49 protein-coding genes, 1 rRNA gene and 2 pseudogenes (1 of these 52 running past the window's edge) are annotated in these 54,028 nt (G+C 72.1%); 39 read left to right on the top strand and 13 right to left on the bottom strand.

Going from position 1 to position 54,028, the window contains the following annotated elements; genetic code table 11:
* Positions 1–93 (top strand): 5S ribosomal RNA (gene rrf / locus AC068Z_RS25535); the annotation flags it as partial.
* Between the two features lie 1,296 nt (positions 94–1,389).
* Positions 1,390–2,169 (top strand): tetratricopeptide repeat protein, encoded by a 780-nt coding sequence (locus tag AC068Z_RS25530; RefSeq protein WP_478559917.1) that lies wholly within the window; start codon positions 1,390–1,392, stop codon positions 2,167–2,169.
* Between the two features lie 65 nt (positions 2,170–2,234).
* Here AC068Z_RS25530 and AC068Z_RS25525 read toward each other — a convergent pair whose 3' ends face one another.
* Positions 2,235–3,527 carry a DUF1015 family protein gene (locus AC068Z_RS25525; RefSeq protein ID WP_478559869.1) on the bottom strand — a complete coding sequence of 431 codons (1,293 nt, stop codon included), beginning with the start codon at positions 3,525–3,527 and terminating at the stop codon, positions 2,235–2,237.
* Between the two features lie 72 nt (positions 3,528–3,599).
* On the opposite strand from AC068Z_RS25525, the gene AC068Z_RS25520 reads away from it, so the two are divergent.
* The 4 genes from AC068Z_RS25520 to AC068Z_RS25505 all read left to right on the top strand — a co-directional run bounded on the left by AC068Z_RS25520 (position 3,600) and on the right by AC068Z_RS25505 (position 7,656).
* Positions 3,600–4,628 carry an HAD hydrolase-like protein gene (locus AC068Z_RS25520; protein WP_478559867.1) on the top strand — a complete coding sequence of 343 codons (1,029 nt, stop codon included), beginning with the start codon at positions 3,600–3,602 and terminating at the stop codon, positions 4,626–4,628.
* 75 nt (positions 4,629–4,703) lie between these two features.
* The gene (locus AC068Z_RS25515; protein WP_478559864.1) at positions 4,704–5,747 is read left to right on the top strand and encodes a FecCD family ABC transporter permease; all 1,044 of its coding nucleotides are present in this window, start codon (positions 4,704–4,706) and stop codon (positions 5,745–5,747) included.
* Positions 5,744–6,781 carry a FecCD family ABC transporter permease gene (locus AC068Z_RS25510; protein WP_478559861.1) on the top strand — a complete coding sequence of 346 codons (1,038 nt, stop codon included), beginning with the start codon at positions 5,744–5,746 and terminating at the stop codon, positions 6,779–6,781. The genes AC068Z_RS25515 and AC068Z_RS25510 overlap by 4 nt, the downstream gene beginning before the upstream one ends.
* Entirely contained in the window at positions 6,778–7,656 is an 879-nt protein-coding gene (locus tag AC068Z_RS25505) for an ABC transporter ATP-binding protein (RefSeq protein ID WP_478559858.1), read from the top strand. The genes AC068Z_RS25510 and AC068Z_RS25505 overlap by 4 nt, the downstream gene beginning before the upstream one ends.
* Here AC068Z_RS25505 and AC068Z_RS25500 read toward each other — a convergent pair.
* On the bottom strand, positions 7,640–7,987 hold the full coding sequence (locus tag AC068Z_RS25500; protein WP_478559855.1) for a sterol-binding protein: 348 nt from the start codon (positions 7,985–7,987) through the stop codon (positions 7,640–7,642). The two genes, AC068Z_RS25505 and AC068Z_RS25500, sit on opposite strands and share 17 nt — an antisense overlap.
* A 42-nt stretch (positions 7,988–8,029) precedes the next feature.
* On the opposite strand from AC068Z_RS25500, the gene AC068Z_RS25495 reads away from it, so the two are divergent.
* The 6 genes from AC068Z_RS25495 to AC068Z_RS25470 all read left to right on the top strand — a co-directional run bounded on the left by AC068Z_RS25495 (position 8,030) and on the right by AC068Z_RS25470 (position 14,029).
* Complete coding sequence (locus AC068Z_RS25495) at positions 8,030–8,311, top strand: hypothetical protein (protein ID WP_478559852.1); 282 nt, start codon at positions 8,030–8,032, stop codon at positions 8,309–8,311.
* 7 nt (positions 8,312–8,318) lie between these two features.
* Positions 8,319–9,134: a TlyA family RNA methyltransferase gene (locus AC068Z_RS25490; RefSeq protein ID WP_478559849.1), complete on the top strand. Its 816-nt coding sequence runs from the start codon at positions 8,319–8,321 to the stop codon at positions 9,132–9,134.
* A complete protein-coding gene (locus AC068Z_RS25485) occupies positions 9,131–10,036 on the top strand; it encodes an NAD kinase (protein WP_478559846.1) in 906 nt (301 codons plus the stop codon). Before AC068Z_RS25490 ends, AC068Z_RS25485 begins: the two co-directional genes overlap by 4 nt.
* Positions 10,037–10,114: 78 nt before the next feature.
* Positions 10,115–11,833, top strand: a complete 1,719-nt coding sequence (recN, locus tag AC068Z_RS25480; RefSeq protein ID WP_478559914.1) for a DNA repair protein RecN — start codon at positions 10,115–10,117, stop codon at positions 11,831–11,833.
* Positions 11,834–11,956: 123 nt separating this feature from the next.
* On the top strand, positions 11,957–12,718 hold the full coding sequence (locus AC068Z_RS25475) for a hypothetical protein (RefSeq protein ID WP_478559843.1): 762 nt from the start codon (positions 11,957–11,959) through the stop codon (positions 12,716–12,718).
* Between the two features lie 168 nt (positions 12,719–12,886).
* On the top strand, positions 12,887–14,029 hold the full coding sequence (locus AC068Z_RS25470) for a glycosyltransferase family 4 protein (RefSeq protein WP_478559840.1): 1,143 nt from the start codon (positions 12,887–12,889) through the stop codon (positions 14,027–14,029).
* A 38-nt stretch (positions 14,030–14,067) separates the two neighbouring features.
* Here AC068Z_RS25470 and AC068Z_RS25465 read toward each other — a convergent pair whose 3' ends face one another.
* Positions 14,068–15,705, bottom strand: coding sequence for a PucR family transcriptional regulator (locus AC068Z_RS25465; RefSeq protein WP_478559837.1), 1,638 nt, complete (start codon positions 15,703–15,705; stop codon positions 14,068–14,070).
* A 222-nt stretch (positions 15,706–15,927) separates the two neighbouring features.
* Between AC068Z_RS25465 and AC068Z_RS25460 the strand changes: the two genes are divergently transcribed.
* Both AC068Z_RS25460 and AC068Z_RS25455 read left to right on the top strand, forming a co-directional pair.
* Positions 15,928–17,421, top strand: a complete 1,494-nt coding sequence (locus AC068Z_RS25460) for an APC family permease (protein WP_478559834.1) — start codon at positions 15,928–15,930, stop codon at positions 17,419–17,421.
* Positions 17,422–17,536: 115 nt separating this feature from the next.
* A pseudogene (locus AC068Z_RS25455) lies at positions 17,537–17,617 on the top strand (NAD(P)-binding protein); the annotation flags it as partial.
* A 303-nt stretch (positions 17,618–17,920) separates the two neighbouring features.
* On the opposite strand, the gene AC068Z_RS25450 reads toward AC068Z_RS25455, so the two are convergent.
* On the bottom strand, positions 17,921–19,303 hold the full coding sequence (locus AC068Z_RS25450) for an FAD-binding protein (RefSeq protein WP_478559831.1): 1,383 nt from the start codon (positions 19,301–19,303) through the stop codon (positions 17,921–17,923).
* A 145-nt stretch (positions 19,304–19,448) separates the two neighbouring features.
* A complete protein-coding gene (locus AC068Z_RS25445) occupies positions 19,449–21,251 on the bottom strand; it encodes a glycoside hydrolase family 15 protein (RefSeq protein WP_478559911.1) in 1,803 nt (600 codons plus the stop codon).
* A 520-nt stretch (positions 21,252–21,771) separates the two neighbouring features.
* On the opposite strand from AC068Z_RS25445, the gene AC068Z_RS25440 reads away from it, so the two are divergent.
* The 15 genes and pseudogenes from AC068Z_RS25440 to AC068Z_RS25370 all read left to right on the top strand — a co-directional run bounded on the left by AC068Z_RS25440 (position 21,772) and on the right by AC068Z_RS25370 (position 38,164).
* The gene (locus tag AC068Z_RS25440) at positions 21,772–23,421 is read left to right on the top strand and encodes a CTP synthase (protein ID WP_451726151.1); all 1,650 of its coding nucleotides are present in this window, start codon (positions 21,772–21,774) and stop codon (positions 23,419–23,421) included.
* Between the two features lie 96 nt (positions 23,422–23,517).
* Positions 23,518–24,144 carry an NUDIX domain-containing protein gene (locus AC068Z_RS25435; protein WP_478559828.1) on the top strand — a complete coding sequence of 209 codons (627 nt, stop codon included), beginning with the start codon at positions 23,518–23,520 and terminating at the stop codon, positions 24,142–24,144.
* 160 nt (positions 24,145–24,304) lie between these two features.
* Positions 24,305–26,366 (top strand): annotated as a pseudogene (locus AC068Z_RS25430) (tetratricopeptide repeat protein); the annotation flags it as partial.
* A gap of 133 nt (positions 26,367–26,499) precedes the next feature.
* On the top strand, positions 26,500–27,624 hold the full coding sequence (ald, locus tag AC068Z_RS25425; RefSeq protein ID WP_478559825.1) for an alanine dehydrogenase: 1,125 nt from the start codon (positions 26,500–26,502) through the stop codon (positions 27,622–27,624).
* Between the two features lie 371 nt (positions 27,625–27,995).
* Positions 27,996–29,171: a ParA family protein gene (locus AC068Z_RS25420; RefSeq protein ID WP_478559822.1), complete on the top strand. Its 1,176-nt coding sequence runs from the start codon at positions 27,996–27,998 to the stop codon at positions 29,169–29,171.
* Positions 29,156–29,725 carry a hypothetical protein gene (locus AC068Z_RS25415; protein WP_478559819.1) on the top strand — a complete coding sequence of 190 codons (570 nt, stop codon included), beginning with the start codon at positions 29,156–29,158 and terminating at the stop codon, positions 29,723–29,725. Before AC068Z_RS25420 ends, AC068Z_RS25415 begins: the two co-directional genes overlap by 16 nt.
* Positions 29,726–29,743: 18 nt before the next feature.
* Entirely contained in the window at positions 29,744–30,823 is a 1,080-nt protein-coding gene (locus AC068Z_RS25410) for a segregation and condensation protein A (protein ID WP_478559816.1), read from the top strand.
* On the top strand, positions 30,820–31,461 hold the full coding sequence (scpB, locus tag AC068Z_RS25405; protein WP_478559813.1) for an SMC-Scp complex subunit ScpB: 642 nt from the start codon (positions 30,820–30,822) through the stop codon (positions 31,459–31,461). Before AC068Z_RS25410 ends, scpB begins: the two co-directional genes overlap by 4 nt.
* Entirely contained in the window at positions 31,461–32,582 is a 1,122-nt protein-coding gene (locus AC068Z_RS25400; RefSeq protein WP_478559810.1) for a pseudouridine synthase, read from the top strand. The genes scpB and AC068Z_RS25400 overlap by 1 nt, the downstream gene beginning before the upstream one ends.
* Positions 32,583–32,649: 67 nt before the next feature.
* Positions 32,650–33,609 carry a sigma-70 family RNA polymerase sigma factor gene (locus AC068Z_RS25395; protein ID WP_478559807.1) on the top strand — a complete coding sequence of 320 codons (960 nt, stop codon included), beginning with the start codon at positions 32,650–32,652 and terminating at the stop codon, positions 33,607–33,609.
* Positions 33,606–34,151, top strand: coding sequence for a TIGR03086 family metal-binding protein (locus AC068Z_RS25390; protein ID WP_478559804.1), 546 nt, complete (start codon positions 33,606–33,608; stop codon positions 34,149–34,151). The genes AC068Z_RS25395 and AC068Z_RS25390 overlap by 4 nt, the downstream gene beginning before the upstream one ends.
* 51 nt (positions 34,152–34,202) lie before the next feature.
* Positions 34,203–35,612, top strand: a complete 1,410-nt coding sequence (locus tag AC068Z_RS25385) for an MFS transporter (protein WP_478559801.1) — start codon at positions 34,203–34,205, stop codon at positions 35,610–35,612.
* Between the two features lie 63 nt (positions 35,613–35,675).
* Positions 35,676–36,392, top strand: a complete 717-nt coding sequence (locus AC068Z_RS25380; protein ID WP_478559798.1) for an NUDIX hydrolase — start codon at positions 35,676–35,678, stop codon at positions 36,390–36,392.
* Entirely contained in the window at positions 36,389–37,408 is a 1,020-nt protein-coding gene (locus AC068Z_RS25375; protein ID WP_478559795.1) for an ADP-ribosylglycohydrolase family protein, read from the top strand. Before AC068Z_RS25380 ends, AC068Z_RS25375 begins: the two co-directional genes overlap by 4 nt.
* Before the next feature lie 3 nt (positions 37,409–37,411).
* Positions 37,412–38,164: a nucleotidyltransferase domain-containing protein gene (locus AC068Z_RS25370; RefSeq protein ID WP_478559793.1), complete on the top strand. Its 753-nt coding sequence runs from the start codon at positions 37,412–37,414 to the stop codon at positions 38,162–38,164.
* Here AC068Z_RS25370 and AC068Z_RS25365 read toward each other — a convergent pair.
* A complete protein-coding gene (locus tag AC068Z_RS25365) occupies positions 38,090–38,833 on the bottom strand; it encodes a nucleotidyltransferase domain-containing protein (RefSeq protein ID WP_478559790.1) in 744 nt (247 codons plus the stop codon). The two genes, AC068Z_RS25370 and AC068Z_RS25365, sit on opposite strands and share 75 nt — an antisense overlap.
* Before the next feature lie 22 nt (positions 38,834–38,855).
* Entirely contained in the window at positions 38,856–39,317 is a 462-nt protein-coding gene (locus tag AC068Z_RS25360) for a Rieske (2Fe-2S) protein (RefSeq protein WP_478559787.1), read from the bottom strand.
* Positions 39,318–39,563: 246 nt separating this feature from the next.
* Here AC068Z_RS25360 and aroH point away from each other — a divergent pair, with 246 nt between their 5' ends.
* From aroH to der, 5 genes are all read left to right on the top strand, one after another.
* Positions 39,564–39,926 (top strand): chorismate mutase, encoded by a 363-nt coding sequence (gene aroH / locus AC068Z_RS25355; protein ID WP_478559784.1) that lies wholly within the window; start codon positions 39,564–39,566, stop codon positions 39,924–39,926.
* Entirely contained in the window at positions 39,923–41,008 is a 1,086-nt protein-coding gene (locus AC068Z_RS25350; RefSeq protein ID WP_478559781.1) for a prephenate dehydrogenase, read from the top strand. Before aroH ends, AC068Z_RS25350 begins: the two co-directional genes overlap by 4 nt.
* Before the next feature lie 99 nt (positions 41,009–41,107).
* A complete protein-coding gene (gene cmk / locus AC068Z_RS25345) occupies positions 41,108–41,794 on the top strand; it encodes a (d)CMP kinase (protein ID WP_478559778.1) in 687 nt (228 codons plus the stop codon).
* Positions 41,791–42,438: a lysophospholipid acyltransferase family protein gene (locus AC068Z_RS25340; RefSeq protein WP_478559775.1), complete on the top strand. Its 648-nt coding sequence runs from the start codon at positions 41,791–41,793 to the stop codon at positions 42,436–42,438. Before cmk ends, AC068Z_RS25340 begins: the two co-directional genes overlap by 4 nt.
* A 73-nt stretch (positions 42,439–42,511) precedes the next feature.
* A complete protein-coding gene (gene der / locus AC068Z_RS25335) occupies positions 42,512–43,990 on the top strand; it encodes a ribosome biogenesis GTPase Der (RefSeq protein ID WP_478559772.1) in 1,479 nt (492 codons plus the stop codon).
* 48 nt (positions 43,991–44,038) lie between these two features.
* Here the strand turns inward: der and AC068Z_RS25330 are convergent, their stop codons facing one another.
* Together AC068Z_RS25330 and AC068Z_RS25325 are read right to left on the bottom strand one after the other, a co-directional pair.
* Positions 44,039–44,353, bottom strand: coding sequence for a hypothetical protein (locus AC068Z_RS25330; RefSeq protein ID WP_478559769.1), 315 nt, complete (start codon positions 44,351–44,353; stop codon positions 44,039–44,041).
* A gap of 61 nt (positions 44,354–44,414) precedes the next feature.
* Positions 44,415–45,197, bottom strand: coding sequence for a hypothetical protein (locus AC068Z_RS25325; RefSeq protein WP_478559766.1), 783 nt, complete (start codon positions 45,195–45,197; stop codon positions 44,415–44,417).
* 536 nt (positions 45,198–45,733) lie between these two features.
* Here AC068Z_RS25325 and AC068Z_RS25320 point away from each other — a divergent pair.
* Together AC068Z_RS25320 and AC068Z_RS25315 are read left to right on the top strand one after the other, a co-directional pair.
* On the top strand, positions 45,734–46,387 hold the full coding sequence (locus tag AC068Z_RS25320) for a LysM peptidoglycan-binding domain-containing protein (RefSeq protein ID WP_478559763.1): 654 nt from the start codon (positions 45,734–45,736) through the stop codon (positions 46,385–46,387).
* Positions 46,388–46,560: 173 nt separating this feature from the next.
* Complete coding sequence (locus AC068Z_RS25315; protein WP_478559761.1) at positions 46,561–47,139, top strand: transglycosylase family protein; 579 nt, start codon at positions 46,561–46,563, stop codon at positions 47,137–47,139.
* On the opposite strand, the gene AC068Z_RS25310 is transcribed toward AC068Z_RS25315, so the two are convergent.
* The 3 genes from AC068Z_RS25310 to AC068Z_RS25300 are packed head-to-tail and all read right to left on the bottom strand — an operon-like array spanning position 47,081 to position 50,921.
* Complete coding sequence (locus tag AC068Z_RS25310; protein ID WP_478559759.1) at positions 47,081–47,779, bottom strand: ATP-binding cassette domain-containing protein; 699 nt, start codon at positions 47,777–47,779, stop codon at positions 47,081–47,083. The genes AC068Z_RS25315 and AC068Z_RS25310 overlap by 59 nt on opposite strands.
* Positions 47,776–50,451: an ABC transporter permease subunit gene (locus tag AC068Z_RS25305; RefSeq protein WP_478559757.1), complete on the bottom strand. Its 2,676-nt coding sequence runs from the start codon at positions 50,449–50,451 to the stop codon at positions 47,776–47,778. The genes AC068Z_RS25310 and AC068Z_RS25305 overlap by 4 nt, the downstream gene beginning before the upstream one ends.
* A complete protein-coding gene (locus AC068Z_RS25300; RefSeq protein ID WP_478559755.1) occupies positions 50,451–50,921 on the bottom strand; it encodes a hypothetical protein in 471 nt (156 codons plus the stop codon). Before AC068Z_RS25300 ends, AC068Z_RS25305 begins: the two co-directional genes overlap by 1 nt.
* Positions 50,922–51,052: 131 nt before the next feature.
* Between AC068Z_RS25300 and AC068Z_RS25295 the strand changes: the two genes are divergently transcribed.
* The 3 genes from AC068Z_RS25295 (at position 51,053) to AC068Z_RS25285 (ending at position 53,986) form a co-directional block, all read left to right on the top strand.
* Positions 51,053–51,604 carry an MTB12 C-terminal domain-containing protein gene (locus AC068Z_RS25295; protein WP_478559752.1) on the top strand — a complete coding sequence of 184 codons (552 nt, stop codon included), beginning with the start codon at positions 51,053–51,055 and terminating at the stop codon, positions 51,602–51,604.
* Positions 51,573–52,865: an ABC transporter substrate-binding protein gene (locus tag AC068Z_RS25290; RefSeq protein ID WP_478559749.1), complete on the top strand. Its 1,293-nt coding sequence runs from the start codon at positions 51,573–51,575 to the stop codon at positions 52,863–52,865. Before AC068Z_RS25295 ends, AC068Z_RS25290 begins: the two co-directional genes overlap by 32 nt.
* Before the next feature lie 95 nt (positions 52,866–52,960).
* Positions 52,961–53,986: a helix-turn-helix transcriptional regulator gene (locus tag AC068Z_RS25285; protein ID WP_478559746.1), complete on the top strand. Its 1,026-nt coding sequence runs from the start codon at positions 52,961–52,963 to the stop codon at positions 53,984–53,986.
* Here AC068Z_RS25285 and ctaD read toward each other — a convergent pair.
* A protein-coding gene (ctaD, locus tag AC068Z_RS25280) for an aa3-type cytochrome oxidase subunit I (RefSeq protein WP_478559743.1) crosses the window boundary here: on the bottom strand, positions 53,877–54,028 show its 3' end. Its footprint extends 1,528 nt past the window's final position; the window shows 152 of its 1,680 coding nt (coding positions 1,529–1,680); the start codon falls outside the window, past its right edge; its stop codon occupies positions 53,877–53,879. The genes AC068Z_RS25285 and ctaD overlap by 110 nt on opposite strands.

The following is a 54,028-nucleotide window of genomic DNA, read 5'->3' as shown; positions in this document are numbered from 1 at the left end:
ACGCCCGGTTACATTCCGAACCCGGAAGCTAAGCCTTACAGCGCCGATGGTACTGCAGGGGGGACCCTGTGGGAGAGTAGGACGCCGCCGAACAATCTTTGGGAAGGACCCCTGGTCACCAGCGTTCAGCTGGGACCAGGGGTCCTTTCGTTTTTACAATGCTTGTAGTACCGAAGACAGGAGTCACCGATGTCCACCAACTCTCCCGACGAGCGACCGGAGCGCGACCAGCGGCGACGGGACAGTGGGGACCGCGGCGAGCGTGGTGGCTACCGCGGCGACCGCGACCGTGGCGGCTTCCGTCGAGACGACCGGCGTGATGACCGCCGCGACGACCGTCGAGACGGTGGCCGGGGTGGCGAGCGCGGCGTTGACCGTGGTGGTTACGGCCGGCGTGATGACAACCGGCGTGATGACAACCGGGGCGGTGGCTACGGCCGTCGCGATGACCGGCGTGGTGACGACCGTGATCGTGGTGGGTACCGCGGCGACCGTGACCGGGGCGGCTTCCGTCGGGACGACCGTCCCGGCGATCGGCGTGACGACCGTCGTGATGGTGACCGCGGACCCCGTCCGGCGTTCCGTCGGGACGACCGTCCGGGCGACCGTCCGAGCGGCCCGCGCCGTGACGACCGCGGCGGCTTCCGGCGTGACGACCGTGGCGACCGCGGCGACCGTCCCTCGTTCCGCCGGGACGACGACCGTGGTGGCTACGGCCGGCGTGACGACAACCGGCGTGATGACAACCGGGGCGGTGGCTACGGCCGTCGCGATGACCGGCGTGGTGACGACCGTGATCGTGGTGGGTACCGCGGCGACCGTGACCGGGGCGGCTTCCGTCGGGATGACCGTCCCGGCGATCGGCGTGACGACCGTCGTGATGGTGACCGCGGACCCCGTCCGGCGTTCCGTCGGGACGACCGTCCGGGTGACCGTCCGGGCGGCCCGCGCCGTGACGACCGTGACCGCGACCGCGGCGGCTTCCGGCGCGACGACCGTGGGGACCGGGGTGACCGCGGCGGCTTCCGCCAGGATGACCGGCGCGACGACCGTGGGGACCGTCCGTCGTTCCGCCGTGACGACCGCCGCGACGACCGCGGAGACCGTGGGGACCGTCCGTCGTTCCGCCGTGACGACCGCCGCGACGATCGACGTGACGACCGCCGGGACGGGGACCGTGGTGGGTTCCGTCGGGACGACCGCGGTGGCCGTGGTGATCGGGGTGACCGCGGTGACCGGGGTGGCTTCCGTCGGGACGACCGTGGTGGGCGCCCCGGTGGGTTCCGTGGACGGGACGACCGTGGTGGCCGCGACGACCGGCGTGGTGGCGGTGGCTACGGCCGCCGGGACGACCGGGACCGGGACCGCGATCGCGAGCCGATCAAGCGGCTGCCGATCCCCGAGGACGTCTCGGGCGACGAGATCGACAAGGACGTACGGCAGGAGCTGCAGAGCCTGCCGAAGACGCTGGCGGAGGATGTCGCCAAGAACCTGGTGATGGTCGCACGGCTCATCGACGAGGACCCCGAGGGCGCGTACGGCTACTCCAGGGTGGCCCTGCGACTCGCGTCGCGTGTCGCCGCCGTACGGGAGGCCGCCGGTTTCGCCGCCTACGCGAACCAGAAGTACTCCGAGGCGCTCGGGGAGTTCCGGGCCGCGCGGCGGATGACCGGGACCGTGGAGCTGTGGCCGCTCATGGCCGACTGCGAGCGTGGGCTCGGGCGGCCGGAGAAGGCGCTGGACATGGCCGGGGCGCCCGAGGTGCAGAAGCTGGACAAGGCCGGGCAGGTGGAGATGCGGCTCGTCGCGGCCGGCGCCCGGCGTGACCTGGGGCAGCTGGACGCGGCCATCGTGACGCTGCAGAGCCCCGAGCTGGCCTCGAACTCCGTGCAGCCGTGGACCGCGCGGCTGCGGTACGCCTATGCCGACGCGCTGCTCGCGGCCGGGCGGGAGAGCGAGGCGCGGGAGTGGTTCGCGAAGGCCATCGAGTCCGACAAGGACGGCAGCACGGACGCCTCGGACCGGCTCGCTGAGCTGGACGGTGTCGACTTCGTCGACGCTCTCGGTGACGAGGAGGCCCAGACTCCTGAGAGCGACACCGAGACTCGTGAGGACGAGGCTCGTGAGGATGAGGCCGGAACTCCGGACGTCTCCGACGACAAGGAGTAGGCGCGCTTGAGAAGGGGCGGATCCCGAGAGGGGCCGCCCCTTTGCGCGTCTACAGGGTCAGTGCTTTACAGGTCCAGCGCGCGAAGGACCAGGCCCGAGGCCGGTTTCGGGCCGAACGACGTCGACTTGCGGGGCATCGTGACGCCCTGGCGGGCCAGGTCGCGGACGACTTCCTCGCGGACCGGGTGCATCAGTACGGCCGTACCGCCGTCGCGTTCCGCCTTGCGGACGGTGGCCGCCGCGTCGTGGATGTAGGCGATGCGGGTGGGGTCGTCCTCGGGGATGTGCCAGACGTGGTCGAGGAGCGTTGCGTGCAGGACCGTCGCGTCCAGGGTGCGCCACGCGCGCGGGCGGTCGGACGGGATCGTGCGGGTCAGGAGGTCCGGGTCCGGCTGGTCCACGAGGTGGAAGGCGCCGTCGCCGGCGAGCAGGAAGGCGTTGCCCGCGCGGGCGGCCTCGGCGAGGGCCTCCAAGGCTTGCGGGAGAGGGCCTGCCACTTGCCGTACGCGGAACCGGCCCTCCAGGGGTGCCACCGCGTCCGCGACCGGCAGGCCGTGCAGGAGGCGGTGGATGGCCCGCACGCGCAGGGGGTAGCGGGCCGTGTCGACGAGGAGGACCAGGCCGTAGTCCCAGGGGCTGGGGGAGGGGTGCTCCGCGCGTAGCCGGCGGTAGGTCGCCCAGCGGTGGTGGCCGTCGGCGATGAGGGCCTGGTGGCGGGCCAGGTCGGACTGGATGAGGGTCACGTCCTCGGGGGCGGTGATCGCCCAGAGGCGGTGGCGGAATCCGTCCTCGGTGGTGGTGGCCAGCAGCGGGGGCTGTTCGATGATGCGTTCGAGTACGGCGGAGGTGTCGGCGGCCGAGCCGTTGCCGCGGTAGGTGAGGAGCAGGGGCTCCAGGTTCGCCGAGGTGGCGCGCATCAGGCCGGCGCGGTCTGCCACCACATGAGGCATGACGTCCTCATGGGGCAGGACCACATGTTCCGAGGGTTCCGACAGACGCAGGGCGCCGATGACTCCGCGCTGCAGCAGGCCGCTCGCGTCGCTCTGTTCGTAGACGTAGAGACCGGGTTCGTCGTCGGCGGTCAGGACGCCCTCGGAGAGCCAGCGGCGCAGGGTGTCGGCCGCCTGTTCGTTGCGCGTGCTCGGGGTGCCGGCCTGGGGGAGGATCAGGCGGACGATGTTGTGCGGGTCGGCGTCCTGGAGGTGGTGCAGGCCGTCGGGGCGGACGACGACGTCGTACGGCGGGGATGTCACGGCTGCCAGGCTGCCGACCCGGTCGGGGTCGTAGCGAAGGCCTCTGAACGGGGTGAGTTCGAGGCCCCGGCGCGCCTTTGCTTCCGGGTGACCTGCTGTGTTCATCCCGGCATCGTACGTGTGTCAGTGGCATGCGGGATGATCGGGGGAAAGCCGTCGAACGAGGAGCGATGCGGAATGAGCCAGACCGTCAGGACGAGCCCCGCGGGCAGTGGCCGAGCCCTGAGCGAGGCGTACGACACGGCGCTGCTCGACCTCGACGGGGTGGTGTACGCGGGTGGGAACGCGATCGTGCACGCGGTCGAGTCGCTGGCCACGGCCCGCGAGGGCGGGATGCATCTGGCGTACGTCACCAACAACGCCCTGCGGACCCCGGACACGGTGGCCGAGCACCTGACGGAGCTGGGCATACCGACCGGCGCGGGCGACGTCATCACCTCGGCGCAGGCGGTGGCGCGGTTGATCAGTGAGCAGGTGCCGGAGGGTTCCCGGGTGCTGGTCATCGGCGGTGAGGGACTGCGGGTGGCGCTGCGCGAGCGGGGGCTCGTCCCCGTGGAGTCCGCGGACGACGATCCGGCGGCTGTCGTGCAGGGGTTCGGCGGGCCGGACCTGGCGTGGGGCCGGTTCGCCGAGGCCAGTTACGCCGTGGCGCGCGGGGTGCCGTGGTTCGCGTCCAACACCGATCTGACGATTCCGAGCGGGCGTGGGATCGCGCCGGGCAACGGCGCCGCGGTGGAGGTCGTGCGGATCGCCACCGGTGCCGAGCCGCAGGTGGCGGGCAAGCCGCTGCCCCCGATGCACCGGGAGACGATCCTGCGCACCGGCGCCGAGCGGCCGTTGGTGGTCGGGGACCGGCTGGACACGGACATCGAGGGGGCGTTCAACGGCGAGGTGGACTCGCTGCTGGTGCTGACCGGCGTCACCGACGGCGCCCAGCTGCTGGCGGCGCCGCCGCAGCACCGGCCGACGTATGTGGACGCCGATCTGCGGGGGTTGCTCACCGGGCAGCCGGAGGTCGAGGCGGAGGGGGACGGCTTCCGGTGCGGTGGCTGGATCGCGACGGCCGGGGCCGACCGGCTCGAACTGGAGGGTGAGGGCGAGGCGCTCGACGGGCTGCGCGCGCTGTGTGCGGCGGCCTGGACGGCGGCCGGGGAGGGTTCGTGCGCGCTCGACGGGGGGAAGGCGCTGGCCAGGCTGGGTCTGTGAGCCCCGGTCAGGGTTTGCGCAGGTGGTGCCCGCCTCGGCATCGAGATCGATGCGAGGGTAGGCTAACCTAACCGGGTGTTGGTCGACAGTCCTCCTGAACAGCGCGCGGAAACCGCCCCCGCGCCCCCAACCCGCCGGGCGATACGTCCCCTTGGGCTGCTCCTTTCCGCCCTGCTCCTGGTGCTCGTGGCACTGGCGAGCATCGCGATCGGCGCGAAGGACCTCTCCATGGCGCAGGTCTGGCACGGCCTGTTCCAGGACACGGGGACGTATGGCGACGTCGTCGTCGACGAGCGGGTGACGCGGACCGTGCTGGGGCTGCTCGCCGGTGCCGCGCTCGGTCTCGCGGGGGCCGTCCTCCAGGCGCTCACCCGCAATCCGCTGGCCGATCCGGGACTGCTCGGCATCAACGCCGGTGCCTCCGCCGCCGTGGTCACCGCCATCACCTTCCTCGGCGTCACCTCGGTGAGCGGGTACGTGTGGTTCGCCTTCTTCGGCGCCGCCGCCGTCGGGGCGCTGGTCTGGTTCCTCGGCGGCAGCCGGGGCGCGACGCCGGTACGGCTGGCCCTCGCCGGCACCGCGATCAGCGCCGCGCTCTACGGCTATCTCCAGGCCGTCATGATCTCGGACGACGCGGCGCTCGGCCGGATGCGGTTCTGGACCGTGGGCGCGCTGTCCACGGCGACCGACTCGACCATCAAGCAGGTGCTGCCGTTCCTGCTGGTCGGCATGGTCCTCGCCCTCGCGCTGGCCCGGCCGCTGAACGCCATGGCCATGGGAGACGACACCGCCAAGGCGCTCGGCGCCCACCTCAACCGCACCCGGGCGCTGTCCATGCTGGCCGCCACCGTGCTGTGCGGGGCCGCGACCGCCGCCTGCGGACCGATCGTGTTCGTCGGCCTGATGGTGCCGCACGTCGTGCGCTCCTTCACCGGCCCCGACATGCGCTGGATCCTGCCGTACGCCGCCGTCCTGTCGCCCGTGCTGCTGCTCGGCGCCGATGTCATCGGACGCATCATCGCCCGGCCCTCCGAGATCCAGGTCGGCATCATCACCGCCATCCTCGGTGGCCCGGTGTTCATCTTGCTCGTACGACGGCGGAGGACGGCGCAGCTGTGAAGACCAACCGTGCTGTGCGGACCCCGGGCGGGCTGTCGGTCCGCTTCGACGTCCGCGCCCTGACCGTCGTACTCCTGCTGCTGCTCACCGCGCTCGCCGCGAGCGTCGTGCTGATCGGTACCGGGGACTTCCCGATCTCGGCGGGCGACGTGCTCAAGACGCTGGCCGGGAACGGGGACGCGGGGCAGGAGTTCATCGTCAACGAGCTGCGGCTGCCGCGCGTGCTCGTCGGGCTGCTGGTCGGCGCCTCGCTCGGACTCGGCGGCGCGCTGTTCCAGGCCGTCTCCCGCAACCCGCTGGGCAGCCCGGACATCCTCGGCCTCGGCCAGGGCGCCACGGCCGGGGCGCTCACCATGATCGTGCTGTTCTCCGGGAGCGCGACCCAGGTCACCGTCGGCGCCCTCGTGGGCGGCCTGGTGACGGGACTTGCCATCTATCTGCTCGCCTGGAAGCAGGGCGTGCACGGATACCGGCTGGTCCTGGTCGGTATCGGTATGTCGGCGATCCTCACCGCGATCAACGGCTACCTGCTCACCGTCTCCGACATCGTCGACGCGGCCCGTTCCGTCGTCTGGATGACCGGCTCCCTCAGCGGCCGGGACTGGACCCAGGTCTGGCCGCTGCTCGCGCTGTGCGCGGTGCTCGTACCGCTCGTGCTGGGCAACGCGCGGGGGCTGCGGATGATGGAGATGGGCGACGACGTCTCCAACGCCCTCGGTGTGCGGGTCGAGCGGGTGCGGGCGCTGCTGATGGTGTCCGCCGTCCTGCTCACCGCCGCCGCCACGGCCGCCGCCGGACCGGTCAGCTTCGTCGCGCTCACCGCCCCCCAGCTCGCCCGGCGCCTGACCCGCTCGCCCGGCCCGAACCTGGTGCCGTCCCTGTGCATGGGCGCCGCCCTGCTCGTCACCGCCGACTGGGCCTCGCAGCGGATCTTCGGCGCCGACCAGATGCCCGTGGGCGTGGTCACCGGTGTCGTCGGCGGCGGCTATCTGCTGTGGCTGCTGGTCACCGAGCGCAGGGCGGGCCGGATATGAGCGGCACCGCCCACAAGAACAGCACCAGCAGCACAAGGAGCACTGTGAACCGCCTGTCCGCCGAGAACGTCACCCTCGCCTACGACCAGCGGGTCATCGCCGAGCAGCTCTCGGTGGAGATCCCCGACAACTCCTTCACGGTGATCGTCGGCCCGAACGCCTGCGGCAAGTCCACGCTGCTGCGGGCGCTGTCCCGGATGCTCAAGCCGAGCCAGGGCCGGGTGCTGCTGGACGGGCAGGTCATCCAGTCGATGCCGGCGAAGAAGGTCGCACGGACGCTGGGCCTGCTGCCGCAGTCCTCCATCGCGCCCGACGGCATCACCGTCGGCGACCTGGTGGGCCGCGGCCGCTACCCGCACCAGGGCCTGCTGCGCCAGTGGTCCACCGAGGACGAGCGGGTCGTCCAGGAGTCGATGCGGCAGACCGGGGTCGCCGAGCTGGCCGACCGCTACGTCGACGAACTCTCCGGCGGCCAGCGCCAGCGCGTGTGGATCGCGATGGCGCTCGCCCAGCAGACGCCGCTGCTGCTCCTCGACGAGCCGACCACCTACCTCGACATCCAGCACCAGATCGACGTCCTCGACCTGTGCGCGGAGCTGCACGAGGAGCAGGGCCGCACGCTCGTCGCGGTGCTGCACGACCTCAACCACGCCGCCCGGTACGCCACCCACCTGATCGCCCTGAAGGGCGGCGAGGTCATCGCGGAGGGCGCGCCGAACGACATCGTCACGGCCGAGCTGGTCGAGGAGGTCTTCGGGCTGCGCTGCCAGATCATCGACGACCCGGAGACGGGCACGCCGCTGGTGGTGCCGGCCGCCCGCAAGGCACGTACCGGGAGCGACCTGAAGAAGGTGGCGGCTACAGAAGCTTCCTGAGGACCAGCAGGTCCCGCACGCCCGCGTGCAGCTTCACCCGGCCCGAACCCCAGGCCTTGGCGAAGTGCAGGTCGCCGTCGACCAGCGCCACCAGGTCGTCGCCGGTCATGGCCAGTCTGATCTGGGCCTTCTCCGGCGGCGGGCCCTGCAGGGTGTCGTGGACATGGATCCGGCCGCCCTGGAGGCGGCCGGCGAAGGTGACGTCCAGGTCGGTGATGTGACAGCTCACCGAGCGGTCCAGGGCCGCGGCGGCGGCGACGTCCCCTTCGGCGTGCTGCATGTTGTCCGAGAGCTTCTCGAGTGCGGCGCGGCACTCTGCGATCGTGGCCATCGCGATCGACGGTACACCGGTGCCACGAGGTAGCGTCTGGGCATGAGCGACTCTGTGCCGGAGACCGAGGCCCCTCAGGAAGCGGCGGTCGAGATCTCGTACGACCCCGCCGCCCCGGCCCCCCTGGGCGTCCCCCGCACGCCCACCGGCAACGCCGAGGTCGACGCCCAGCTGGAACGGCTGGCCGACGCCGACCACCTCGCCACGGACGGACACGTCGAGGTGTACGAGGATGTACACCGGGGGCTGCGCGACGCGCTCACCGCGCTCGACGCCCGCCCGGGACCTCCGGTGCCCCCTCCGTCGTATGGCAGTAGGAGCTGAACCGAACGTGGCAGGAGTCGCACGTCGCCGTCTGGACGCGGAGCTGGTCCGCCGGAAGCTCGCGCGCTCGCGCGAGCACGCCAGCCAGCTGATCGCCGCCGGGCGGGTCACCGTCGGCAAGACCGTAGCGACCAAGCCGGCCACGCAGGTGGAGACCGCCGCCGCGATCGTCGTCTCCTCCGACGGCAGCGATCCCGAGTACGTCTCGCGCGGCGGCCACAAGCTCGCCGGGGCGCTGGAGGCGTTCGTCCCGCAGGGGCTCGTCGTCAAGGGGCGGCGGGCGCTGGACGCGGGGGCGTCCACCGGTGGCTTCACGGACGTCCTGCTGCGGGCGGGGGCCGCGCACGTCGTCGCCGTGGACGTCGGATACGGACAACTGGCCTGGACTCTTCAAAGTGATGAACGCGTCACCGTCAAGGACCGTACGAACGTACGCGAGTTGACGCTCGAAGCGATCGATGGGGAGCCAGTGGATCTTGTCGTGGGGGATCTGTCCTTCATCCCGCTCGGACTGGTGCTGCCCGCCCTTGCGCGGTGCGTGAAGCCGGACGCCGATCTGGTGATGATGGTCAAGCCGCAGTTCGAGGTGGGCAAGGAGCGCCTCGGCAGCGGGGGTGTGGTGCGCAGCCCGGAGCTGCGCGCCGAAGCCGTACGGGGAGTGGCACGGCGGGCCTGGGAGCTGGGGCTCGGGGTGCGGGGGGTCACGGCGAGTCCGTTGCCGGGGCCCTCCGGGAATGTCGAGTACTTTCTGTGGCTGCGGTCCGGGGCACCGGAACTGGACCCGGCCGACGTTGACCGTGCAGTGGCGGAGGGGCCGCGTTGACACAGAACCGAGCTCGTACTGTTTTCCTGCTGGCCCACACCGGTCGGCCGGCGGCGATCCGCAGCGCCGAGCTGGTGGTGAAGGGGCTGCTGCGTGAGGGTATCGGCGTGCGGGTGCTGGAGTACGAGGCCGCCGATCTGCCCTTGCCGGAGAGCGTGGAGCTGGTCAAGGAGGCCACTCCGCAGTGCCTCGACGGGTGCGAGCTGCTGATCGTGCTCGGGGGTGACGGGACGCTGCTGCGGGGGGCGGAGTTCGCGCGGGCGTCCGGGGTGCCGATGCTCGGCGTCAATCTCGGGCGGGTGGGGTTCCTCGCCGAGGCCGAGCGGGACGATCTCGACAAGGTCGTCGACCGGGTGGTCACCAAGGCGTACGAGGTCGAGGAGCGGATGACGGTCGATGTCGTCGTCCATCAGAACGGCGACATCGTGCACACGGACTGGGCGCTGAACGAGGCGGCGGTGCAGAAGGCCGGCGCCGAGAAGCTGCTGGAAGTCGTGCTGGAGATCGACGGGCGGCCGGTGACGGGGTTCGGGTGCGACGGCATCGTGCTGTCCACGCCCACCGGGTCCACGGCGTACGCCTTTTCCGCCGGCGGGCCGGTGGTGTGGCCCGAGGTGGAGGCGCTGCTGATGGTGCCGATCTCCGCGCACGCGTTGTTCGCCAAGCCGTTGGTGACCTCGCCGGATTCCGTGCTCGCGGTCGAGGTGCTGCCGCACATCCCGCCGGGGGTTCTGTGGTGTGACGGGCGGCGGACCGTGGAGTTGCCGCCCGGGGCGCGGGTCGAGGTGCGGCGGGGGGCTGTGCCGGTGCGGCTGGCCCGGCTGCATCACGCCTCGTTCACGGACCGTCTCGTCGCCAAGTTCGCGTTGCCCGTTTCCGGGTGGCGCGGGGCGCCTCACTAGCAGGTCCACTCCCCTGGGTGACAGGGCGCCTCGCATCCCGGCGCCCTTACCTCGTATGGTCGTGCCGTGCTGGAAGAGATGCGGATACGGTCGCTCGGAGTCATCGACGACGCGGTCGTCGAGTTGTCGCCGGGGTTCACCGCCGTCACGGGTGAGACGGGTGCGGGCAAGACCATGGTGGTCACCAGCCTCGGGTTGCTGCTCGGCGGTCGGGCGGATCCGGCGCTCGTGCGGATCGGGGCCGAGAAGGCGGTCGTCGAGGGACGGGTCACCGTGCCCTCGGGCACCTCGGCCGTCGTACGGGCCGAGGAGGCCGGGGCCGAGCTGGACGACGGGGCGCTGCTGATCAGCCGTACCGTTTCGGCCGAGGGACGGTCGCGGGCCCATGTCGGGGGCCGCAGTGTTCCCGTCGGGCTGCTCGCCGAGCTGGCCGACGACCTGGTGGCCGTGCACGGGCAGACCGATCAGCAGGGCCTGCTGAAGCTGTCCCGGCAGCGGCAGGCGCTCGACCGGTACGCCGGGGACGGCGTCGCCGTGCCGCTCGCCAAGTACGGCGAGGCCTACCGGCGTCTGCGGGCCGTCGCCACCGAGCTGGAGGAGATCACCACGCGCGCGCGTGAGCGGGCCCAGGAGGCCGACATGCTGCGCTTCGGGCTCGACGAGATCGCCGGCGTCGAGCCGCGCGCCGGGGAGGACGTGGAGCTGGCGGAGGAGGCGGAGCGGCTCGGGCACGCCGAGGCGCTGTCGTCCGCCGCCACGGCCGCCCACGCGGCGCTCGCGGGCAACCCCGAGGACCCCGAGGGCATCGACGCGGCGACCCTGGTGGCGGGGGCCCAGCGGGCCCTGGACGCCGTACGGTCGCACGACCCGGCCCTCGCCGCGCTCGCCGACCGGATCGGTGAGATCGGGATCCTGCTCGGCGATGTGGCGGGGGAGCTGGCGGGCTACGCCGACGACCTCGACGCGGATCCGCTGCGGCTGTCCGCCGTCGAGGAGCGGCGGGCCGCTCTCACGGCGCTGACGCGGAAGTACGGCGAGAACGTCGCCGCCGTGCTGGCGTGGGCCGAGGAGGGCGTGGCGCGGCTGACCGAGCTGGACGGCGACGACGAGCGGATCGACGAGCTGACGGCGGAGCGGGACGCGCTGCGCGTCGAACTGGGCGGGCTCGCGCAGGCCTTGACCGACGCGCGCACCGAGGCCGCCGAGCGGTTCGCGGCCGCGGTGACCGCCGAGCTGGCCTCGCTGGCCATGCCGCACGCGCGCGTGTCCTTCGACATCCGGCAGAGCGAGGACCCGGAGGGCGTGGAGGTCGGCGGTCGTACGGTCGCGTACGGGCCGTCCGGCGCGGACGAGGTCGAGCTGCTGCTCGCTCCCCATCCCGGTGCGCCGCCGCGGCCGATCGCCAAGGGCGCCTCCGGCGGTGAGCTGTCGCGCGTGATGCTGGCCGTGGAGGTCGTGTTCGCGGGGACGGATCCTGTGCCGACGTATCTCTTCGACGAGGTCGACGCGGGTGTCGGTGGCAAGGCGGCGGTGGAGATCGGGCGGCGGCTGGCGAAGCTGGCGAAGTCGGCCCAGGTCGTCGTCGTCACGCATCTTCCGCAGGTCGCCGCCTTCGCCGACCGGCAGTTGCTGGTGGAGAAGACCAACGACGGTTCTGTCACGCGGTCCGGTGTGAAGGTGCTCGAAGGCGAGGACCGGATCCGGGAGCTGTCCCGGATGCTGGCGGGGCAGGAGGACTCGGAGACCGCTCGGGCGCATGCGGAGGAGTTGCTGGCGACGGCTCGGTTGGACCGGTAGCGCCTACGGGGGTGCCGCTTTCGGTTGTTCGGCGGGTGCGGGTGCGTGGGGGCTGGTCGCGCCCGCGCGGCGTAGCCGCAAATCGACACAGCCCCGCGCCCCTGGGTGTGCTTATCTTGCCGGATGCTCATTCGCGCTGCCCTCACCGGGTTTCTCGCCCGCGCAAGTCTTCACGCACTCCGCGCCAACGCCCCCGGCGGGCGCGAGCGTTGGGAGCGGGTCAACCATGCCGGGAACACCGTCGATCTCTGCGCCGGGGCCGCCGGTTCGCTTGCCGTAGCCCTCACCAGCGGGCGGGTCGGGGTTCCCGTCCTGCTCGCCGGGGTCTGTGGGGCTTATGACGATGTCGTCGGTGCCGGGGATCCTCGCCGTGGGTTTCGGGCTCATCTGTCGGCCCTGAAGGACGGGGAAGTCACCAGCGGGGCCGTGAAGTTGTTCGGGGTCGGGGCCGCCGGGCTGCTCGCGGGGGCGCTGCTCAAGGAGCGGGCCGTGGACAAGGTGCTCGCCGGGGTCGTCGTCGCCGGGGCCGCGCACTTCGTCAATCTCGTGGACGTACGGCCGGGGCGGGCCGTCGGTGTCGTGCTCGGGCTCGGGGCGGCCGGGCTGGTGCGGGGCGGGGCCGCGGGGGAGTTGTCCGCCGCGGCCGTGGGGGCGGCGGCGGCCGTGCTGCCGGACGACGTCGGGGAGCGGTCGATGCTCGGGGACACGGGTGCGCATGCGCTCGGGGCCGCTCTGGGCGCCGCCGTCGTCGCCGGCAACGGACGTGCCGGGCTCGTCGCCCATGCCGCCGCGCTGGTCGCCGCCGCCGTCCACGGGGACAGGGTGAGCGACGTGGCACGGTCGCGACTCGCGGACATCCGTCCGGTGACTCACCCGAGTGGGTGATGGGCTGCGACCGCGGCCGTCGTCCCTTCGTTCCCGGAACCTCCGCGCGTCCTGGCATCCTTGGCAGTGCATCTCGTACGCGCAGGGATCCTCGCGGTTCACCCCCTCCGCTCGATCCTTCTGTACTTTCTTCGTGACCGCCCGACCCCGAACCAGGAGCCCGGCCACGTGACCCCCGTGAGCAGCCACTCACCGCACGGCCAGTCGCCGCTGCGCACCGTGCAGGTGCTGGGCGGAGGCAACGCCGGCAGCAGTGTGCACGTGCGGTCGCTCGCTTCGGGGCTTGTCGCGAGGGGCGTGCGGGTCACCGTGTGCGCCCCCACCGAGGCCGATCACCTCTACGGCTTCAGCGGCGTCGGCGCCGAACACGTGCACGTGCCGCGCAGCAGCGACCCCGGTTCCGTGGCCGCGCTCCGGGCGGCCTGCGCGGACGCCGACCTGGTGCACGCGCACGGGCTGCACGCCTCCTTCCGCGCCGTGCTCGCGCTCAGCGGCCGGCGCACGCCCCTGGTCGTCACCTGGCACGACCGGGCGCACGTGGAGGGCGCCCGCGCCCATCTCGTACGGCTGCTGGAGCGGCGCGTGGTGAAGGCGGCCTCCGTCGTCCTCGGCACGACCTCCGCGCTCGTGGACCGGGCCCGCCGCACGGGGGCCCGGGACGCGCGGCTCGCCGCCGTCTCACTGCCCGGGCCTCGCCGTCCGGCCGAGAACGAGCACGACGAGGCCGAGCGGCTGCGGCCCAAGGTGCGGGCCGAACTCGGCGCCACCGGACGCCCGTTGCTGATCGCCGTCGGCTCGCTCGAACGGCATCGCGGCTACGACGTCCTGCTGGACGCCTGCCGCGCCTGGCGCCGGCTCGATCCCCTGCCGCTCGTCGTCATCGCCGGCGAGGGGCCGCTGCGGGGCGAACTCCAGCGCCGTATCGAGGAGGAGGGGCTGCCGGTGCGGCTCATCGGGAGCCGGGACGACGTGCGCGAACTGCTCGCCGCCGCCGACCTCGCCCTGCTGCCCAGTCGGTGGGAGGCGCGGTCCGTCCTCGCGCAGGAAGCCCTTCACGCGCGCGTGCCGCTCATCGCGACGGAGGTCGGCGGACTGCCCGAACTCGTCGGCGACGCCGCCGAACTCGTCCCGCCCGGCGATCCCGAGGCGCTCGCCGCCGCCGTCACCCGACTGCTCGACGATCCCGCGCGGTGCGAAATGCTCAGGGCCCGGGGGCTGCGGCAGGCCGCCACTTGGCCGACCGAGGACGAGACCGTCGCCCAAGTGCTCAGCGTGTACGACGAGTTGACGCAGCCCCGGCCGCTCATCTAGCGCCGCTGACCTGAGGCTGCTGACGCAGAGCCGTTGTTCTACGGCACGTGCCGGCGCGCCCGCAGCGCCAGGCTCAGCGCCAGGACCGCCTGCGGGTCGTCCAGGTCCGTGCCGAGCAACTCGCCGATGCGGGCGAGGCGGTTGTAGAGGGTCTGCCGGTTGAGGTGCAGTTCGCGGGCCGTCTCCGCCTTGCGCCCCGCGTGCGCCAGATAGGTCTGCAGCGTCGGCAGCAGCGGTGGCTTGGAGCGGGCGTCGTGCTCGCGCAGCGGGCCGATGGCGCGCTCCACGAAGGCCGCGAGGTCGGGATGGTCGCGCAGCCGCCACAACAGCAGGTCGATGTCCAGGCGGCGGGCGTCGTACCAGGGGCGGTCGGTCAGGCCCTGCGCCGCCGTCGCCGTCTCCGCCGCGTGCCGGAGGCTCGCCGAGGCCGCCGCCCAGCCGCCCGCGACCCCGACCACGACGACCGGCGGCTGCGCTCCGGGCCGCTGCATCCCGGCTCGTTCCACCCCGGCCCGCAGCGCCGCCGCGACCCGGTCCGCGACCGCCGAGCGCTCCGACTCCGACCGCAGGCCCAGGAGCAGGGGGACGCGGCCTTCCACCGGCCGTACGCCCAGCAGCACCGGAACCCCCACCGACGCCAGCTCCTCGGCGACCGCGCGGGCCAGCACCGCCCAGCCACCGCCCGGGGACAGCGCGTCGCCGAGGCGCATCACCACCGGCAGCAGCGGACTCTCGCCCGGTTTGAAGCCGAGGACGCGGGCCTGCGCGGGCGCGTCCTCCGCGCTGATCCGGCCCTCGGCGAGGTCGGTGAGGAAGTCGCCGCGGCCCCGGGCGGCCAGCTCCTCCTCCTGCCGGGCCTGCATCAGCACCACGGCGAGGATGCCCGCGGCCCGCTCCGCCGCGATCCGGTGCACCGGCGCCAGCGGAGCCCGCACGGGCAGGAGCACCAGGCGGGCGCGGACCGACCCCGTGCCCGGACCCCCGCCCGGCACGTCCACCAGCACCGAGCCCGCCGGTGCCTCCTTGTGCTGGCCCCGCAGCCCCTCCCACACCTGGAGCGGATCGGCGTTCTCCGGGCCCGCTCCCGCGGCGTACAGAAGCTGTCCGTCGGTCGTCTCCAGGAAGACCGGGTTGCCGCTGAAGTCGGCCAGGATGCTGAGCACTTGAGGGATTCCGCCGCCGCCGAGCAGGGCCTCCGTGCAGCGCCGGTGGACCTCCTCGGCGCGCTGGAGGAGCGCGTAGTGGCCGTTGACGATCTCGGTGTGGACCTCCTCGGTGACCGTCACGAACGGCACCTCGCGGTGCAGTTGGACCAGCGGCAGGCCGGCCGCCCGTGCCGTGTCGACGAGGGCCGCCGGAAGCCGGGTGAAGCGCGGGCCCAGCTCCACCACGAGGGCGGCGATCCCGCGCTCGGCCAGCGTGCGGACGAACGCGCGCTGTTCGGCCGGTCGGGTGCCGAGGCCGTAGCCGGTGGTCAGCAGCAGCTCCCCGCCCTTGAGCAGCGAGGCGATGTTGGGGACCTCGCCCGCGTGCACCCAGCGCACGGTGCGCCCCAGACGGTCGGCGCCCGCCACGATCTCCGGGAGCCCGCCGCGCAGGCCGGGCAGCTCCAGCGCCCGCCGCACGGTGATGCCGGCGCCCTGGGTGTCGAATCTGCTGTCCATGCCGCTGTCCATAACCGGACGCTACCCGCGCCCGTGCTTCCGGGACATCTCCACGCGGTTACGGAGACGATCTTCCGGCCCCGGCGCACGACAATGCGTCGCGCCCCGTGGCGAATTGCACGACCGCGTGTCTGTTGTGGCATGCGTCACTCGGCCGTCACACTGGCGCATCCGGCAGGCAAGCCGGGCATGACCTTCGGATTTCGTTGCGAATGTACGGCGAGAGGGGCGGGAATGTCAGAGAATCCCACGCGAGAGGTCCATCGGCTCAAGGCGAATTCCGTAGGTCTGGTGGGTGTGGTGTTCATGGCGGTCGCGACCGCCGCGCCGATCACCGCCATGACCGGCAACCTGCCCATCGCGGTCGGCTTCGGAAACGGCACGGGCGCCCCCGCGGGCTATCTCTTCGCGACGCTCGTGCTGACGGTGTTCTCCGTCGGCTACGTCGCCATGGCCCGGCGGATCACCGCGGCCGGCGCCTTCTACGGCTACATCTCGCACGGCCTCGGCCGGATCGCGGGCATGGCGTCCGGGATGCTCGCCGTCCTCGCGTACGTCGTCTTCGAGGCGTCCATCGTCGGTGTGTTCTCCTACTTCGCGAAGACCACCGTCCACGACCAGCTCGGCGTCGACCTGCCGTGGATCCTGTACGCGGTCGCGATGCTCGCCGTCACGGCCGTGCTCGCGTTCTTCGACATCAACCTCACCGCCAAGGCGCTCGGCGTCATGCTGATCGCGGAGATCGCCGTCCTCTTCGCGGTCGCCACCGCCGTACTCCTGAACGGCGGCGGCCCCGACGGCATCCCGATGGAGCCCATCAACCCCGCGAACGCCTTCACCGGCACCTCCGCCGGGCTCGGCCTGTTCTTCGCCTTCTGGTCGTGGGTCGGCTTCGAGTCGACGGCGATGTACGGCGAGGAGTCCCGCGACCCCAAGCGGGTCATCCCGCGCGCGACGCTGATCTCGGTGATCGGTGTCGGGATCTTCTACATCTACGTCTCCTGGATGACCATCGCGGGCAACGGCCTCACGGGCTCCGTCGAGGTCTCCTCCGGCACCAGCCCGCTCGACCTGTTCTTCGACCCGGCGCACTCCTTCATCGGCGCCTGGGCCGTGGTCACCTTCCAATGGCTGCTGATCACCGGCTCGTTCGCCTGCGGGATGGCCTTCCACCAGTGTGCTGCGCGCTATCTGTACGCCATCGGCCGCGAGGGCTTCCTGCACCCGGCCCTCGGCCGCACCCACGCCAGGCACGGCTCACCGCACGTCGCGTCCTTCGTGCAGTCGGTCATCGCGGTCGCTCTGGTGGGCGCGTTCTGGCTGACCGACCAGGACCCGTACATCCACCTGTACACGCTGCTGGCGATCCTCGGCACGATGGCCATCCTCATCGTGCAGACCCTGTGCTCCTTCGCCGTCATCGGCTACTTCCGCAAGCACCACCCCGAGGACCGGCACTGGTTCCGCACCTTCACCGCGCCCCTGCTCGGCGGGCTCGGCATGATCGCGGTGGTGGGGCTGCTGGTCACCAACCTCGACACGGCGGCCGGTACGGCGGCGGACTCCCTGTTCTTCAAGGCCATCCCGTGGATCGTCGGACTGGTCTTCTTCGGCGGCCTGGGCCTCGGCTTCTACCTGAAGGCCAGGCGGCCGGAGCGCTACGAGATCATCGGCCGGATCGTGCTGGAGGACTCGGCCGAGCGCACGGAAACCCCCGTCAACGCCTGAGGAGCGAGAACCGTGCCACGAACGCCCTCGATGCACGCCCTGCGCACCCTCTTCGCCGACCACGCAGCCGCCGAGCGGCGCGGTCTGCCCGTGGCGCCGAGGCCCGCGTCCGTGGGTGGGCGCCGGAATCGCCGGACTCACCGCCGCCCTCACCCTGCACGACGCCGGGTACGCCTGCACGCTCTACGAGGCGAAGGCCCGGCTCGCCGCGCGGCGGCTGAACGGCATCGACGCCTTCTTCCCCGGCACCTCGGCCGCCTGGACCGGCCGGGCACAGCTGTCCGCCTGGCACCTCAACCCCTATGCCCAGGGCGCCTATTCGTACTGGCCCGTCGGGTACGTCCACCGGTACGTGGGCTACGAGGGGGTCGCGCAGGGCAACGTCCGCATCGGCGGCGAGCACTGCTCCGTACGCGAACCGGTCGTCCCCGGCAGCGCCTTCCGGCACCGTCCGCCCGGTGGCCCGCTCACCGCGGCAGCATGCGGACGCTCGCCGCGCTCACCTCGGCTTGATGTTGTGGTTGAACCGGAACACGTTGTCCGGGTCGTACTGCCGCTTGACCTCCTCCAGGCGCCGGTAGTTCTCCGCGCCGTACCCGGCGATCACCCGGTCCGGGCCCTCCTGGCCGATGAAGTTGAGGTAGACGGCGCCCGTGCTCCAGGGCCGGGCACCGGCCCGCACGTCCCGCACCCACTGGATGCCGCGCTCGTCGTCGGCCGCGTCCGCCCACATGCCGAAGGGATGCGTCGCCCAGGGCGAGTCCCGGTAGGGCACCGGGTACTCGTGGGGTCCGTCGGCGATGGCACCGCCCAGCGGGAACACCGCCTGGATGGTTCGCGTCGGTACGGGCATCGCGCACGCGCCGGCGCAGAACACGTCGACGTAGTCGTCGGGCAGGCCCGTCAGGTACTCCGCCGACCAGTAGTTCCGGAAGCCCGGCGGATCGTCGAGCATGCACTGCACGTCGACGTACGGCATCGCGCCGACGATCGCCGCTTCGTGCGGCAGCGCCAGCAGCGGCTCGGCCGCCTTCCGCATCGCCGCCTCGCTCCCGGCGTACGTCAGCAGCGCCGCGCACAGCAGGGTGCCCTGCAGCCGCGGCGGGCAGAACTCCTCGGGCGGGCCGGTGAGATAGATGACCCCGCCGCTCGCCTCGTTCGGCGCCACGGAGATGACATCGCGGTAGGTGCGTACGACCTCGGGGCCGAACTCCGGGAGGTAGAACAGGAACGCGATGGCGAACTCGGGCAGCTCGTACAGGTTCAGGGTGAGCGAGGTGGCCACGCCGAAGTTGCCGCCGCCGCCGTGCAACGCCCAGAACAGCTCGGGGTTCTCGTCGACGCTCGCGTGCACCGGACGGCCGTCGGCGGTGACGAGTTCGGCGGCGATGAGGTTGTCGACGGCCAGTCCGCACCAGCGGTCCAGCCAGCCGGAGCCCCCGCCGAGGACGAAACCGCCGACGCCGGTGGTGGAGACCCGGCCGCCGGTGGTGGCGAGGCCATGTTCCTGGCAGGCGCGGTCCAGGTCGCTCATCGTGGCGCCGCCCGCGACCCGTACCGCCTCGGCCGCCGGGTCCACGGTGACCGCGCGCATGTGGCGCAGATCGATGACCAGGCCGCCGTCGTTCAGTGCCGAGCCCGCCACGCTGTGGCCGCCGCCGCGCACGGCGATGTGCAGGTCCAGGTCCCGGGCGAACCGCACCGAGCGCACGACGTCGGCCTCGTCCACGCACTGCGCGATCACCGCGGGCCGCTTGTCGATCATCGCGTTGAAGACGACACGCGCCTCGTCGTAACCGTGGTCCCCCGGGGCGAACACATCGCCAGTGAGATCCTCGCGCAGCGCGGTGAGCGCCGCGCCCGCCTTCGAAGGGGAAGCCATGGCCGCCCCCTTTCCGCCAAGGGGGATTTGTGCCCTTCCAGGTTAGGCGGGCCCAGCTCCGGGGGCCTGCCGGCGCCACCATCGCCCGGGACGCCGTGGCCGTGGGCGGACTCGCGGTGAGGCCCTTGAGAGGTGGTGGTCCCCGTCAGCCGCCGTACGCGCCCGAAGCCGTCAGGCGCAGGGCCGTGTCGATCAGCGGGACGTGGCTGAACGCCTGCGGGAAGTTGCCGACCTGGCGCTGCAGGCGCGGATCCCACTCCTCGGCCAGCAGTCCGAGGTCGTTGCGCAGTGCCAGCAGCTTCTCGAACAGCTTGCGGGCCTCGTCGACCCGGCCGATCATCGCCAGGTCGTCCGCCATCCAGAACGAACAGGCCAGGAAGGCGCCCTCGTCACCGGGCAGCCCGTCGACGCCCTCGGCCTCCCCTTGCGTCGGGTAGCGCAGGATGAACCCGTCCGGTGTGGACAGCTCCCGCTGGATCGCCTCGATGGTGCCGATCACCCGCTTGTCGTCCGGCGGCAGGAAGCCCATCTGCGGAATGAGCAGCAGCGAGGCGTCCAGCTCCTTCGAGCCGTACGACTGGGTGAAGGTGTTGCGCTCCTTGTCGTAGCCCCTCTCGCACACGTCCCGGTGGATGTCGTCGCGCAGCTCGCGCCAGCGCTCCAGCGGGCCGTCCGCGTCACCGGACTCGATCAGCTTGATGGTGCGGTCCACGGCGACCCACGCCATCACCTTGGAGTGCACGAAGTGGCGGCGCGGGCCGCGCACCTCCCAGATGCCCTCGTCCGGCTCGTTCCAGTGGTCCTCCAGGTAGCGGATCAGCTTGAGCTGGAGCACCGAGGCGTAGTCGTTGCGGGCGAGCCCGGTCATGTGGCCCAGGTGCAGGGCCTCGGTGACCTCGCCGTACACGTCCAGCTGGAGCTGGTGGGCCGCGCCGTTGCCGACCCGGACCGGCGCGGAGTTCTCGTAGCCGGGCAGCCAGTCCAGCTCCGCCTCGCCGAGCTCGCGCTCGCCGGCGATGCCGTACATGATCTGGAGGTTCTCCGGGTCGCCCGCGACCGCGCGCAGCAGCCACTCGCGCCAGGCGCGGGCCTCCTCGCGGTAGCCGGTGCGCAGCAGCGAGGACAGGGTGATCGCGGCGTCCCTGAGCCAGGTGTAGCGGTAGTCCCAGTTGCGGACCCCGCCGATCTCCTCGGGCAGCGAGGTCGTGGGCGCGGCGACGATGCCGCCGGTCGGGGCGTACGTCAGCGCCTTCAGCGTGATCAGGGAGCGGATCACGGCCTCGCGGTAGGGGCCGTGGTAGGTGCAGTGCTCGACCCACTCGCGCCAGAAGTCCTCGGTGGCCTCCAGCGACTGCTCCGGCTCGGGCAGCGGCGGCGGCTGGTGGTGCGAGGGCTGCCAGGAGATGGTGAACGCGATCCGGTCACCGGGGGCGACGGTGAAGTCGGAGTACGTCGTCAGCGACTTGCCGTAGGTCTCGCACTCGGTGTCGAACCAGACCGAGTCCGGGCCCGCGACGGCCACCGTGCGGCCCTCGTGCTTGTGCACCCACGGCACGACCCGGCCGTAGGAGAACCGCATCCTGAGGGCCGAGCGCATCCGGACGCGCCCGGAGACACCCTCCACGATGCGGATCAGCTGCGGGGCGCCGTCACGCGGGGGCATGAAATCGGTCACTCGGACCGTGCCGCGCGGGGTGTCCCACTCGGACTCCAGGATCAGCGAGTCCCCGCGGTAACTGCGCCGGGCCGCGACCGGCGGCGCCGAGTCCGCCGCGTGCGCGGGCCCGAGCCGCCAGAAACCGTGTTCCTCGGTGCCCAGCAGACCGGCGAAGATGGCGTGCGAGTCGAAGCGGGGCAGGCACAGCCAGTCGACTGTGCCGTCCCGGCAGACCAGTGCCGCGGTCTGCATGTCTCCGATGAGTGCGTAGTCTTCGATGCGCCCGGCCACGTGCAACTCCAGTCGAACGGCCACGTCACCCCCCGAGGAAAAGGGGGCGGTCGCTAGTGCGGTCAAGGGGTCGTTGTAATGCGTCGTTGAGCGGTGAAGCAAAGCAGCCGCTCCGCCGTGAGGCAAAACGCCAATTGTTGCTCAACGAACTGACGAGCTCGCGTCGTTCCGGTCGTACGGGCTGGGGTGGTGCCGTGTTGCCGGTCCGGCTCGGCAGTGAGTGTCCGACGAGGATACGACGCACGTAGATGATCTGCGTGCCGCTCCGGGCAACGTGGATGGGCCGAACGGGTGAGCAACGGGTGAGAAACCGGTGACCCCGCGTGGGCCCGTGTCGACCTGCGTGGCGACACGTGCGCGGAGCGTGGCCGGAAGCCATCGCCCCGAGGCGCTGATACCCTGGTAGCCCGTGGACCGGTGGGAGAGAAACCCCCGAACCGCAGCGACGGCGACTCCGGAATCCCCGGTGAGAACGCCGCACCGCACCCCAGAACGCGACCACGGGAGCCCCGCCTTGGCCATGACGCCCAAATCCACGACGACCAAGCACATCTTCGTCACCGGGGGTGTCGCCTCCTCGCTCGGCAAGGGCCTCACCGCCTCCAGTCTTGGCATGCTGCTCAAGGCGCGGGGACTGCGCGTCGTGATGCAGAAGCTCGACCCGTACCTCAACGTCGACCCCGGGACGATGAACCCCTTCCAGCACGGTGAGGTGTTCGTCACCAACGACGGCGCCGAGACGGACCTGGACATCGGACATTACGAGCGCTTCCTCGACCGTGACTTGGACGGCTCCGCCAATGTCACTACAGGACAGGTCTACTCGACGGTGATCGCCAAGGAGCGGCGCGGCGAGTACCTGGGCGACACCGTGCAGGTCATCCCGCACATCACCAACGAGATCAAGCACCGCATCCGGCGGATGGCGACCGACGAGGTCGACGTCGTCATCACGGAGGTCGGCGGCACGGTCGGCGACATCGAGTCGCTGCCGTTCCTCGAGACCGTCCGCCAGGTCCGGCACGAGGTCGGCCGTGACAACGTCTTCGTCGTCCACATCTCTCTCCTGCCGTACATCGGCCCCTCGGGAGAGCTGAAGACGAAGCCGACCCAGCACTCGGTTGCGGCCCTGCGGAACATCGGTATCCAGCCGGACGCGATCGTGCTGCGCTGCGACCGAGAGGTGCCCACCGCGATCAAGCGGAAGATCTCGCTGATGTGCGACGTCGACGAGGCCGCCGTGGTCGCCTGCCCCGACGCCCGCTCCATCTACGACATCCCGAAGACGGTGCATGGCGAGGGCCTGGACGCCTACGTCGTCCGCAAGCTGGACCTGCCGTTCCGTGACGTGGACTGGACGACCTGGGACGACCTGCTCGACCGCGTCCACAACCCCGACCACGAGATCACCCTCGCCCTGGTCGGCAAGTACATCGACCTGCCCGACGCCTATCTCTCGGTCACCGAGGCGCTGCGCGCGGGCGGCTTCGCCAACAAGGCCCGCGTCAAGATCAAGTGGGTCACCTCCGACGACTGCAAGACCCCGGCCGGCGCCAAGGCGCAGCTCGGTGACGTCGACGGCATCTGCATCCCGGGCGGCTTCGGCGACCGCGGTGTGCTCGGCAAGGTCGGCGCGATCAAGTTCGCCCGCGAGAACAAGATCCCGCTGCTGGGCCTCTGCCTGGGCCTGCAGTGCATCGTGATCGAGGCGGCGCGCAACCTCGCCGACATCGGCGACGCCAACTCCACCGAGTTCGACCCCGCCACGGGCCACCCGGTCATCTCCACGATGGCCGAGCAGCTCGACATCGTCGCCGGCGAGGGCGACATGGGCGGAACGATGCGCCTGGGCATGTACCCGGCCAAGCTGGCCGAGGGCTCCATCGTGCGCGAGGTGTACGACGGCAAGGAGTACGTCGAGGAGCGGCACCGTCACCGCTACGAGGTGAACAACGCCTACCGCGCGGAGCTGGAGAAGAAGGCGGGCATCCTGTTCTCCGGAACGTCCCCCGACGGCAAGCTCGTGGAGTACGTCGAGTACCCCCGCGACGTCCACCCCTACCTGGTGGCGACGCAGGCCCACCCGGAGCTGCGCTCGCGCCCGACCCGCCCGCACCCGCTGTTCGCGGGCCTCGTGAAGGCGGCGGTCGAGCGGAAGATCTCGAAGTAGCACGACAGTTGTACGGTGGCCGGGGTGCGAACCTTCAATGGTTGGCACCCCGGTTTTCTTTGGCGGGTTCGTTTCAAGCGTGTGGAAGGCCAGGGCATGACGATCAAGGACACCCCGCAGGAGTGGGAGATCCGGGCGACGGACACCCCCTTCGTGGGCAACAAGACCTCCGTCCGCACCGACGACGTGGTCATGCCCGACGGCAGCGTGGTGCGCCGCGACTACCAGGTCCACCCGGGCTCGGTCGCCGTGCTCGCCCTCGACGAGGAGGACCGGGTGCTGCTCATCAAGCAGTACCGGCACCCCGTACGGCACAAGCTGTGGGAGATCCCGGCCGGACTGCTCGACATCCCCGGCGAGAACCCGCTGCACGCGGCCCAGCGCGAGCTGTACGAGGAGGCGCACGTCAAGGCCGAGGACTGGCGGGTGCTGACGGACGTCTACACCACGCCGGGCGGCTGCGACGAGGCGGTACGGGTCTTCCTGGCCCGCGACCTCTCCGAGGTCGAGGGCGAGCGCTTCACGGTCGAGGACGAGGAGGCGGACCTGGAACACGCGCGCGTGCCGCTCGCGGAACTGGTCCAGGGGGTCCTCGCGGGGGAGTTGCACAACAACTGCCTGGTGGTCGGGGTGCTGTCGCTGGTCGCCGCGCGGGCCTCCGGCGGACTCGACGGACTGCGTCCGGCAGACGCGCCCTGGCCCGCGAGGCCGTTCCAGGCCTGACCCCTCTTGGTCCTACGATCTGTTGATCCGATCGGGGGAGTCTTCGTTCCCTCCGTCGTGCTCCACACGGCTCGTTGCAGAGCGTGAACTAGGCTCTGAAACACGCCCGTATCCGGAATCCCGGCGGGCTTGCGCGTGCGGTGGGACGGGAGTGTGGCCCGTGACGGATCAGGCGGTGGACACAGGCGGCGTCAGGTTGTCGGCCGACGGTCAATTTCTGGGCCGGACACGGGAGTTGAAGGAGCTGCTCGCCGACATCGAGCGGGCGGGACTCGACACCCTCTCTGGCAAGAAGGCCCCCCGCGCGCGGGTGCTGCTGATCGCCGGACGCCCCGGTTCCGGCCGCACCTCCCTCGCCGAGGAACTCGTACGACAGGTAGCGGACCGTTACGGCGACGGCGTGCTGCGCGCCCGGCTCAGCGAGCCCGACGGCACCCCCGTCCCCGTCGACTCCGTGGCCCGCGATCTGCTCGCCGCCCTGGAGCTGCCGTCCCCGGCCGGGGCCGCCGAGGACGACCTCACCGCCGCGTTGCGCGAGGCGCTCGCCGACCGCAGGGTCCTGCTCCTGCTCGACGACGCGGCCACCGCGGAACAGGTCGCCGCCCTGCTGCCCGAGACCCCGGACTGCCTGGTCGTCGCCGTCTCGGCCGGTCCGCTCACCGGCATCTCCGACGTCCGCCCGTGCACCCTCGGCGGCCTGGACACCAAGTCGGCGGTGGAACTGCTGTCCCGGCACGCGGGATCGGTCCGGATCACCGTCGACCCGCGGGCCGCCGAAGGCCTGGTCGAGGAGTGCCAGGCGCAGCCCGCCGCGCTGACCCTGGCCGGCGGCTGGCTCGCCGCCCGGCCCAAGTCCGCCGTCGCAGACCTCGCCAAGCAGCTGCACGCCGAGCTCGACGAGGACACCGCCGGCACCCCGCTGGCCCAGGTGTTCCGACTCGCGTACACCGCCCTGCCCGGTCCGGCCGCCCGGATACTGCGACTGCTCAGCCTCGCCCCGGCGGGCCTCGTCGACCCGCACACCGCCTCCGCGCTGGCCGGCTGCTCGGTCAGCGGCGCCCGCACCACCCTGGACGACTTCGTCGCCCTCGGCCTGCTGCGGGCCGTGGACTCACCCCTGCCCCAGTACGAGGTCCCCGGCTGTCTGCACCCCCTGCTCCGGGCGCTCACCGAGACGCAGGACCGGCCCGCGGAGCTCCAGCTGGCCCGCGCCCGCATGCTGGAGCGGACCGTGCGGCTGCTCCAGTCGTGCCGTGCCATCACCGAGACCGACAGTCCGCAGGCGCGCGAGAAGCTGCTCGGCATGCCGCGCTCCCTGCGCTTCCCGAACCCCCGAGCGGCGGCCGACTGGCTGCGCATCCGCAGGCCGGCCCTGCTCGCGGCGGCCCGGCTCGCCGTCGCCGACGGAGATCTGGACACCCTGGCCCGGCGGCTGATGTCCCAGCTGGTGCGGGCCATGGTCGCTCACTTCGGCACCCAGGCCGCGGCGGGTGACCTGTACGGGATCCACGGATTGGTGCTGGACGTGGCCGAGCGCCGGAATCTGCCCCGCGAGCAGGCCGCCGCCCTGCTGAACCTCGGCGACCTCGACGCCAGGACGGGCCGGACGCGGGAGGCTCTGGCCCGGTACCGGGCCGCTCTGGACGCCGGACGCGAGGCGAACGACCCGTACGCGATCGGCCGCGCGATGGAATCCGTAGGCGGTGCCCATCTGGAGCTCGGCGACTACGACCGGGCCGCCGACTGGTTCGGCCGCGCCCTCGCCCAGCGGCTGGCCCGGGACGAGCGCGCGGAGGCGGCCCGGCTGTACGGCCGGATCGGCGCCGCGTACACCTTCGCGGGGCGCTACGGCGAGGCGCAGCGCAATTGGCGGGCCGCCGTCGCCGGGCACCGCCGCCTCGGCGATGTCGCCGCCCACGCGCGGGCGTTGAGCGAGCTGGCCCGGGTCCAGGAGTACGCCGGCCGGCCCGAGGAGTCCCTCGCCACCTGCCAGGAGGCGGTGGAGTGGGCGCGCCGGGCCGACGACGTACGGCTGCAGGCCGCGCTGCATCTGCGGCTGGCGGACACGCTGGAGCATCTCGGGGACTCCGCCGCGGCTCGACTGCACCGCGGGGCGGCCGAGCGCATGCTGGGTGAGGAGCTCCCGGAGGGGGAACCCGAGCCAGAAGAGAGCACTACAGAGGACTAGAGCCTGCGAAATCCGTAGTGCATCCGCAGAAGATTGGTGCAATGAAAGGCTAGACAGCGGGAACACCTTCATTAGACTGGCTCTGCCGCACCTTCTCCTGCGGTGTCTCCCTGTGTGCCCCCGCACGCCTGGGTATGTCATGCAATGCACCCTCTGAGCCAAGGACCGTGATCGACGTGAAGGTCGGCATCCCCCGCGAGGTCAAGAACAACGAGTTCCGGGTGGCCATCACCCCCGCCGGTGTGCACGAGCTGGTGCGCAACGGCCACCAGGTCGTCATCGAGCGTGGCGCCGGCGTCGGCTCCTCGATCCCGGACGTCGAGTACGTGGCCGCCGGTGCCCAGATCCTGGACACCGCCGACGAGGTGTGGGCCGCCGCTGACCTGCTGCTGAAGGTCAAGGAGCCCATCGCCGAGGAGTACCACCGCCTCCGCAAGGACCAGACGCTCTTCACTTACCTGCACCTGGCCGCCTCCAAGGAGTGCACGGACGCCCTGATCGAGTCGGGCACCACCGCCATCGCCTACGAGACGGTCGAGCTGGCGAACCGCGCGCTCCCGCTGCTCGCCCCGATGTCCGAGGTCGCGGGCCGGCTCGCCCCGCAGGTCGGCGCCTACCACCTGATGCGCTCGGCCGGCGGCCGCGGTGTCCTGCCCGGCGGTGTCCCCGGCACCCAGCCGGCCAAGGCCGTCGTGATCGGCGGCGGTGTCTCCGGCTGGAACGCCACCCAGATCGCCGTCGGCATGGGCTTCCACGTCACGCTGCTCGACCGTGACATCAACAAGCTGCGCGAGGCGGACAAGGTCTTCGGCACCAAGGTGCGGGCGATCATGTCCAACGCCTTCGAGCTGGAGAAGGCCGTCCTGGACGCGGACCTCGTCATCGGCGCGGTGCTCATCCCGGGCGCCAAGGCCCCGAAGCTGGTCACCAACGAGCTCGTCTCGCGCATGAAGCCCGGAAGTGTCCTTGTCGACATCGCGATCGACCAGGGCGGCTGCTTCGAGGACTCGCGTCCCACCACGCACGCCGAGCCGACCTTCGAGGTCCACGACTCGGTCTTCTACTGCGTCGCCAACATGCCGGGCGCGGTGCCCAACACCTCCACCTACGCGCTCACCAACGCCACGCTGCCGTACATCGTCTCGCTGGCCAACAACGGCTGGGTCGAGGCGCTGCGCCGGGACGCGGCTCTCGCCAAGGGTCTCAACACCCATGACGGCAAGGTCGTTTACCGCGAGGTCGCCGAGGCGCACGGCCTGGAGCACGTGGAGCTGGACTCGCTGCTCGGCTGAGCCGACGCCACCGGCGAACGGCTAAGTCACCTTTTCGTAAAGGCGATACGTCAACACGGCTCGTCAACGTCGCACACCCGGCCGGACCTTGCCCGACAAGGTCCGGCCGGATGTGTGTATGGTCACTTTGCGACGCTCGGTCAACTCGCCTCGAACGTAACTCTTCGACCGATTCGCACACCGGTGAAACCTACTGTGCGACGGCCGTACGCCCTTGACAGAGGGATGTTTCATTGCCGACACATCCTGCCGGGTCCGGCGGATTGTGTTGCTGCGGACGCCCGACACGCCATAGAGTCGCCGACTGTCGGCATGGTGCCACGCTGACCTTGTCTAGAAGTTTCCTGGTCACCAAGGAGGTAAGACGACTTGTGAATGAGTCGACATTTTCTCCCGGGGGTGGTCAACCAGGAAGCCCAGCGCGGGGCCAGGCTCCCGCGGGGTTCGAGGCTGTCGGCTCCGTCGCGGTGCGCACCTTCGCAGCCCACCAGAGTCACCAGCAGACCGTGACCCTGTCAGCACACCAGAGCATGGATGGCCATCACGTGAACGCCATGGCCGGCGACGGAAGTGGCGCGCCCCACAACCACTTCGCCGACTACGACGAACTGCCCGAGGGGCACTTCTACGATCCCGACGCGGAATACGAGCCCGACCCCGAGTACGCGGCCACGCTCGCGCCCGACGCCGCACGCCAGCGTCGCGAGCGCATCGGCCCGACCGGACGGCCGCTGCCGTACTTCCCCATCCCGGGGCCGCTGACCGACCACGGTCCGGCGAAGATCATCGCGATGTGCAACCAGAAGGGCGGCGTCGGCAAGACGACGTCGACCATCAATCTGGGTGCCGCGCTGGCGGAGTACGGACGTCGGGTCCTGCTCGTGGACTTCGACCCGCAGGGCGCGCTGTCGGTCGGACTCGGCGTCAACCCGATGGAGCTCGACCTCACCGTCTACAACCTGCTCATGGAGCGGGGCATGTCGGCCGACGAGGTCCTGCTGAAGACCGCGGTCCCGAACATGGACCTGCTGCCGAGCAATATCGACTTGTCGGCGGCGGAGGTCCAGCTGGTCTCCGAGGTCGCGCGCGAGTCGACACTCCAGCGCGCCCTGAAGCCGCTCATGGCGGACTACGACTACATCGTGATCGACTGTCAGCCCTCGCTCGGCCTGCTCACCGTGAACGCCCTGACGGCGGCTCACAAGGTGATCGTGCCGCTCGAGTGCGAGTTCTTCGCCCTGCGTGGCGTGGCGCTGCTGACGGAGACCATCGAGAAGGTCCAGGAGCGGCTCAACCCGGAGCTGGAGCTCGACGGCATCCTCGCCACGATGTACGACTCGCGCACCGTGCACAGCCGTGAGGTGCTCGCGCGGGTCGTCGAGGCGTTCGACGACCACGTCTACCACACGGTCATCGGGCGCACGGTCCGCTTCCCGGAGACCACGGTCGCCGGTGAGCCGATCACCACGTACGCCTCCAACTCCGTCGGTGCCGCCGCCTATCGCCAGCTCGCCAGGGAGGTGCTCGCCCGGTGTCACGCCGAGTGAGTCTGCCGGGGGCCGACGAACTGTTCCGTACGACAGGGGGGATGGCGCTGCAGGCGTCCACTCCCCGGCGAGGGGCCAACGGCGAGGCCCGGGTGCCCGCTCCCGCGGGGGAGAGCGACGCCGCCGCCGCGGAGGACGCGCCGCAGTCCGTGCCCGCGCAGGGCGGGGACGGCGAGGGAGCGGAGCATGTCGCGGCGGACGCCGACCCGGCGGAGTCCGGGGAGTCCCGGAGCCGGGCCGCGGCCGCGGAGCGCTCCGGGCGGCGGCAGGGCGCGCAGGAAGGTTCTGGCGGCGCCGCGGCACCGCGCAACAAGCGCGGCCGGGCCGCCGCGCGGCGGCCCAGCGGCCGAGAGCGGCACGACGAGAAGATCACCGTGTACGTGTCGGCCGAGGAGCTGATGGACCTGGAGCACGCCCGGCTGGTGCTCCGCGGCGAACACGGGCTCGCGGTCGACCGCGGGCGGATCGTCCGCGAGGCGGTGGCCGTGGTGCTCGCGGATCTGGAGACCCGCGGGGACGCCAGCATCCTCGTACGACGGCTTCGCGGGCGGTAGCGGTAGCCTGCGGGGGCTATGACCTCGAACGACGCTCCCGTCCCGGCCGCCGGTGCCCCCGGTGGGCGCCGACGTGCGCTGGGGAGGGGGCCGGGGGTCGCGGCGCCGGCGGAACCGGAGCCGGAGGTCGTACTCGCGGAGCCCGAGCGCGAGGCCGTACTCCCGGAACCCGAGGTCGTACAGCCGGAACCTGAGCCCGCGCCCGCACCGGCGCCCCCACCCGAGCCCGAGGGCGCTCTTCCTGAGCCCGGGCCCGACGCGGTGCCCGGCGAACCCGAGTCCGACGACGGTGTCTTCAAGGTCCGTCTCGCCAACTTCGAGGGCCCCTTCGATCTGCTCCTCCAGCTGATCTCCAAGCACAAGCTGGACGTCACCGAGGTCGCGCTGTCCAAGGTGACCGACGAGTTCATGACGTACATCCGCGCCATGGGCCCGGACTGGGACCTGGACGAGACGACCGAGTTCCTGGTGGTCGCCGCCACCCTGCTGGACCTCAAGGCCGCCCGGCTGCTGCCCGCCGCCGAGGTCGAGGACGAGGCCGACCTCGCCCTCCTCGAAGCCCGGGACCTGCTCTTCGCGCGGCTGCTCCAGTACCGCGCCTACAAGCAGATCGCTGACATCTTCAACCGCAGGCTCGACGAGGAGGCCCGGCGCTACCCCCGTACCGTCGGACTCGAACCGCACCACGCCGAGCTGCTGCCCGAGGTGGTCATCAGCATCGGCGCGGACGGCTTCGCGAAGCTCGCCGTGAAGGCGATGCAGCCCAGGCCCAAGCCGCAGGTGTACGTCGACCACATCCACGCGCCGCTGGTCAGCGTGCAGGAGCAGGCCGGAATCGTGGTGGCGCGGCTGAAGGAACTCGGCGAGGCCAGCTTCCGCGCGCTCGTCGAGGACACCGACGACACCCTCACCGTCGTGGCCCGGTTCCTGGCGCTGCTGGAGCTGTACCGGGAGAAGGCCGTGGCCCTCGACCAGGAGACCGCCCTCGGGGAGCTGACCGTGCGGTGGACCGGCGGGGAGGGGGAGGCCGAGCCGATGGTGACCGACGAGTTCGACCGGCCGCCCGAGCCCGTCAAGGACGAGGAGAAGAAGACGTGAGCGAGGAGACCAGCGGGCCCGGCGCCGTCGCCGACCTCGACCTCAAGCCGGCCCTCGAGGCCGTCCTCATGGTCGTGGACGAGCCCGCGACCGAGGAACACCTCGCCAAGATCCTCCAGCGGCCCAGGCGGAAGATCGGGGACGCCCTGCGCGAGCTGGCCGACGAGTACACCACCCAGGGCCGCGGATTCGAGCTGCGGCTGATCGCGGGCGGCTGGCGGTTCTACTCCCGGGCCGAGTACGCGCCCGCCGTCGAGGGCTTCGTCCTGGACGGGCAGCAGGCCCGGCTGACCCAGGCCGCCCTGGAGACGCTCGCGGTGGTGGCGTACCGGCAGCCGGTCAGCCGCAGCCGGGTCTCGGCGGTGCGCGGAGTGAACTGCGACGGTGTGATGCGCACCCTGCTGCAGCGGGGTCTGGTCGAGGAGGCGGGCGCGGAACCCGAAACAGGTGCGATCCTGTACAGGACGACGAACTACTTCCTGGAGCGGATGGGCCTGCGCGGTCTGGACGAGCTCCCGGAGCTCGCGCCCTTCCTGCCCGAGGCGGAGGCGATCGAGGCCGAGACCCAGGAAGCCGTACCGTCGTTCGATCCGGACGCTCCGGATTCCGAGGACGACGACAAGACGACGGAACTTTGATGCGAAGCAGCAGCGGCAGGAACAGCAGCGGAAACAACGGCGGGAGCCGTGGTGGCAACAGCGGCGGCCGCGGCGGGAACAGCGCGGGCCGCGGGAACCACCGCGGCGCCGGGAACAACCGCGACGACAGGCAGGGCGGCCGGCCCAAGAAGCCGCGCCCCGAGGAGCGCCGCTACGACGTAGGCCCCGGCGCCACCCAGGACGGCCCGAAGTCGGGGCGTGGCGCTTCGGCGCGCGGCGGTGCCAAGGGCGGGCCCAGGCAGGGCCAGGGCACCGGGCGCGGCCGTACGGCACCGGCCCAGTCCCGTGAGTACGAGACCCGCGCCGAGGAGCGCAACCGCGAGCGCTACGCGGGCAAGAAGGACATCAAGCTGCCCAAGACCTTCCCGGGCGCCGAGCAGGAGGGCGAGCGGCTGCAGAAGGTCCTCGCGCGCGCGGGCTACGGCTCCCGGCGGGCCTGCGAGGAGCTGATCGAGCAGGCGCGAGTCGAGGTCAACGGCGAGATCGTGCTGGAGCAGGGCAAGCGCGTCGACCCGGAGAAGGACGAGGTCAAGGTCGACGGCCTGACCGTGGCGACGCAGTCGTACCAGTTCTTCTCGCTGAACAAGCCCGCCGGTGTCGTCTCCACCATGGAGGACCCGGAAGGCCGCCAGTGCCTCGGTGACTACGTCACCAACCGGGAGACGCGGCTCTTCCACGTCGGCCGGCTCGACACCGAGACCGAGGGCGTCATCCTGCTCACCAACCACGGCGAGCTGGCGCACCGGCTGACCCACCCCAAGTACGGGGTGAAGAAGACCTACCTCGCGGCCATCGTCGGCCCGATCCCGCGCGACCTGGGCAAGCGCCTGAAGGACGGCATCCAGCTGGAGGACGGCTACGCGCGCGCGGACCACTTCCGGGTGGTCGAGCAGACCGGCAAGAACTACCTCGTCGAGGTCACCCTGCACGAGGGCCGCAAGCACATCGTGCGCCGGATGCTGGCCGAGGCCGGCTTCCCCGTGGAGAAGCTGGTGCGCACCTCCTTCGGCCCGATCACCCTGGGCGACCAGAAGTCGGGCTGGCTGCGGCGGCTGTCCAACACCGAGGTCGGCATGCTGATGAAGGAAGTCGACCTGTAGGCCGTCGGCACCGATGCCTTTCCGCCCTCTCGCCGGTCTGTACTGACGACCGGCGAGAGGAAGGGCCATGGTGGCGACGACGGACCGCGACGAGTTCGTACGGCTGACCGACCCGTACCGGCGCGAGCTGCTCGCGCACTGCTACCGGATGCTGGGCTCGGTCGACGAGGCCGAGGACCTGGTGCAGGAGACCTATCTGCGGGCCTGGCGGTCCTACGACGGCTACGAGGGCCGTGCCTCCCTGCGGACCTGGCTGCACAGGATCGCCACCAACACGTGTCTGACGGCGCTGGAGGGCCGCGCGCGCCGTCCGCTGCCCGCGGGGCTCGGTGAGCCCTCCCAGACGCCTGAGGAGCCCCTCAGGGCCCCCGCGACGGACGTGCCCTGGCTCCAGCCGCTGCCCGACACACTCGTCGACCCGGCGTCGGTCGTGGCCGCCCGGGGCAGCCTGCGGCTCGCGCTCGTGGCCGCGCTGCAGCATTTGCCGGCCCGGCAGCGGGCGGTGCTCATCCTGCGGGACGTGCTGGCCTGGCGGGCGCCGGAGGTCGCCGACCTGCTCGGGACGTCCACGGCGGCCGTGAAGAGCAGCCTGCAGCGCGCGCGTGCCCGGCTGGACGAGGTGGCGCCCCGGGAGGACCGGGTCACGGAACCGTCCGACGCCGCCGACCGCGAGGTGCTCGACCGGTACGTGGCCGCCTTCGAGAACGCCGACATGGAAGCCCTGCTCGCTCTCCTGCGGGACGGCGTGGAGCTGGAGATGCCGCCGTACCTGGAGTGGTTCCGCGGCGCCGAGGAGGTGCACCGCTTCCTGGTGGCGCGCGTGCACGAGACGGGCACCCTGCGGATGCTGCCCACGCGCGCGAACGGGCAGCCGGCGGTCGGGATGTACGTCCGCGGGACGGACGGCGTCCCGCGGGCGCACTCCTTGCAGGTGCTCACCGTCGAGGAGGGCGCGGTCGGCCGTATCACCGTCTTCCTGGACACCGACGTGTTCGGCCGGTTCGGGCTGCCCGGGGTGCTCGGATGAACCCCGGGGAGCTGCTGGAGCGTTCGCTCGCCTACGCCCTGGGCAGCGTCGCCGACGTGCGGGCGGACAGCCTCACGCGGGGCACACCGTGCGCCGAGTGGGACCTGGCGCGGCTGCTCGGGCATCTCGACGACTCCCTGGACGCGCTGTACGAGGGCCTGTCCGGCGGTCGGATCGGTCTGGTGCCCCGCGAGGACCGCGCGTGCCGGTTCCGTACGCGCGCGTGCGCGGTGCTGGGGGCCTGGGCGGCGGGGCCGCCGGAGCGGGTGCGGGTCGGCGAACGGCCGCTGGACGTGCGGGTGCTGGCCGCCGTGGGCGCCGTCGAGATCGCCGTGCACGGCTGGGACGTGGCCCAGTCCGGCGGGCGGCCCCGGCCGATCCCGGACGCCCTCGCGACCGAACTGCTGCCGGTCGCGCGGTGCGTGGTGGCGGGGGAGGACCGCGGGGCGCGGTTCGCCGACCCGGTTCCGGTGCCCTCCCGCGCGGGGGCGCAGACCAGGCTGCTGGCCTTCCTGGGGCGGCGCGATTCCTTTCCGGGGTGAGCCCGGTCTGCCTTCCGTGAGTGACCTCGAGAACTCACGGAAGGCACGGACATGACCGAGACCCTCAAGGCTCCTCTCAGTACCTCGCGCCCGGACCGGGCGTCGCCCCCGCGCGCGTGGACGGTGATCCTCGCCGGGCTCGGGGCGCTGCTGTGCTCCCTCGACGTCGTGGTCGTGGCCACCGCGCTGCCCGCGCTGCGCGCCGACTTCAGGGCGAGCCTGTCCGAGCTGGAATGGACGATCAACGCCTACAACCTGGCCTTCGCCTGTCTCACCCTGACCGGCGCCGCGCTCGGCGACCGGTTCGGCAGGCGGCGCATGTACGTCTTCGGGCTCGCCGTGTTCACCCTCGCCTCGGCCGCGGCGGCCCTGGCGGGCAGCTCCGGCCAGCTCATCGGGGCGCGTCTGGTGCAGGGCGCCGGGGCCGCCGTACTGCTGCCGCTCACGCTGACCCTCATCAGCGAGGCGTTCCCGGCGGAGAAGCGGGGCGTGGCGATCGGGGTGTGGGGCGGGGTGACCGGGCTCGGGGTGGCCGCCGGGCCGGTGCTGGGCGGTGCCGTGACCGAGGGGCTGTCCTGGCAGTGGATCTTCTGGCTGAACGTTCCGATCGGCCTCGCCATGCTGCCCTTCGCGGCCACGAAGCTCCAGGAGAGCTTCGGGACCCGGCCCCAGCTCGACATCGTCGGCCTGGTCCTGGCGGCCGTCGGCCTCACCGGTCTCGCCTGGGCGCCGGTGCGGGCCCCTGAGGCGGGCTGGGGGAGCGCCGAGGTGCTGACCGCGCTGGCCGTCGGGATCGTGTTCGTGGCCGCCTTCCTGGGCTGGGAGCGGCGGGGCGCACGGCATCCGATGCTGCCGCTCGGCCACTTCCGGCGGCGCGGCTTCTCCACCGCCAACGCGGCGGGCTTCCTGCTCTTCGCCTCGCTGCTCGGCGCGCTGTTCATGATGACGCAGCTGTTCCAGTTCGGGCTCGGCTACTCGCCGTTGGAGGCAGGCGTGCGGATCCTCGTCTGGAACGCGATGCCGCTGCTGGTCGCGCCGGTCGCGGGCGCGCTCGCCGACCGGTACGGCACCCGGCCGTTCATGCTGGGCGGTCTGACCCTCCAGGCGCTCGGCCTCGGCCTGCTGGCCTGGCAGGTCGAGCCCGGTGTCGGCTACGGCAGCCTCGTCGTCCCGCTGATCATCGCCGGTGTCGGCATCTCCATGGTCTTCCCGAGCGTCGCCAACGCCGTCACCTCCGCGGTCCCGCTCAGCGAGGCGGGCGTCGCGGCCGGCGTCAACAACGCCCTGCGGGAGCTCGGCGGGGTCTTCGGCGTCGCGATCGCGGCGGCGGTCTTCACGACCTACGGCGGCTACGGCTCACCGGCCGAGTTCCTCGACGGGGTCGCGCCGGCCCTGTGGGTGTCGGCGGCGTTCGCGGCGGTGGGGGCCGCGGTGGCGGTGGCGGCGCCCTCGCGCCGGTAACCGGGGGGTTGCCTGCTGTCGTCCGTCTCTTTATAGTCGTACTGACTATTAAAGGAGGCGGACGTGGAGTACGACAAGCACGCCTACGAACCCTTCGCCGTCACCGTCGACCTCGCCGTCCTCACCCTGCGGGCCGGTGCCCTGCACGCGCTGCTCGTCGAGCGGGGGCAGGAGCCGTACGCCGGACGCTGGGCGCTGCCAGGAGGATTCGTGCAGCCGGACGAGTCGGCGGAGACGGCGGCCCGGCGCGAACTCGCCGAGGAGGCCGGCCTGTCGGACGTCTCCGGGCTCCACCTGGAGCAGCTGCGGACCTACAGCGAGCCCGACCGGGACCCCCGGATGCGGGTCGTCTCCGTCGCCTTCGCCGCCCTGCTGCCGGACGCTCCCGAGGCCCACGGCGGCAGCGACGCGGCGGACGCGCGCTGGGTGCCGTACGACGAGGCGAAGGCCCTCGCCTTCGACCACGACCGGATCCTCGCCGACGCCCACGAACGCGTCGGCGCCAAGCTGGAGTACACCTGCCTGGCCACCGCCTTCTGCCCGGCCGAGTTCACCCTGGGCGAGCTCCAGCAGGTCTACGAGGCCGTCTGGGGCACCGCCCTCGACCGGCCCAACTTCCGGCGCAAGGTGCTCGCCACGCCCGGATTCGTCGAGCCGGTCCCCGGTGCCTCCCGGCTCACCGGTGGCCGCGGCAAACCCGCCGCCCTGTACCGCGCGGGCACCGCCACCGCCCTTCACCCGCCACTGCTCCGGCCCACCCCGGAAGGACCCTCCGCATGACCTCCCTCCTGACCAAGCGCGCCGCCACCGGGTCCCTGCTGGGGCTTGCCCTGGGGGACGCGCTGGGCTTTCCGACCGAGTTCAACGACGTGCCCTCGATCCTCGCCAAGTGCGGGCCGTGGCGGGAGATGGAGCTGCCGAAGCGGGCGATCGTCAGCGACGACACGCAGATGACGCTGGCGTTCGGGACGGGACTGCGGACCGCGATGAGCCGGGGTCTGCTCGCGCCCAAGCGCCTGGAGCGGCCGGTGCGGGAGGAGTTCGTCAACTGGTACCAGTCACCGGAGAACAACCGGGCGCCGGGCAACACGTGCCTCAAGGCCTGCAGCCTTCTCAAGGACGAGAGCCGTCCCTGGCAGGACGCCAGCCAGATCCACTCCAAGGGCTGCGGCGCCAACATGCGCGTCGCCCCGATCGGCCTCGCCCCCGGACTCAGCGACGAGCAACGCGCGGGCGCCGCCCAGTTGCAGTCCGCGCTGACCCACGGGCACCCCACCGCGCTCGCCGCCTCCGACCTCACCGCGCACGCCGTACGGCTGCTCGCGCAGGGCGCCGAGCCGACCGGACTGGTCGGGCTGCTGCGGTCGTACGCCTACGAGAACCGCACCCGCTACCACCACACCTGGCTCGGCGACCTGTGGACCCGCGACCAGGACCCCACGCCGGAGCACTTCATCGCGCGGGGCTGGGACGAGTGCCTCGGGGTCCTGGAGCGGCTCCAGGAGGCCGTGCGGGCGGGCTCGGCCGAGACCGACCCGTGCCTCGCGACCGGCGCCGGGTGGATCGCCGAGGAGGCGCTGGCGACCGGACTGCTGTGCTTCCTGCTCTTCGTCGACGAGCCGGTGACGGCGATACGGCGGGCCGCCTGCTCCTCCGGTGACTCGGACTCCATCGCCTGTCTGACGGGCGCCTTCGCGGGGGCGTACCTCGGTGCCGATGCATGGCCCCGCGCGTGGGCCGACCGGATCGAGTACCGGGGCGACCTGCTCACTCTCGGCGCGCTCTGGGACGCTTAGCGGATGATCGACGCCCTGGACATCGACCTCGCGCCCGTCGTCGCCGAACAGCCCGACCCGGTGCTCTTCGCGACCGTCTCCGGCGCGCACCTGTACGGCTTCCCGTCCCGCGACTCGGACGTGGACCTGCGCGGTGTGCACCTGCTGTCGGCCGCCGATCTCGTCGGGCTGCGCGAGCCGAACGAGACCCGGTCCAGGATGTGGGACCGGGACGGCGTGGAAATGGACCTGGTCACCCATGACCTGCGCAAGTTCGTCCGGCTGATGCTCCGGCGCAACGGCTACGTCCTGGAGCAGCTGCTCTCCCCGCTCGTCGTGCACACCACCGACGCGCACAGCGAGCTGGCCGCGCTCGCCCCGGGCGTCGTGACCGGCCACCACGCCCACCACTACCGGGGTTTCGCCAACACCCAGTGGCGGCTGTTCACCAAGACCGACGAGCTCAAGCCGCTGCTCTACACCTTCCGAGTCCTGCTCACCGGAGTCCATCTGATGCGCACCGGCGAGGTGCAGGCCCATCTGCCCACGCTGCTCGGCGAGGTGAGCGAGGCGCCCGGGTACCTGCCCGAGCTGATCGCCGCCAAGGCGGAGCGGGAGCACGGGACGGCCGAGGTCGAGTACGCGCGCGTGGAGGCCGACGTGGAACGGCTGCACGGGGTGCTGGACGAGGCCCAGGCGGCCTCAGCCCTGCCCGACGCGCCGACCGTGTACGACGCCCTGCACGACCTCGTCGTCCGGGTACGCCTTCAGGGCTGAGGCCCGGCGGACACCGACGAGGAAGTCCTCCACGCGACGCCGGTCCGGCTCGGCCGGGAGGGGGCTGGTGAGCGCCGCGCGCTCGGCCTCTTCCGCGAGCCGGGTCATCCAGGCCTCGACCTCCGGCCACGAGCGCTCGCCGCGCTTGACCGCGAGCAGCGGTTCGCGCTGATCACCGACGTCGATGGTGAGTTCGCCGGTGCGCAGCAGGTCGCGGGCGCTCATCAGCAGGCGCAGCAGATGCATCGCGTGCTTCCAGCGCGGGGCGCCGTGGTTGCGGACGTCGGCCTCGAGCTTCTTGCGCTGGCCGACGGCGTACCGCGCGAACGTGGTGTGCGCCTGCCGGGACAGGAACGCCCCGCGCAGACCGAGCAGCGCGCGGCCCGTGTCGTCGACGTACTCCACGAGCGGGGAGTGCAGGCACTCCAGGATGTTGGGGTTCGCGCGCAGCGCCAGTTCGCAGAAGCGCTCCAGCTCCCAGCCGAACTGCTCCTCGGCCGGCCCCTCGACATGCGTCGGCGGCTTCTCGAAGCGCCAGAACAGGGGAGTGGGGGCGAGGAACACGCCCCGGCGGTCGGTGTCGCTGCCGTCCGTGGCCAGACCGAAGGCCCGTGACCCCATCACGCAGGCGTAGATCGTGTGGTCGCGTACCAGGGTCTCGGGGAGCATGACCCGGAGCGTACGCGGCGTCTCACGCCAGGCGGATCGAATTTCCCTCCACCGTGATCTTCTCCTCGGGCAGCGGCCGGGTCGCCGGCGGGTTCTCCACCGCGCCGTCCGTGATGCTGAACCTGCTGCCGTGGCAGGTGCAGTTGATGGTGCCGCCCTCGACGTTGGCGACGACGCACCGCTGGTGGGTGCAGATGGCCGAGAAGGCCTTGAACTGGCCCTCCTCCGGCTGGGTGACCACGACCTTCTCGTCCTTGAAGATCGTGCCGCCGCCGACCGGGATGTCGTCCGTCGTGGTCAGTTCCTGGCCGCCGGCCTCGGGAGCGTCGGTGGCCTCACCGGTCCCGGAGGTCTCGGTGGTCTCGGCGGTCGGCTCGGTGGAGGCGTCGTCGTCGCCGGAATCGCCGCAGCCCGCGAGGAGCGCCGCCGCGCCGCTGGCGCCCGTGGCGAGAAGGATCGTGCGCCGCTTCGGACGGAAGGTCATGTCGTCACTCCGGGGATGGGGAGGAACCTGAGGGGAGGAACCTGGGGAACCTGCGGGGGAGGAACCTGTGGGCGGAGGAGCAGCCAGACCAGCATCTTGGCACTGAAAGCACCGAAGATGAAGCATCCCGGGAGGGAGCCCCACAAATCGCCCCCATCTCAGCGGGCGGGCGTCGGACACCGGTCCGGCGGGCGCTGACTAGGCTGGACGCGCACACGATCCGTACAGCAGCAAGGGAGCCAAGCCGTGGCGGTACGAGCGGTCCGGGGCGCCGTCCAACTCGACGTGGACGAGGCCGGTCACATGGACGAGCAGGTCGGGGCCCTGCTCACCGCCGTCCTCGAGCGCAACGGCCTGACCACCGACGACCTGATCAGCATCTGGTTCACGGCCACGCCCGATCTGCACAGCGACTTCCCCGCGGCCGCCGCCCGCAAGCTCGGCATCGTCGACGTGCCCCTGATCTGCGCGCAGGAACTGGACATCGAGGGCGCCATGCCCCGGGTGGTGCGGATCCTCGCGCACATCGAGTCCGACCTGCCCCGCTCCGAGGTCGCCCATGTCTACCTCGGCGCCGCGGCCGCCCTGCGCAAGGACATCGCCCAGTGAGAACCGCACTCGTCATCGGTACCGGCCTCATCGGCACGTCCGCCGCCCTCGCCCTGGTCTCTCGCGGTGTGATCGTCCACCTCGCCGACCACGATCCGGAGCAGGCCCGTACGGCCGCCGCGCTCGGCGCGGGCACGGACGAGGCCCCGGAGGGCCCGGTGGACCTCGCCGTCGTCGCCGCGCCCCCCGCGCACGTGGCCGCGGTGCTCGCGGACGCCATGCGGCGCGGGGTGGCGCGCGGCTACCTGGACGTGGCCAGCGTCAAGGGCGGGCCGCGTCGCGAGCTGCAGGCGCTCGGGCTCGACCTGTCGGCGTACCTCGGCACCCACCCCATGTCGGGCCGGGAGAAGTCCGGACCGCTCGCGGCCAGCGCGGACCTGTTCGAGGGGCGGCCGTGGGTGCTGACGCCCACCCGGGACACCGACACGGAGGTGCTGAACCTCGCCCTGGAGCTGGTCTCGCACTGCCGGGCGGTGCCGGTGGTCATGGACGCGGACGCCCACGACCGGGCCGTGGCGCTGGTCTCCCACATGCCGCATCTGGTCTCCAGCATGGTCGCCGCGCGCCTGGAGAACGCCGAGGAGGCGGCCGTACGGCTGTGCGGGCAGGGGATCCGTGACGTGACCCGGATCGCCGCCTCCGATCCCCGGATGTGGATCGACATCCTCTCCGCCAACCCCGGGCCGGTCGCCGACCTCCTCACGGACGTCTCCGCGGACCTGGACGAGACGGTCCAGGCGCTGCGGGCGCTGCAGTCCTCGGACGAGGCGAAGCGCCGGGAGGGCACGGCGGGCATCGAGGACGTGCTGCGGCGCGGCAACGCGGGCCAGATCCGGGTGCCCGGCAAGCACGGCTCCGCGCCGCGGGTCTACGAGGTCGTCGCGGTCCTGATCGACGACCAGCCCGGACAGCTGGCCCGGATCTTCGCCGACGCGGGCCGGGCGGGGGTCAACATCGAGGACGTCCGCATCGAGCACGCGACCGGTCAGCAGGCGGGCCTGGTGCAGCTGATGGTCGAGCCGAACGCGGTTCCGGTGCTGACGGCGGCTCTGCGGGAGCGGGGCTGGGCGATCCGCCAGTGACGTGCGCGTCCGGACGAGTGACGCGTACCCAGTAACCTTGTGCGGGGCGCGTTCGTGCCCCGCACACCCCACCGCACCGCACCAGGAAGGTGTCCCCCCGTGGAAAACGGCGCCGCCCAGCCCGTGATTGTCGCCATCGACGGCCCCTCCGGCACGGGTAAGTCGAGCACGTCGAAGGCCGTCGCCGCCCAGCTCGGCCTGAGCTACCTCGACACCGGTGCCCAGTACCGGGCGATCACCTGGTGGATGGTGAACAACGGCATCGACATCGCCGACGCGGACGCCGTCGCCGCCGTCGCGGGGAAGGCCGACATCGTCTCCGGCACCGACCCGGAGAAGCCCACGATCACCGTCGACGGCATCGACGTCTCCGGGCCGATCCGCACCCAGGAGGTCACCTCCCAGGTCAGCGCGGTCAGCGCGGTGCCCGAGGTGCGGGCCCGGATCACCGAGCTGCAGCGCTCCATCGCGGCCTCCGCCGAGGCCGGCATCGTCGTCGAGGGCCGCGACATCGGTACGACCGTGCTGCCCGACGCCGACCTGAAGATCTTCCTCACCGCCTCCCCGGAGGCCCGCGCCGCCCGGCGCAGCGGTGAGCTCAAGGGCTCCGACGTGCACACCACGCGCGAGGCGCTGCTCAAGCGCGACGAGGCCGACTCCTCCCGCAAGACCTCGCCGCTGGCCAAGGCCGGCGACGCGGTCGAGGTGGACACCACCGAGCTCACGCTCGCGCAGGTCATCGAGTGCGTCGTGACCCTCGTCGAGGAGAAGCGGGCCGCGAAGTGACCGAGCTGCCTTCCGTACGGGGCGCCGAGGTCGGGCGACGCATCGGCGTCGGCCTGATGCACGGGCTGTGGCGCCCGCGCGTGCTCGGTGCCTGGAAGGTGCCGGCCTCCGGCCCGGCGATCCTCGCCGTCAACCACTCGCACAACATCGACGGCCCCATGGTCATGGGCGTGGCGCCCCGGCCGACGCACTTCCTGATCAAGAAGGAGGCGTTCGTCGGCCCGCTCGACCCCTTCCTGACCCAGATCGGCCAGCTGAAGGTGGACCGCGCCACCACCGACCGCACCGCGATCACCCGGGCGCTCGGCGTCCTGGAGAGCGGTGGCGTCCTCGGGATATTCCCCGAGGGCACCCGGGGCGAGGGCGACTTCGCCTCCCTGCGCGCCGGGCTCGCCTACTTCGCCGTGCGCAGCGGCGCGCCGATCGTCCCCGTGGCCGTGCTGGGAAGCTCCGAGCGGCCCGGCCGGTTGATAAAGGCGCTGCCCGCCCTGCGCAGCCGCGTCGACGTCGTCTTCGGGGAACCCTTCGAGGCGGGCGACGGCAGCGGACGGCGCACCCGCCGGGCGCTGGACGAGGCGACCGAGCGGATCCAGAAGCAGCTCTCCGAGCACCTGGAAAACGCCAGGCGGCTTACCGGCCGCTAGGCGACACTTGAGTAGTGGATCACCCGAAAAGGGGCGCTCCACCGATCACCACACTGAACGAGGTACGGACTTCATGAACGACCAGATCCACTCCGAGGGCTCGGGCGAGGCGCACGACCACGGAGCACTTGGCGACGCCGAGTACGCGGACTTCATGGAGCTCGCCGCGGAAGAGGGCTTCGACCTCGAGGACGTCGAGGGTGCCATCGAGGAGGCGGGCCACGGCCCGCTGCCCGTGCTCGCCGTCGTCGGCCGCCCGAACGTCGGCAAGTCGACTCTCGTCAACCGCATCATCGGGCGCCGCGAGGCCGTCGTCGAGGACAAGCCCGGTGTCACGCGCGACCGGGTGACCTACGAGGCCGAGTGGGCCGGGCGGCGCTTCAAGGTCGTCGACACCGGCGGCTGGGAGCAGGACGTCCTCGGCATCGACGCCTCCGTGGCCGCGCAGGCGGAGTACGCCATCGAGGCCGCCGACGCCGTGGTCTTCGTGGTCGACGCCAAGGTGGGCGCCACGGACACCGACGAGGCCGTCGTACGACTGCTGCGCAAGGCCGGGAAGCCCGTGGTGCTCTGCGCCAACAAGGTCGACGGTCCGAGCGGTGAGGCGGACGCCTCCTACCTGTGGTCCCTCGGCCTCGGCGAGCCGCACCCCGTCTCCGCGCTGCACGGCCGCGGCACCGGCGACATGCTGGACGCCGTGCTGGAGGTCCTGCCGGACGCGCCCGAGCAGACCTTCGGCGGCGCCGGCGTCGGCGGTCCCCGTCGTATCGCGCTCATCGGCCGCCCGAACGTCGGCAAGTCCTCCCTGCTGAACAAGGTGGCGGGCGAGGAGCGCGTCGTCGTCAACGAAATCGCGGGCACCACCCGGGACCCGGTCGACGAGCTGATCGAACTCGGCGGTGTCACCTGGAAGTTCGTCGACACGGCGGGCATCCGCAAGCGCGTCCACCTCCAGCAGGGCGCCGACTACTACGCCTCGCTGCGCACCGCCGCCGCCGTCGAGAAGGCCGAGGTCGCGGTCATCCTGATCGACGCCTCCGAGAGCATCTCGGTCCAGGACCAGCGGATCGTCACCATGGCCGTCGAGGCGGGCCGCGCCATGGTCATCGCCTACAACAAGTGGGACACCCTCGACGAGGAGCGCCGCTACTACCTGGAGCGGGAGATCGAGACCGAGTTCGGCCAGGTCGCCTGGGCGCCCCGGGTGAACGTCTCGGCGCAGACCGGCCGGCACATGGAGAAGCTGGTCCCGGCGATCGAGGCGGCCCTCGCGGGCTGGGAGACCCGCGTCCCGACCGGACGTCTCAACGCCTTCCTCGGTGAGCTGGTCGCCGCCCACCCGCACCCCATCCGGGGCGGCAAGCAGCCGCGCATCCTGTTCGGCACCCAGGCCGGCACCAAGCCGCCGCGTTTCGTGCTCTTCGCCTCCGGCTTCATCGAGGCGGGCTACCGGCGCTTCATCGAGCGCCGGCTGCGCGAGGAGTTCGGCTTCGAGGGGACCCCGATCCACATCTCGGTCCGGGTCCGCGAGAAGCGCGGCAAGAAGAAGTGAGCACGGCATGAAGAGGGCGGCCCCGACAGGGGCCGCCCTCTTCGCCGTTCAGATCCCCCGGTGCGGAACGGGCCGCAGGGCGGGATGCGTTCCCGACCCCTGCTGCCCGATGTGCCCGACGCGCTGCCACTGCGACTGCCGGGCGCTGTGCGCGCCCGCGCTGTAGGCGCTGTACGAGCTGGAGAAGGACCCCGGCCGGTGCCCGCCGTACGAGCCCGTACTGTGCGGGATGTTCCCGAAGGCGGTGAACCCCAGCTCCTCCTCGCCGCTACGGTCACCCGGCAGCGTACGGAAGGACTTGACGTACTCGGCGTAGAGCGCGTCGTAGATCGGCGTGGCCGAGGGAGAGTCGTATGCGTGCACGTATGTCCAAACGACCGGCCACATCAAGGGATGCGGCTCAGGGGCCGGCCTTTGGGGGCACTCAGGTCCCGGCGAGAGGCAGCGCGGAAGCGACCAACTTCCCGTTGGCGGCCGCCTTGTCCAGCGCGTCCCGCAGCAGGTCCTCACGGGGCTGACGCCCGATGGAGCCCACCGGCGCCGCGAACATCAGCACCTGCTGGTGCTTGTTGGCCGCGGCCCGCCAGCCCTCGGTGACCTGCAGCGGCTGGTGTGCCTGCCACCAGGCCACCGGCTGACCGCCGCCCGTCCCCGGCTGGAGCACCGCGTGCAGCTGGCCCATGGCGAGCAGCACCGACCATCCGTGCAGCACGGGCGGCACCGACTCGATCGCCGTCACGGGCATGAACCCCTGCTCGATCAGCAGCGGCAGGAAGTCGTCGCCCACGGCGGTGGAGCCGGGCCGGACGATGGGCCCGGTCGGCTCCACGACCAGCGCGGGGTGCAACTCCCCGGCGATCAGCACCAGTCCGCTGGTCACTCCGAGCACGGCCTGCTCGGGGACGACCTTGTCCGGCTCCAGGTCGACGGTGTCGCCGGTGATGGAGCGCACCGCCCCCTGGAGCTGTTCCTCGGTGACCTGCACGACCTGGGAGGGCAGGCAGGTGGCGTGGGCGAAGGCGAGGACGGCGGTCTCGTCCCCGATGAACAGGACGGTGCTGGTGCGCTCCTGTTCGGAGTCGCCCGGGGTGCGGCAGGACGTGCAGTCGTAACTGCCGGGGGCGTTGTCGCCGGCGAGCAGCCGGTCGGCTTCGTCGTCGCCGATCTCGGCGCGTACCTCGTCGCTGAGGTCGAGCATGCGCGGCACGGGTGGCTCCCTCGGGATGTGGTGCGTGGCGGGGCCGGGTGGCTCCCGGCCCGGGTGGATCCCGGGCTCATGAAGATGACAACGGCTGATCTGTGGCGGGAGTCACGCACCAGGGCGAACGGAATCGAACCATCCGTAGCGGACGGTCACCTCGGGTGCGGAATCGGGCACTCTTGGTCAAGTCGGTGGCGGGTCAAGGTAGTTGGTTCCGTGAAGTGGGTCACAGATCGACGAGCTGACTGGTCGACAAATCAGGAAATCGGCGAATGAAGTGGGTGGCCGGAAATCGCCGATACCCACGGTAACGGCGAACTGGCCAGGAATGACAAGGAGTTGGTTGATACCGGGCAGCCCCTCTCTCTACATTTCTCGGCCGTGTGCACAGAGCACCGCTCGGGTACGTCCGTCGGCCGCACCACAGCCAGCTCGCAGCACCACACCCCACCGGCGGACGGGGCGAGGCGCGAGGACCGCGACCCAGTGCGCGGACCGCGCCCCGGCCTTGGGGGACCCCGGGTCAGTCGGGAGGGAACTTCATGTCCGAATGTGCCGATACCACTCGCGACAACGCCCGTAAGGCGCGTACGACGGCGGTCCTCGCCGGGGCGGCCCTGCTCGCCCCGCTCGGACTGCTGGCCGCGACCGGCAACGCCGCCGCGGCGGACGGCGGAGTGTGGGACCGCATCGCCCAGTGCGAGAGCGGCGGCAACTGGCACATCAACACCGGCAACGGCTACTACGGAGGACTCCAGTTCTCCGCGAGCACCTGGCGCGCCTACGGCGGCACGGCCTACGCCGCCACGGCCGACCAAGCGAGCAAGGATCAGCAGATCGCCGTCGCCACCAAGGTCCAGCGCGCCCAGGGATGGGGCGCCTGGCCCACCTGCTCGGCACGCGCCGGGGCCTACGGCAGCGCGCCCGCCTCCGGACCGGTGACGACCGAGGCGGCCCCGCGGAAGGCTCCGAAGGCGCAGCAGGCCCCGAAGGCGCCTCAGCGGGCCTCGGGCCACACCGACCGCGGCTCCGACCGCGGCGCGTCGCGCGGCGACTACGTCGTCCGGCAGGGCGACACCCTGAGCGGCATCGCCGCACGGCACGGGACGAGTTGGCAGCGGCTCTACGCCGCCAACAAGGCCGTCATCGGCGGCGATCCCGATGTGATCGTGCCCGGACAGCGCCTGGAGATCTGAGAGCGCTCGCGGATTTGAGAGCGCTCGGAGATCTGAGAGCGCCTGGAGATCCGAGCGCGGCTCCCCCTCACCGGGCACGGGGTCCCGCCCGTCGGTCCGCCGACCGGGTGGGGCCCCTCGGCGCACCGCCGCGCCGGACCGGTCCCGCGTGCCCCACTGCTTAGCGTGGGCCGATGTACCGCACACCGATCACCCTCGCCCTCGCGGCCGCCGCCCTGTTCACCGCCCCCGCCCACGCGGCACCACCACCGGCCGCCCCCGGACCGACCGCCCCGCGCGCCCCCCACGACTGCGCCGACCCAGGATGGCCCTGGGGCTGCATCGCCGAGTGCGAGAGCAGCGGACGCTGGCACATCAACACCGGCAACGGCTTCTACGGCGGACTGCAGTTCTGGCAGCCCACCTGGGAGGAGTTCGGCGGTCTGAAGTACGCCCGGCGCGCGGATCTCGCCACGCGCGCGCAGCAGATCGCGGTCGCCCAGAAGGTACTGGCCGTGCAGGGCTGGAACGCCTGGCCCGTGTGCTCGAAGCGGTACGGCCTCAAGGGCCGGATGCACACGGTGAAGAACGGCGACACCCTCTCCTCGATCGCCCGCAAGTACAAGATCACAGGCGGCTGGAAGGCGATGTACACGGCCAACAAGAAGACGCTCGGCAGCAAACCGGACCGGATCGTGCCGGGCATGCTGCTCGTCATTCCGAAGGGCGCGGCCCGCCACTCCGCGGTGTTCGGTCCGCCGCTGGCCGATTGAGCGAGTCCCTGGGTTCGGCCGCCTCGCCGCTGAACACGACCGCGCCGCGGCGCAGTTCGTACACCAGGGCGGGGCGGTCGCGCAGGACGGGCGGCAGACGCTGCTCGGCCACGATCACACAGGCGTCGAGCCCGGCGAGCAGTTCGTACGTCCGGTGCGCCACCGCCGGGGACATGCCCTGCGCCGGTTCGTCGACGAGCACCACGCGCGCGTGCGCCAGCAGTGCCCGGGACAGGGCGAGCATGCGCTGCTCGCCGCCCGAGAGGGTGCCGGCCCGGCGCGGGAGCAGGGACGCCAGGCGGGGATAGGCGTCCAGGGCCAGGTCGTAGGCGGGGGCGGCGAGTTCGAGGTTCTCGCGGACGGTGAGGGAGCCGAAGACCGCCTGACGCTCCGGGACCAGGCACAGGCCCCGGCGGGCGCGCTCGTACGCCGGTACGCGGGTGACGTCGACGCCGTCCCACACCACGGCCCCGGCGGACAGCCGCACGGTTCCGGCCAGTGCCCGCAGCACGGTCGTACGGCCTGATCCGTTGCGGCCCAGCAGGACGGTCAGGCCCTTGGCGGGGGCGGCGACGGTCACGCCGTGCAGCGCTTCGAGCGGGCCGTAGCGCACGCGCGCGTGGCGCAGGGAGATCGTCATACGGGGGTCTCCTGGGCGCCGAACGCGTCGAGGACGTCGGCCGGGGGGCCGGAGGCGACGATGCGGCCGGCGGCCATGACGTGCACGACGTCCGCGAGGTCGGCCACGAGGTCGAGGTCGTGTTCCACGACGAGGAGGGCGGTGCCGTCCGCGGCGAGGGCCTTCAGCACGCGGGCCAGGGCGGTGACCTCGGCGGTGTCCAGGCCCGCGGCCGGTTCGTCGAGGAGGAGGACGCGGGGGCCGCCGGCCAGGGCTCTGGCCAGTTCGACTCTTCTGAGGGTGCCGGTGGGGAGGTTGGCGGCGGGGGCGTCCCGTACGTCCTCCAGAGCGAGCAGGCGGAGGGCTCTGTCCACGGCCGTGGGGTCGGCGATGCGGCCTTGTTCCGCGCCTACGCGGATGTTCTCGGCCACGGTGAGGGTGGGGAAGACGGCGAGCTGCTGGAAGGTTCTGGCGATGCCGAGGCGGGTGCGGGTGTGGGCGGGGAGCCGGGTGATGTCCCGGTCGCCGTGGAGGACTTGGCCTCGGGTGGGGTGGAGGGTGCCTGCGAGGCAGTGGAACAGGGTGCTCTTGCCTGCGCCGTTGGGGCCGACGATGGCGGTGATCTGGGAGGGGTGCACTTGCAGGTCTACGCCGTCCAGGGCTTTGAATCCGGCGTAGCTTGCCTGGAGCGTGCGGGTCTGGAGGGTGGGCACCCGGCCTTCGGCCGGGTCTGTGGTCCCACCCGCACTCCCCGTGCGGCTTTGAGTGTCGGGTGCGGGTGGCCCTTGTGGGGGTTGACCGCCGTCGGCGGCTGCGGCTGTCGGCCGGGCCTCTGTGACGGTCCCGAGCCGCCTGCGTACCGCCTCCCCCCGTTCCGTGAGCCGCGTCCCGCCCCGGAGCCGTAGGCCCTCCGCCGCTCTGCGCAGGGCCTCGTACGGGCCGCCGGGGAAGCGGCCCACCAACACCGCCAGTACGCCGATCAGGGCAGCCGCCATGCCTCCGCGGGCTCCGGCGTCCAGGCCCACCAGGAGGGCCGCCGCCGCCAGGGCGCCGAGGGTGCTGTCCGCGCCGAGGACCACGACCGCCGCGAACCAGAGCAGGCCCCGCACGGGGTCGTAGGCGGCGGGGTCGAAGGCCCGCAGGCCCATGCCGAGCAGGCCGCCGCCGAGGGCGGCCAGGGCCGCGCCCGCGACGAACGCCAGGAGTTTCAGGGCCGGGACCCGGACCCCCGATGCCGACGCGCCCTCCTCGTGGTCCCGCATCGCCGCGAGCGCCCTGCCCGTTCGGCCCCGTCGCAGTGTTCTCGTCGCCAGCAGCGCCGCGCCCAGCACGGCCAGCTCCAGGACGTAGAACGCCCTGTCGCCCTCGAAGCCCGCAGGGCGGCCCAGTGTCAGGCCCGCCGTCGCGTACGGCTGGGCGAAGACGAAGCGGCTCACCCCGACGCCCACGGCGAAGGTCGCCAGCGCCAGGGCCAGGCCCCTGCGGTTGATCGCGGGCCAGCCGGTGAGCAGGCCCAGGGGGGCCACCAGGATCACCGCCACCAGCAGCGCCGCCAGCTCCGGCAGGCGCGGCAGGCCGGGGAAGCGGCCCGCCGCCAGCAGCGCCGTGAAGAGGGCACCCAGGCCCGCGTAGGCCGCCTGGCCCAGGGAGATCTGGCCGCCCCGGCCGGTGACCACCACCAGGGACAGCAGGACCACGGCCAGCGCCGGTACCTGGACCGACGTGTGCAGGTCCGAGCCGGCGAAGCCCAGCGGCAGCAGGAACAGGACCACCGCCACGATCCAGGCGCCCGGCGGGGTGGGGACGCGTGCGGTCGCCGTGCGGGGCAGCGCGTCCCGGGTGCCCACGCGCGGGAGCGCCAGTGCCGCGATCAGCAACGCCACCACGAACAGGTTCGCGCCCACCGCCTGGAGCAGCGGCTCGCCCCAGCCGCTCGGGTGCAGACGCGTCAACTGGCTCTGCGCCACCCCGATGCCGAGCGCCGTCAGCACCGCCACCGGCAGACTGCGCATCCGGGCGGCCACCGCGACCGCCACCACCTCCATCACCAGCAGCGGCAGTCCGTACGGGTCGAGGCGGACGTACGGCGCCAGCAGTACGCCCGTCAGGCCCGCCGTGAACGAGCCGAACGCCCAGCCCGCCGCGGCCACCCGGTCCGCGTCGATCCCGCCCAGCACGGCGAGGCCGCGGTCGTCGACCACCGCCCTCAGCTCACGGCCGAAGACCGTCCAGCGGACCACCGAGCCGACCGCCGCGGCCAGCACGACGACCACCGCCAGCTGCCCCCACGGATCGGCCGCGACCAGCAGCTCCGGCGCGTCGTCCCGCGCCCCCTGCCCCCACACCAGCGCCGCCCCGCCCACCAGCAGCACGAACACCCCGATCGACGCCACCAGAGTCTGCGCCGGATCGCCGCCGAGGACGGACAGCGGACGGAAGACGAACCGTTCCAGCGCCATACCGATCGCGGGCGCCACGACCACCAGGGTCAGCGCGGCCCCCGCCCACAGCGGCCAGCCCCACTCCACCACGCACTGCCGCAGCAGGTAGGCGCACACCATCGCGATGGCGCCGTGCGCGAAGTTGAGCACCCCGGTGGCCCGGTACGTCACGACCAGGCCCATCCCGGTGAGCGCGGCGGCGCTGCCGACCGACAGACCGGCCAGAGTGAGGTCGTACGTCAGCGCGGACATCAGTCGTCCGCTTCGGCGGGCTCACAGATCGGGCACGGGCCCAGTTCGCCGCTCCGCACCAGTTTGGAGTCCACCGGCACCGCCTCCACCTTGCCGGACACCAGCGGGCAGTCCGCGCGGTGCCACAACGTGCCGCCCGGCACCATCAGCAGCTCCCCGCTGACCGCGAGCGGAGCCGTGGGCGCCTCCCCCGGGGTCCCGGCCGGTTCCGCGGCCACGAGGAGGGCGTACAGCTCCTCCACGCGCGTGGCGGCGAGCGCGTTCCGGCCGTGGGTGAGCAGCACCGAGCCGGCGACGATCAGCGCGGCGCCCGGCACGGTGCAGGAGGCCAGATAGGGCAGCTGCCGTTCGGCGAACCGCTCGCCCGAGACGCCGTACCAGCCGAGGACGCACAGCACCGCGCCGGCGGCCAGGGCGGCCCAGCCGGCCCACAGGACGGGATGCACGGTCCGCAGTCGGGCTGTCCGCATCTCTGGCTCCTCGGGCTTCACACGTCATGCGTCTGTCCATGTCAGCCGATGGCTTGCACTATGCCTTCTGTGAGCTGACCCTGAAAGCACCGGGCGCACCCGGCCCGGACCGACACCCGGTGGTGAGCCAGATGGTTCTCGGGAGCGACCTCAGTCGGGGGAACAGGGGGCGCGCGACGGCACTGGCGGCCGCCCTGCTGCTCTTCCTCGGCCCGGCCCTCGCGGCCTGCAGCGACGACGAGGGAGGCGGCGGCGACGCCACCCCGCCCTCGCCCTCGGTCGAGCGGACGACGGCAAGCCCCGCGGCGACCGCCCCGGCCGACGTGGGCGCGGCCGAACAGGAGATCAAGCAGAACTGGCAGAAGTTCTTCGACCCGGAGACCCCGCTGGAGGAGAAGCAGACCGTCCTGGAGAACGGCGAGGAGATGGCCCCGGTGCTCCAGGCGTTCAGCGGTGACGAGCGCGGCGGACAGGTGGGCGCCGAGGTCACCGAGGTCGCCTTCACCTCGCCGACCGAGGCGGACGTGACGTACACGCTCACCCTCAAGGGCGCCACCGCCCTGCCGGACGCCGCCGGGACGGCCGTGGAGCAGGACGGCACCTGGAAGGTGTCCGCCAAGACACTGTGCGCGCTGGTGCAACTGAGCGGCAATGGCTCGGCCTCGCCGGTTCCGGGCTGCTGAGGCCCTGGCGGCGCTGCTGCTGCTCACGCTGAGCGCGGCCTGCGGCAGCCGGCTGCCGGAGAGCGACTTCGAGGGCGGGGAGCGCACGACACCCGCGCAGCACGGCGGGCCGATCCGGGTCGGCGTCATCACCAGCGCCACCAGCCCGGTCGGCGGCGACGCCTTCACCGGCCCGCGCGACGGCGCCAAGGCGTACTTCGAGCGGCTCAACGCGCGCGGGGGCATCGACGGGCGGCCCGTCGAGGTGCGGCTGTGCGACGACGGCGGCAGCGGCGTCGGCAACAACGAGTGCGTGCACCGGCTGATCGACGAGGAGCGGGTCGTCGCCCTGGTCGCCACCACGGTCCTCGACTACGCGGGCGCCTCGCGCGTCTCCGGCGCCGGGGTGCCCGACATCGGCGGCCAGCCCATCGGCGCCGCCTACGACACCTGGCCGCATCTGTACGGCATCTACGGCAGCCTCGCGCCGCGGAACGGCACGGTCGGCTGGGACGGCGAGCTGTACGGCGGCACCGAGGTCTACCGCTACTTCAAGCGCGAGCACGGCGCCCGTACCGCCGCCGTAGTCTCCTACAACCAGGCCGCGTCCGCCGCCTACGCGCGGCTCGTGGAGCGCGGTCTGAAGGCCGAGGGGTACGACGTCGTCACCGAGCAGGTCGACTTCGCCCTGCCCAACTTCCGTGCCGTGGCGGCCGATCTGAAGGAACAGGGCGCCGACCTCGTCTTCGACGCCATCGACGGTCACGGCAACGCCCGGCTGTGCGCGGCGATGGACGACGCCGGGGTCGAGCTCACCGCCAAGGTGACGAACGTGCAGAACTGGACCTCCACGGTCGCCGACGACTACCAGGACTCCCCGCGCTGCCGCAACGCCCTGTGGGCGACCGGATCCAGCCGCAACTACGAGGACACCGCACACCCGGCCGTACGGGAGTTCCGGGAGGCCACCGAGGGGCTGGAGACGCACTCGCAGTGGCAGCTGGAGGGCTGGGCCGCCGCCCAGTGGTTCACCGAGGCGGCGCGGGCCTGCGCGCGCGACGAGGTCACGCGCGCGTGCGTGGACGAGTGGATGAGCCGCAGCCAGGGGTACACCGCCGACGGACTGCTGCTCCCGGTGCGCTTCGAGCGGCTCGCCGAGCCGCCCGCCACCCGCCGCGCCTGTCTGTCGGTGGCGCGCTGGGAGGACGGGCGGGGCTGGGTGTCCCAGGGGGACATGGACACCACCTGTTTCGACGTGCCGCAGTTGGCCTACAAACCGTGAGCCTTGGGCCCGGCATCACCGTCGGTGTCCATTTCTTCAAGCTAGTTGAGCATTGCGGACCGTTACTGTCCGGTCGCGCTGGCAGACTCGGCGCCATGTTGGACACCTCGGCACGACTGCTGCGCCTGCTCTCGCTCCTCCAGGCCCACCGTGACTGGTCCGGAGCGCAACTCGCCGACCGCCTCGGGGTCACCCCCCGTACGGTCCGGCGGGACGTGGAGCGGCTGCGCGAGCTGGGCTACCCCGTCAACGCCAGTCCCGGCACCGGCGGCGGCTACCAGCTGGGCGCGGGCGCCGAGCTGCCTCCGCTGCTCCTGGACGACGACGAGGCCGTCGCCGTCGCCGTCGGACTGCGCACCGCGGCGGGACAGGGCATCGAGGGCATCGGCGAGACCTCCGTACGGGCCCTGACCAAGCTGGAGCAGGTGCTGCCCAGCCGGCTGCGCCGCCGGATCAGCGCCCTCACCGCCTTCACCGTGCCGATGCTGCGGAACCAGCCCTCCACCGTGGACCCCGGAGTCCTCACCGAACTGGCCCATCTGTGCCGGGACGCCGAGCGGCTGCGCTTCGAGTACCGGGGCCACGACGGCACGCTCAGCCGCCGCAGAACCGAGCCGCACCGCCTGGTGTGCACCGAACGCCGCTGGTACCTGGTCGCCTGGGACCTCGACCGGGACGACTGGCGCATCTTCCGGGTCGACCGCATCACGCCGAAGCCGCCGCACGGCCCCCGCTTCACCCCGCGCCGCCCGCCCGCCGACGATCTCGCCGCCTACGTCTCCCAGGGCGTCTCCACGCGCGCGTACGCCACCCACGCCCTGATCCGGCTGCTGGTGCCCCTGAAGGAGGCCGCCGAGCACATCTCGCCCTCCGCCGGGGTGCTGGAGGCCGAGGGTCCCCGCAGCTGTCTGCTGCGCACCGGCGCCGGCAGCCTGGACGTGATGGTGATCCATGTGATGCTGCTCGGCTTCGAGTTCGAGGTGCTGGAGCCCGTGGAGCTCACCGACGCCCTCAGGACCGCTCGGGACCGGCTTTCTCGGGCTCTGGAGCGAGTGCCGCCAACGTGGGATGGTGCAGGTCGAACGCCGGGGACTCCGAGCGGATCCGGGGCAGAGTGGTGAAGTTGTGCCGCGGCGGCGGGCAGGACGTCGCCCACTCCAGCG

The sequence above is a fragment of the Streptomyces sp. NPDC043726 genome, from assembly GCF_056436565.1.
This window is presented reverse-complemented; position numbering and strand designations above follow the sequence as displayed.

What these genes read in the sequence shown, in the direction of transcription:
- AC068Z_RS25525 (WP_478559869.1), bottom strand. Translation starts at nt 3,527, where the DNA reads ATGAACACAGCAGGTCACCCGGAAGCAAAGGCGCGCCGGGGCCTCGAA.
- AC068Z_RS25520 (WP_478559867.1), top strand. Translation starts at nt 3,600, where the DNA reads ATGAGCCAGACCGTCAGGACGAGCCCCGCGGGCAGTGGCCGAGCCCTG.
- AC068Z_RS25505 (WP_478559858.1), top strand. Translation starts at nt 6,778, where the DNA reads ATGAGCGGCACCGCCCACAAGAACAGCACCAGCAGCACAAGGAGCACT.
- AC068Z_RS25500 (WP_478559855.1), bottom strand. Translation starts at nt 7,987, where the DNA reads ATGGCCACGATCGCAGAGTGCCGCGCCGCACTCGAGAAGCTCTCGGAC.
- AC068Z_RS25495 (WP_478559852.1), top strand. Translation starts at nt 8,030, where the DNA reads ATGAGCGACTCTGTGCCGGAGACCGAGGCCCCTCAGGAAGCGGCGGTC.
- recN (WP_478559914.1), top strand. Translation starts at nt 10,115, where the DNA reads ATGCGGATACGGTCGCTCGGAGTCATCGACGACGCGGTCGTCGAGTTG.
- AC068Z_RS25475 (WP_478559843.1), top strand. Translation starts at nt 11,957, where the DNA reads ATGCTCATTCGCGCTGCCCTCACCGGGTTTCTCGCCCGCGCAAGTCTT.
- AC068Z_RS25465 (WP_478559837.1), bottom strand. Translation starts at nt 15,705, where the DNA reads ATGGACAGCGGCATGGACAGCAGATTCGACACCCAGGGCGCCGGCATC.
- AC068Z_RS25460 (WP_478559834.1), top strand. Translation starts at nt 15,928, where the DNA reads ATGTCAGAGAATCCCACGCGAGAGGTCCATCGGCTCAAGGCGAATTCC.
- AC068Z_RS25450 (WP_478559831.1), bottom strand. Translation starts at nt 19,303, where the DNA reads ATGGCTTCCCCTTCGAAGGCGGGCGCGGCGCTCACCGCGCTGCGCGAG.
- AC068Z_RS25440 (WP_451726151.1), top strand. Translation starts at nt 21,772, where the DNA reads ATGACGCCCAAATCCACGACGACCAAGCACATCTTCGTCACCGGGGGT.
- AC068Z_RS25435 (WP_478559828.1), top strand. Translation starts at nt 23,518, where the DNA reads ATGACGATCAAGGACACCCCGCAGGAGTGGGAGATCCGGGCGACGGAC.
- AC068Z_RS25410 (WP_478559816.1), top strand. Translation starts at nt 29,744, where the DNA reads ATGACCTCGAACGACGCTCCCGTCCCGGCCGCCGGTGCCCCCGGTGGG.
- AC068Z_RS25400 (WP_478559810.1), top strand. Translation starts at nt 31,461, where the DNA reads ATGCGAAGCAGCAGCGGCAGGAACAGCAGCGGAAACAACGGCGGGAGC.
- AC068Z_RS25395 (WP_478559807.1), top strand. Translation starts at nt 32,650, where the DNA reads ATGGTGGCGACGACGGACCGCGACGAGTTCGTACGGCTGACCGACCCG.
- AC068Z_RS25390 (WP_478559804.1), top strand. Translation starts at nt 33,606, where the DNA reads ATGAACCCCGGGGAGCTGCTGGAGCGTTCGCTCGCCTACGCCCTGGGC.
- AC068Z_RS25385 (WP_478559801.1), top strand. Translation starts at nt 34,203, where the DNA reads ATGACCGAGACCCTCAAGGCTCCTCTCAGTACCTCGCGCCCGGACCGG.
- AC068Z_RS25375 (WP_478559795.1), top strand. Translation starts at nt 36,389, where the DNA reads ATGACCTCCCTCCTGACCAAGCGCGCCGCCACCGGGTCCCTGCTGGGG.
- AC068Z_RS25370 (WP_478559793.1), top strand. Translation starts at nt 37,412, where the DNA reads ATGATCGACGCCCTGGACATCGACCTCGCGCCCGTCGTCGCCGAACAG.
- AC068Z_RS25365 (WP_478559790.1), bottom strand. Translation starts at nt 38,833, where the DNA reads ATGCTCCCCGAGACCCTGGTACGCGACCACACGATCTACGCCTGCGTG.
- AC068Z_RS25360 (WP_478559787.1), bottom strand. Translation starts at nt 39,317, where the DNA reads ATGACCTTCCGTCCGAAGCGGCGCACGATCCTTCTCGCCACGGGCGCC.
- der (WP_478559772.1), top strand. Translation starts at nt 42,512, where the DNA reads ATGAACGACCAGATCCACTCCGAGGGCTCGGGCGAGGCGCACGACCAC.
- AC068Z_RS25320 (WP_478559763.1), top strand. Translation starts at nt 45,734, where the DNA reads ATGTCCGAATGTGCCGATACCACTCGCGACAACGCCCGTAAGGCGCGT.
- AC068Z_RS25315 (WP_478559761.1), top strand. Translation starts at nt 46,561, where the DNA reads ATGTACCGCACACCGATCACCCTCGCCCTCGCGGCCGCCGCCCTGTTC.
- AC068Z_RS25310 (WP_478559759.1), bottom strand. Translation starts at nt 47,779, where the DNA reads ATGACGATCTCCCTGCGCCACGCGCGCGTGCGCTACGGCCCGCTCGAA.
- AC068Z_RS25305 (WP_478559757.1), bottom strand. Translation starts at nt 50,451, where the DNA reads ATGTCCGCGCTGACGTACGACCTCACTCTGGCCGGTCTGTCGGTCGGC.
- AC068Z_RS25300 (WP_478559755.1), bottom strand. Translation starts at nt 50,921, where the DNA reads ATGCGGACAGCCCGACTGCGGACCGTGCATCCCGTCCTGTGGGCCGGC.
- AC068Z_RS25295 (WP_478559752.1), top strand. Translation starts at nt 51,053, where the DNA reads ATGGTTCTCGGGAGCGACCTCAGTCGGGGGAACAGGGGGCGCGCGACG.
- AC068Z_RS25290 (WP_478559749.1), top strand. Translation starts at nt 51,573, where the DNA reads ATGGCTCGGCCTCGCCGGTTCCGGGCTGCTGAGGCCCTGGCGGCGCTG.
- AC068Z_RS25285 (WP_478559746.1), top strand. Translation starts at nt 52,961, where the DNA reads ATGTTGGACACCTCGGCACGACTGCTGCGCCTGCTCTCGCTCCTCCAG.